Consider the following 56,693-nt stretch of genomic DNA (forward strand, 5'->3'; position numbering starts at 1 on the left):
CACCACTTCAAAGATCTTGTCCACCATGATGGGCGACAGACCCATGGAGGGCTCGTCCAGCAGCAGCACCTTGGGCTGGCTCATCAGCGCACGGCCCATGGCCAGCATCTGCTGCTCACCGCCCGACATGGTTCCGGCCAGTTGGTCCTTGCGCTCGCGCAGGCGCGGGAAGATGGTGAACATCTTTTCGATGTCGGCCAGGATGCCTGCCTTATCGCGGCGCGTGTAGGCGCCCATCTGCAGGTTCTCGGTGATGGTCATGCGGGCGAACACGCCCCGGCCTTCCGGCACCATCACAAGGCCCTTCTTCACCAGATCCCACGCGCCTTTGCCCTTGATGCTTTCACCCAGGTAATGGATGTCGCCATCGTTCATGCCCAGGGTGCCGGTGATGGCCTTCATGGTGGTGGTCTTGCCAGCGCCGTTGGAGCCAATCAGCGAAACCAATTCCCCCTCGCGCACTTCAAAGTCCACGCCCTTCACGGCCTGGATACCGCCGTAGGCCACTTTCAGGCCCTTGACCTGCAGCAGTACCTTGTTGGATTTTTCGGCCATTCTCAATGTCCTCCGGTGCCCAGATAGGCCTCAATCACTTTTTCGTTCTTCTGCACGGTGGCAGGCGTACCTTCGGCGATCTGCTTGCCGTAGTCGAGCACCGTCACGCGGTCGCACAGGCCCATCACCAGCTTCACGTCGTGCTCGATGAGCAAGATGGTGCGGTTGTCGTTGCGGATGCGGTCGATCAGCTCGCGCAGCAGCACCTTTTCGGTGGCGTTCATGCCGGCTGCGGGCTCGTCCAGCGCAATCAGTTGCGGATCGGTGGCCAGGGCCCGGGCGATCTCCAGGCGGCGTTGGTCGCCGTAGGAGAGGGTACGCGCCTTGTAGTCGGCGAACTTGCCGATGCCCACGTAGTCGAGCAGTTCCTGCGCGCGCTTGGCAATGGCCAGCTCTTCTTCCTTGAAGCCTTTGGTGCGCAGCACCGCCCCCAGCAGGCCGGACTTGGTGCGGATGTGGCGGCCCACCATTACATTTTCCAGCGCCGTCATTTCTGCAAACAGGCGGATGTTCTGGAAGGTGCGGGCAATGCCCGCCTTGGCCACTTCATGCACGGCCGTGGGCTCGTAAGGCTTGCCGGCGAGCTCAAAGGTGCCGCTGTCGGGGGTGTACAGGCCGGTGATCACGTTGAAGAACGTGGTCTTGCCCGCGCCGTTGGGACCGATCAGGCCATAGACCTGGCCACGCTCGATGGTGATGCCCACGTCGGAGAGGGCTTGCAGGCCACCAAAACGCTTGGAAATACCTGCAACCCGCAGCACCACGTCGCTGGCTGATTTCTGAATGTTCTCTGCCATGTTCTAACTTTCTGCGGTGTTCAGGTCTTCTGCGTGAGGCTCTTGCCATGGTCGGGCGCTGGCCACAGACCACGGGGACGCATCAGCATGATGATGATCATGGCCAGTGCGATCAGCAGCTGGCGCAGGATGGCGGAGTCCAGACGGCCGTCCGTCATGGCCTGCAGCGGGCCTGCCACGTAGCGCAGCACTTCGGGCAAGGCCGACAGCAGCACGGCACCCAGGATCACGCCGGGAATGTGGCCGATACCGCCCAGCACCACCATGGCGACGATCATGACCGACTCCATCAGGCTGAACGACTCGGGCGACACAAAGCCCTGGAACGCACCGAACATCGCACCCGATACGCCGCCAAACGAAGCGCCCATGCCGAAGGCCAGCAGCTTCATGTTGCGGGTGTTGATGCCCATGGCCTTGGCGGCGATTTCGTCTTCACGGATGGCCATCCAGGCGCGGCCGATGCGTGAGTCCTGCAGGCGATAGCAAATAACGATGGAGACCACCACCAGAACCAGGAACAGGTAGTAGTACAGCGTGACGGAGCTGATATCAAAGCCGAACACCTCCAGGCGCTTGCCCAGGTCCAGACCAAAAATCTTGACCGAGTCGATCTGGCCCAGGCCCTTGGGGCCGTTGGTCAGGTTGACGGGGTGGTCCAGGTTGTTCAGGAAGATACGGATGATTTCGCCGAAGCCCAAGGTCACGATGGCCAGGTAGTCCCCGCGCAACTTGAGCGTGGGCGCCCCCAGAAGCGCTCCGAAGAACGCCGCCAGTAACGCCGCCACCGGTATCACCAGCCACAGCGAGGTGTGCAAGCCGTTGGGGAACATGGCGGCAAATGCCGCAAAGTTGTCCGCAAGGTGCGGCGAGGCCATCAAGGCAAACAGGTAGGCACCCACGGCGTAGAACGCCACGTAGCCCAGGTCCAGCAAGCCGGCGTAGCCCACCACGATGTTCAGGCCCAGGGCCAGCAGCACATACAGCAGCGCCAGGTCGGCAATGCGCACCCAGGCGTTGCCGAAGGATTGCAGGATCAGCGGCAGCACCAGCAGCGCGACGGCGCCGAGGATCCAGTTGGTTTTGGTGTTCTTCATGGTGTGAGGCTCCTCAGGCGCGATCGGCCACACGCTCACCCAGCAGGCCCGAAGGACGCAGCGTCAGGATGATGATGAGCACGATGAACGCAAAGATGTCGGTGTAGTGGCTACCCAGCAGACCGCCCGTGAGCGTGCCGATGTAGCCCGAGCCGATGGCTTCGATGAGACCCAGCAAAATGCCGCCCACCACGGCACCGGCCAGGTTGCCAATGCCGCCGAACACCGCCGCCGTGAAGGCCTTGAGGCCCGGCAGGAAGCCCATGGTGTGCTGCGCCGTGCCGTAGTTGGAGGCATACATGATGCCGGCCACGGCGGCCAGAATGGCGCCGATGATGAAGGTGGCGGAAATCACCATGTCGGGCTTGACGCCCATCAGGGAAGCAACGCGGGGGTTCTCAGCCGTGGCGCGCATCGCGCGGCCCAGGTTGGTGTGGTTCACCAGGTACACCAGCGAGGCCAGGGCAACAGCGGTCACGCCCAGGATCAGGATCTGTGTGGGGGTGATGTAAGCGCCACCCACCTCGAACGGCGCGCTGGGCAACATCGTGGGATAGGGCTTGTAGTTGGGCTTCCAGATGATCATGGCCAGCGTCTGCAGCAGGATCGACATGCCGATGGCGGTGATCAGGGGGGCGAGTCGAGGACTGTTGCGCAGAGGGCGGTAGGCCACCTTCTCGATCACAAAATTGAGCGTTGCGGCAACCACGCAGGCAATGAGCGTGGCCAGCAGCAGGATGAGCCAGCCCGGGGCGCCAGGCATTGCAGCCTGCATCATTCCTATACAGCTCCAACTGGTCAGAGCCCCAATCATGAGCACTTCGCCGTGGGCGAAATTGATCAGCTGAATAATGCCGTACACCATCGTGTAGCCCAAGGCTATCAAGGCGTACATGCTGCCGAGTACCAGACCGTTGATGATCTGTTGCAGCAAAATGTCCATAAGAGAAGTCCTTCGTTTGTAACGTACCCACCGCTTTGGCACCGGAATCGGTACAGCCTTGTGGGCCCGACTGCCATCTAGCAAAAAACCCGCCAGAAGTGCAGCTGTGCGGGTTTGTGGACGGGATTGTAGCGAGTAGTCACAAGCGGCCCCCACCAAGCCGGGCGGGGTTTTCCCTCGGGTTGGCGGCACATCAGCGGGCAACGCAATCCATAAGCTCACATGATGCAAGCAGGAAAATTGATGTGCGAACTTATTACCAGCCTCATGCCAAATCAGCATGACGCGGGGTGCGGCTCCCACGGGCAGAGGTTCAGGACTTTTCGTCCGGCCCATCCTCCAGATCGGCCGAAACATTGCGCGCACGCAGCTCACGCAATTTCTGTGCAATCTTGATTTCGAGCCCACGCTCCACCGGCGCGTAAAAACCGGGCTCCGGCATGCCCTCGGGCAGGTAGTTTTCGCCTGCGGCGAAGCCGCCCTCTTCGTCGTGCGCGTAGCGGTAGCCCTTGCCGTAGTCGAGCTGTTTCATGAGCTGTGTTGGTGCGTTGCGCAGGTGCATGGGCACGGGGCGGGTGCCGTCCTGCTTCACCCAGGCGCGGGCTGCGTTGTAGGCCTTGTAGACCGCGTTGGACTTGGGCGCCACGGCCAGGTACACCACACATTCGGCCAGGGCCAGCTCACCCTCGGGGCTGCCCAGGCGCTCGTACACCTCGGTCGCGTCCAGCGCGAGGCGCAGCGCACGCGGGTCGGCCAGGCCGATGTCCTCGCTGGCCATGCGCACCAGGCGGCGCGCCATGTAGCGCGGGTCGGCACCGCCGTCGAGCATGCGCACCAGCCAGTACAGCGCGGCATCGGGGTCGGAGCCGCGCACCGACTTGTGCAGCGCGCTGATGGTGTCGTAGAACTGCTCGCCGCCCTTGTCATAGCGGCGCATGCGCTCGCCCAGCACCTTGAGCAGCCAGGCGTCGGTGATCTCGGACAGCTTCTCTTGCGTGGCCGCCATGGCCAGGGTTTCGAGTGTGTTGAGCAATCTGCGGGCATCGCCATCGGCATAGGCCACCAGTCGATCAATTGCTACATCTTCGATATCTGGTAGCGCTTTCTCCGCCTGCGCCAGAGCCACTATTTGCTTCAAATCCTGTTCGGACAGCGGCTGCAGCACGTACACGGCGGCGCGGGATAGCAGCGCCGAGTTCACCTCGAACGACGGGTTTTCGGTGGTCGCACCAATGAAGGTAAACAACCCGCTCTCCACATGCGGCAAGAAGGCATCTTGCTGGCTCTTGTTGAAGCGGTGCACTTCATCCACAAAGACGATCGTGCGCTGCTGCATCAGACCATCACGCGCGGCCTCGGCACGTTCGACCGCTTCCCGGATGTCCTTGACCCCGCCCAGCACGGCACTGATGCTGATGAACTGCGCGTCAAAGGCATCGGCCATGAGCCGCGCGATGGTCGTCTTGCCCACACCCGGCGGGCCCCAGAGGATGCAGCTGTGCGGGCGGCCCGATTCGAACGCGAGCCGCAGCGGCATGCCCGGGCCCAGCACATGCTGCTGCCCGATCACCTCGCCCAGCGTGCGGGGCCGCAGGCGCTCGGCCAGGGGCTGGTGGGCCGAGGGGTGGGCCTGGGAAGGTGCTGCGGAGGCACTGCGTGCTGCCATGTTCGTATCCTGTCTACATCACGCTGGTTTTTAAGCCAAATTGGCCTCTAGTGCTTATCTGATAAACGCTGACAGCTATCTTTTTCGCAGCAACTTACTGTTTCACCACATCCGCTCCAGCGGGCGGCTTGAACTGGAAGGTGCTGGCGGGCAGCGCTGCGTTGGCCTGCATGCCAGTGAAACGAATCAGGGAGCGCTGGCCAAAGCTGTCCAGAATATCGAGGGCCGCCAGTTGCTCACCCGCAAAACCCACGCGCACGCTCTTGAGCTGGCCATCCTTGGTCTTGGGGCTGGCCAGCACCCACTGCAGGCCATCCTGCTCAGGCGCTGCTTCGAGCGTGAACTCGGCCTTGAGCGCCGACAGGTCGGGGGCCGATGCGAGCAGCGCGGCGGGCGTGCTGCCCAGCGCCTGTGACTGCGAACGCTGGGTGACCTGGTTCAGGTCCACGTCGTACAGCCACAGGGTCTGGCCATCGGCCACGATGGTCTGCTCGAAGGGTTTCTTGTAGACGAACTTGAAACGCCCGGGGCGCTGGAATTCAAAACTGCCGCTTGATGTCTTGGTGCGCGCGGTCTGGCCGTCCTTGGGGGGCGAAGTCACGGTCTGCGTGAAATCCGCCTTGCCCGTTTGTGCGCCCTTCATGAACGATTCAAGGCTTTTCAAGCCATCAGCGCTGGCCAGCGTTGCGCTGGCAGCTATCAAAATTGCAGTAACGGTCTTTTTCAAAAGGAACTCCTGTGGGGCACGGGCTGGGCTCATCGCCCTGCCCTTGTCATTCGCTGCGCGCGGGAACCAGCACTTCGCGCTGGCCGCTGGTGGTCAGGCCACTCACAAGGCCCGCCTTTTCCATGTCTTCCAGCAGCCGCGCCGAGCGGTTGTAGCCAATGCGCAGCTTGCGCTGCACGTACGAGATGCTGGCCTTGCGGTCCTTGAGCACCACTTCGACGGCCTGGTCGTACATGGGGTCCTTCTCGCCCCCTTCGCCACCACCGCCCTCCCCTGACAGATCACCCTCGCCATCCACAGTTCCACCTTCGAGCACGCCTTCTATGTAGTCCGGCTCCCCTTGTTCCTTGAGATAACTGACGACACGGTGTACTTCTTCGTCCGACACAAAGGCGCCATGCACCCGGATCGGCAGGCCCGTGCCGCTGGCCATGTAGAGCATGTCGCCCATGCCCAGCAGGGCTTCTGCGCCCATCTGGTCGAGGATGGTGCGGCTGTCGATCTTGGAGCCCACGGAGAACGCGATGCGGGTGGGAATGTTGGCCTTGATCAGGCCCGTGATCACATCCACACTGGGGCGCTGCGTGGCCAGGATCAGGTGGATGCCGGCCGCACGCGCCTTCTGCGCCAGGCGGGCGATCAGCTCTTCGATCTTCTTGCCCACCACCATCATCAGGTCGGCCAGCTCATCAATGATGACCACGATGTGCGGCAGGCGCTGCAGCGGCTCGGGCTCTTCGGGCGTCAGGCTGAAGGGGTTGTAGATGAACTCTTCGCGCGCCTTGGCTTCATCGATCTTGACGTTGTAGCCCGCGAGGTTGCGCACGCCCAGCTTGGACATGAGCTTGTAGCGCCGCTCCATCTCGGCCACGCACCAGTTCAGGCCGTGCGCGGCCTGTTTCATGTCGGTGACCACGGGCGCCAGCAGGTGCGGAATACCTTCGTAGACCGACATTTCCAGCATCTTGGGGTCGATCATCAAGAGGCGCACATCGCGTGCCTCGGCCTTGTACAGGAGCGAGAGGATCATCGCGTTGATCCCCACCGACTTGCCTGAGCCCGTGGTACCCGCCACCAGCACGTGCGGCATCTTGGCAAGGTCCGCCACCACCGGGTTGCCCACGATGTCCTTGCCCAGGCCCATGGTGAGCATGCTCTTGGCCTCGTGGTAAACCTGCGAGCCTAGGATTTCGGACAGGCGGATGGACTGCCGCTTGGCGTTGGGCAGCTCCAGCGCCATGAAGTTCTTGCCGGGGATGGTCTCCACCACGCGGATCGACACCAGGCTCAGCGAACGCGCCAAGTCCTTGGCCAGGCCCACGATCTGCGAGCCCTTCACGCCGGTGGCGGGCTCGATTTCGTAGCGCGTGATAACCGGTCCGGGCATGGCCGCGACCACGCGTACTTCCACGCCAAAGTCCTTGAGTTTTTTCTCGATAAGGCGGCTGGTCATCTCCAGCGTCTCGGGCGCCACGGTTTCCTGGCGCTGCAGCGGGCCATCGAGCAGGTCCACCAGTGGCAGCTTGCTGTCGGGCATCTCGGTGAACAGCGGCTTCTGGCGCTCCTTCACCACGCGGGTGCTCTGCGGCACGTCTACCAGCACGGGTTCGATGATCTGGATCGGTTGGGGGTGGTGCACCTCGCTCTCGGTGCGTTCCTCGAGCACCACCACTTCACGCTCGCGCGCGGCCTTGCGGCCCACAGCCACATCCTTGGCCACTTCGCGCTTGGCCAGGCGCGACTGCACCAATGCGTCGATGCGCCCTCCCACAATTTCCGCGACATGGCCCCAGGAGAAACGGAACACCAGCGCCGCCCCCAGCACAGCCAGCACGATCGCCAGCAGGCCCGAGCCCGTAAAACCCAGCCACTTCACACTGGCAGGCCCCGTGATGTAGCCCAGCACGCCACCAGCATGCCCCGGCAGGAACGCTTCAAACCGGTACAGGCGCGACCACTCCAGCGCAGTGCTGGCACACATCAGCACCACCAGCCCCACCCAGAACATGGCCCGCCTGCGCATCGGGCTTACCGCGCCCGGGGCCGATTCGCCGCCGCGCATCCACCGCGCCAGCGACGACAACCAGGCCCGCACACCGGCCGCCACACACCACCACACCGAAAAACCCAGTGCAAAGTAGCTGCCATCGGCCAGCCACGCACCAAACCGGCCTGCCCAGTTGGCGACCAAACGCCCACCCCGGGCGCCCGAGGTGGACCAAGCGGCATCCTGCGCGGAATAGCTCAGCAGGGCCAGCAACCAGAAAACCAGGGCCAGCAGCCCCACCATCAGGCCAATTTCGTGGCCAAAACGGGCAGCGCCCGTACGCGGCGGCGACTTCGCCGCAGCCGATGCATTCAGGGTATTGAGGGAATAGGTCATAAGCGTGCCGGGCGAGCTTACCGCAAGCCCCCGGGCATGACACCCGGGCTGAAGCGTTGCTAACTCAACGCGTTCAATCGGTCCTTGAGCACAGTGGCGCCACTGGGCAATGCCTCGATAAAGCCACGCTCTTCCAAATCTTTCATCACGCGGCTGACCATCTCGCGGGAGGCGCCCACCATCTTGGCCAGGTCCTGCCGGGAGATTTTGTCTTTGATCACCAACTGGCCCTGAGGATCGGGCACCGCAAAGTCCAGCAGGGCATGGGCCACACGCCCATACACATCCAGCAACGCCAGTGACTCAATCTTGCGGTCGGCATGGCGCAGGCGCTTGACCAGCCCCCGCATCACCACCAGCGACATGGAGGCGTTCTCTGTGAGGCAACGCGCGAACTCTGCGCGCCCGAGCATGAGCACATCGGTCTGCACCTCGGCACGCACCGTGGCCGAGTGGGGTTCGTTGTCGATGATGCTCATCTCGCCGAGGTAGTCGCCCTGCGCGAGGGTAGCCAAAATCACCTCACGCCCCCGGCTGTCCGATGTCATCACGCGGGCGCGCCCCGTGAGCAGGATGAACAGGGCGTTGGATTTTTGCCCTTGCTCCACCAGCGCCTCGCCACGCTTGAAGCGGCGCTTGATCACCGCACCACTGATCACCTCGGCCTGGGCCACCGTGAGCAGCGAAAACAAGGGCACCCGGCGCAGCAGGTCCAGGTTGGACAACATCGTCGACATGAAAACTCCTCTCTAGAGCGACCCAACCGGAGCCGCACGGGTTGTGCAAGGGGTATCAATGGGTTCTTACAATCGCCGTGATTGAAAAAGGGACCGCTCGCGTGAGCGGTGCACGGTTGATACTTGCCAGCTCAACCCCCAGCTTCCCCAACAGCGCCGCATGTAGCAGGCGCAAAACACAGGCTTTTACCATGTCCACCACCCAACACGCGAAAGTTCTGATTCTCGGCTCGGGCCCTGCGGGCTACACGGCGGCCGTCTATGCGGCCCGCGCCAACCTGAACCCGGTGCTCATCACCGGCATGGCCCAGGGTGGCCAGCTGATGACCACGACCGAGGTGGACAACTGGCCGGCCGACGTGCATGGCGTGCAGGGGCCGGAGCTGATGCAGCGCTTTCTGGAGCACGCCGAGCGCTTCAAGACCCAGATCATCTTTGACCACATCAACAAGGTCGATTTCAGCCAGCGCCCCTTCACCCTCACCGGCGACAGCGGCACCTACACCTGCGATGCGCTGATCCTGGCCACTGGCGCATCGGCCAAGTACCTGGGCCTGCCTTCGGAAGAGGCCTTCATGGGCAAGGGTGTGTCGGGCTGCGCCACCTGCGACGGCTTCTTCTACCGCGAGCAGGACGTCTGCGTGGTCGGTGGCGGCAATACGGCGGTAGAAGAAGCGCTGTACCTGTCGAACATCGCCCGCAAGGTCACCCTGGTGCACCGACGCGACAAGTTCAAGGCCGAGCCCATCCTGGTGGACAAGCTCAACGAAAAGGTCGCGGCCGGCAAGATTGAGCTCAAGCTGTTTCACACGCTCGACGAAGTGCTGGGCGACAACACGGGCGTGACGGGCATCCGCATCAAGAGCACCAAGGACGGAAGCACGGAAGACATCAAGCTGCAGGGCTGCTTCATCGCCATCGGCCACGCGCCCAACACCGAGATCTTCCAGGGCCAGCTGGAGATGGAGAACGGCTACATCATCACCCAGGGTGGGCTCAAGGGTTTTGCCACCCAGACCAGCGTGCCCGGCGTGTTTGCCGCAGGCGATGTGCAGGACCATGTGTACCGCCAAGCGATCACCAGCGCAGGCACGGGCTGCATGGCTGCACTGGACGCCCAGCGCTTCCTGGAACAAGAGTCTTGATGAAAAACTGGGCAGCAGGCTATAATCTGCGGCTTTGCTGAATTCGGCCCGTTTTTGCGGTCATCCGAAACAGGCAAATCAATCGGGTTACCGCCACCCTTTCTGGCGAGGTGAGGCCGCAAGCCAACCTGAGCAAACAAGCCCAGGGCCCAGCGAACGGCCGTTAAAAAGTATCGGAGTGTCCTCATGGCACGCGTCTGCGACGTAACGGGCAAGAAGCCCATGGTCGGGAACAACGTTTCCCACGCCAACAACAAAACCAAGCGCCGGTTCCTGCCGAACCTGCAATACCGCCGTTTCTGGGTCGAGACCGAAAATCGCTGGGTTCGCCTGCGCGTTTCGAGCGCTGCCCTGCGTTTGATCGACAAGAACGGTATCGACTCGGTGCTCGCAGACCTGCGCGCACGTGGTCAGGCTTAAGGAGAAGCACCATGGCAAGCAAAGGCGGACGCGACAAGATCAAGCTGGAATCCACTGCGGGTACCGGCCACTTCTACACCACGACCAAGAACAAGAAGACCATGCCCGAGAAAATGCTGATCATGAAATTTGATCCAAAAGCTCGCAAGCATGTGGAATACAAGGAAATGAAGCTCAAGTAATTCGGCCCGTTCCCTCAAAAAAACCGCCCGTCCAGGGCGGTTTTTTTATGCCTGCTGCGCAGACCTTTCACCCAGACTCTTTGCTCAAGCAACCTTGCGCGGCACGGGCAACTCGGCCATCTGTGCAGCCAGCAAGGCGCCCAGCCTGCGGTAGCCCGCCTCCACTTCGGCCGTGAACGGCATCCCACAGCTCAGCCGCAAGAAGTGCTCATACCGCCCGGTGTTGGAGAACATGGGGCCCGGGGCCACACGGATACCGTTTTGCAGCGCCTCGTCGTACAGGCGCGTGGAAGAGATGCCGACCGGCAGTTCCAGCCACAGGCTCAGGCCACCCGGCGGCAGGCTCAGGCGTGTGCCCATGGGAAAGTAGCGCGCTACGGCCCTCGCCGCCTGTTCTCGCTGGATGCGCAGCTGCGCCCGCATGCGGCGCATGTGGCGCTCGTAGGCCGGAGAGTCCACACTGCGCGCCGCTAGCAGCTGCGACCAGGTCTGCATGTTGCGCGTGCGAGCGAACTTGATCATCTGCACACGGGCCTGCCAGCGCCCCGCGCTCATCCAGCCCTGGCGCAAGCCGGGAGCAAAGCTCTTGCTGAGCGATGCGCAATAGATCACCTGCCCGGCATCGCCCTGCCGGTCCCAGGCCTTGGCGGGCCGCAGCACGTGCGGCGACTCCACGAACTCCCGGTAGATGTCGTCCTCGATGAGGGCTAAGCCATGCTCCACGCACAGAGCCACCAGTCGCTCCTTGTGCGCATCGGGCATCACGCTGCCCTGCGGCATCTGCAGGTGGGGGACCACCACGACACCCTTGAGCCGTGGCTCGTTGCGCGCAGCCAGTTCCAGGGCTTCAAGCGACATGCCCGTGTGCGGGCTGCAGGGGATCTCCAGCGCGCGCAGCCCGCGCACCTCGATGGCCTGCAGGATGCCAAAGAAGGTGGGCGATTCGACGGCGATAACGTCGCCCGGCTCGGCGATGGCGTCCAGCGCCAGGTTCACCGCTTCGGAGTTGCCGAGCGTTGCGCCAATATCGGCCGGCGCGACACACACGCCGAATGTGAGCGCATGCCGGGCCATGGCCTGCTGGAATTCGGGGTGGGTGGTGGGCGCGGACGGGCCGTACACCAGGACGTCGGGTTGCTCGCGCAACAGGCCGTGGGCCAGGCGGTTGAGCGCTGCCGCATCAAACAGGCTTGGCGCGGGCATGGCGCTGCCCAAGTCCAGCGGCAGCGGGCCTGCGCGGCGGGCTTTTTCGAGAAAACCGGAAATGCGCTCGTTGATGCCCGCAAACACCCGCGGGTCGTGGGCCAGCGGCTCGTGCAACTCGGGCTCGCGCGCCCGGGGCAACGCCACATCGCCCGGCTCCCGCACAAAGTAGCCCACCCGCTCGCGCGCCTCCACGCAGCCCAGGGATTCGAGATGCCGCAACACCTGTAGTGCGGTGGTCAGGCTCACTTGGTGCCGCTGGCACAGCTCCCGCACCGACGGCATGCGCATGCCAGGCGTCAGGCTGCCAGCGGCTATGGCCTGTTCGTACAAAGCTGCCAGTTGGCGGTAGAGCGGGGCATCCCGCGAATCGGAAGAATGTGACATGGCGGGTATGGGGTACTGCTGCCGAGCTGTGGCGCAGGCTCAGAAGCCTAGAGGCGCATCGTGCCCGAGCCCTCTCTGCGGGTACAGATACAGGAACGCACAGATCGGACCATAACAGCACGCCAGTAATCTGCGCTGTTCTACCCGTTCCTGCACCGCCGTGTACCTGCCGGAGCAACGCTGCTTTTTTTACGCTACAGCCTCACAGCAGCCCTTCCTTCAGGAGCCCCGCACCATGCCACAGCGCAATCCAACCACCATCCCGCCCACCACCCCATCGGCCGCAGTCACCTTGGGCCTCACACCCGGCCAGAGCCTGTGGCTGTGCCTGCCGCCCGGCAGCGCACTGCACACCACTCAGGGAGAGGTGTCACTTCGCTTTGCTCCACGAGACTTCGGGCACGCGTTGCACACTCTGCCGCAAATGCGGCTTGGGGCGGGCGAACATCTGCCCGAGGGCTGGAACACCAAGGCCGCCTGGGTGCAGGTGGGCAACGCCCTGCACTGCCGCTCTGAGATCCAGGTGATCGAAGGCACTCCCAGGCCGGGACTTTGGCACCAAGTACGGCACCTGCTGCGCTCAGCCTTTGCAGGCCGGGACAAAACCGCAAAGAACCGCGCTTTTGGCAAGGTGCCCGCAATGCGGTAACCGCTGCACCAAAGAAAAAGGCCTTGCCAGATGGCAAGGCCTTGGACAATGCGCGGCCCGCTTCAGCCCTGCGCCGCACGCAGCCGTAGCGAGAACTCACGCAGGGCGGCTATACCGCTTTCTTCCGCGCGGCGGCACCAGGCTTGCAGGTCCGCGGTAAGCTGCTCGCGCGATTGCGAGGTGTTGAGCCACAGCTGGCGCAGCTCTTCGCGCATGGTGACCATCTTGTCGAGCGCGGGGTGCGCAGCACGGGCCTGGGCCAGTTGCGGCAATGCGATGGCCGGCACCTTCTCGGCATCACGGTGCAGCCAGCGCTTGGCGGCCTGGAGCACCGAGGCATCGGCATTGCGTGCCTTGAGCGCTGCGATTTCGTCCTTGCAGGCCTGGCGCACGCCACGCGCATAGCCAGCCATCACCTCATAGCGGTTGGCAATCAGGGCCTCCAGCGTCTTTTCATCGGCTACAGGCTTGACGTCACCCAACTGCAGCTTGGGCGGCACCTTCTTGACCGTGGCCCAGCCAATCTTCTTCATCAGCGTGATGTAGACCCAGCCGATGTCGAACTCATACGGCTTGACCGAGAACTTGGCCGACGTGGGATAGGTGTGATGGTTGTTATGCAGCTCTTCGCCGCCAATGATGATGCCCCAGGGCGAGAGGTTGGTGCTGGCATCCTGCGCCTCAAAGTTGCGGTAGCCCCAGTAGTGGCCCACACCGTTGACCACCCCCGCCGCCCAGAACGGAATCCAGAGCATCTGCACCGCCCACACTGCGGCGCCCAGAGCGCCGAACAGTGCAAGGTTCAGGATCAGCATGAGGCCCACACCCTGCCAGCCGTAACGGGTGTAGACGTTGCGCTCCATCCAGTCATCGGGCGTGCCGTGGCCGAACTTCTTCATCGTCTCCTGGTTCTTGGACTCGGCGCGGTACAGCTCGGCGCCACGCCACATCACGGTGTCCAGCCCACGGGTCTGGGGGCTGTGGGGGTCGTCCACGGTTTCGCACTTGGCGTGGTGTTTGCGGTGGATGGCGACCCATTCCTTGGTGACCATGCCCGTACCGATCCACAGCCAGAAGCGGAAAAAGTGCGAAGGGATGGCGTGCAAGTCCAGCGCGCGGTGCGCCTGCGCGCGGTGCAGGAAAATCGTGACCGCCGCAATGGTGATGTGGGTCGTCGCCAGGGTGTACAGAATGATCTGCCACCAGGCCAGGTTCCACAACCCATGGCCCAGCCAGTCAATGGCAGCGTTCAGTACAGCCCAATCGGGTAACAGCATATTCAGAAAGCCTTACTTCTACAGAGAAACCGTTCGCCAACGGACCGGTTACCTGATTTTAGAGTGGTACCCGCGAAATAGGTTCGGGGGTATCCATGGTATTTACGCTGATTTAGCGCCTTTAGAAGGCCAAGTCAGGCCTTTTTGGACCAGATTGCGGCAAAGAACCCATCCGTTTGGTGCACATGGGGCCACAGGCGCAAATAACCACTGCCCGACTCACCACCGCTGCACAGCGCCTTGGCCCCCTCCACCTTGAGCTGCTCCAGCAGTTCGCCCGCGTCGAGCAGTTCAAAGTCCGGGTGCGATGCGCTGAATGCCTCTGCGATGGCCTCGTTTTCCTGCGGCAGGATGCTGCAGGTGGCATACACCAGACGGCCGCCGGACTTGAGCAGGCGCGCTGCGCTGTCCAGAATGGCGGTCTGTTTGGCCACCAGCTCTTCGATGGCTTTGGGCGACTGGCGCCATTTGAGGTCCGGGTTCCGCCGCAGAGTCCCCAGGCCCGAGCACGGAGCATCGACCAGCACGCGGTCTATCTTGCCCGCCAGCCGCTTGACGCGGTCATCGCGCTCGTGGGCAATGGCGGCGGGGTGCACGTTCGACAGGCCGCTGCGGGCCAGGCGCGGTTTCAGAGCATCCAGGCGGTGCGCCGAGACATCAAACGCATACAGGCGCCCGGTGCTGCGCATGCCCGCGCCGATGGCCAGGGTCTTTCCACCTGCACCTGCGCAAAAATCCACCACCATCTCGCCGCGCTTGGCGTCAAGCAGCAGGGCCAGCAACTGCGAGCCTTCATCTTGCACCTCGATGGCACCGCGCGTGAACGCATCCAGCTTGGTCAGCGCAGGCTTGTCGTCAATGCGCAGGCCCCAGGGCGAATACGGCGTGGGGCTGGCCTTGATACCGGCCTTGGCGAGCTCCTTTTGTACGTCGGCACGCTTGTCTTTGAGGGCATTGACGCGCAAATCCAGCGGGGCGCTCTGCGCCAGGCTTTCCACCAGCGGCCAGAAGCCGTCGCCCAGCTGGTCCTTGAGGGGCTTCACCAGCCATTCGGGCAGGTTGTGACGGTGGCGCTCCATCAGGTCATCGACCGTGACCGCATCGCACTGGTCCAGCCAGTTCTTTTCCTGGTCGGTCAGTGCGCTCTTGAGGAAGTCGCGCGGGCCGTAAAACCCCAGGATGGCCAGACGGCGCTCCTTGGGTCCCGAGCCCGAGGGCGCCATGTGGTCGAACAGGAGCTTCTTGCGCAGCACGGTGTAGACCGTTTCGGCCAGGGTGGCCCGCTCGCGGGGGCCCAGGCCCCGGTTATCGCGGAAGAATCGTGACACCACCGCATCGGCGGGGTGTTCAAACGTGAGGGTGAGCCTGACCAATTCGGCACAGGCGTCGAGAAGAACTTTGGGATGCATCCCCCGATTGTCCCACTGTGGTCTGATCCACAGCCAACCACAAGGCTCCTTCAAACGATCCGCATCGATCCGTTCGGTTTGTCAACGCGTGTAGACCGGATCAAACGCATAGCGCTGAATCTCCTTCAGGCTGGGCGATTCACCCGCCCACAGCGCCAGCGCGGGGCCGGGAAGGCTCAGATTGCGCTCCAGGGCGCGGCACAGGTGGTAACGGCTTTCATCGTCCATCCCCGGCAGCTCGACAAAGATCAGGTACGCACGGCGCTGCGGGTGCTCGCGCAGGTTCTTGCGCACTAGCCAGCAGCGGGCAAGGGGCGCACAGCGGGCCAGTTCCGATTGCAGCTCGGCCAGTTCGAAGGGGCTCAGGTCGTGACGCGTGATCTGGCTGAAGAAGGAGGTGCCCGACAGCTCTTCCCAGGCGCGCTCTTCGGACTCCTGCGCGCGCTCCAGCCGCTTGCGCCACTGTTTGAAGGCCGCCGCATCATGCTCCATGCCCATGCGGGGAGTTTCCAGCTCGGCCAGCGCGGTGCGCGCGGCCCAGTAGCGGTCGTTGCTGCCCGCTTCCCACACCCGGTGCAGCAGCAGAAGCTTGCCTTCGCGATCGTCCTCGGGCAGGCAAGGCACCAGTCCACACAGGGCGGGCGCGTACTCGGGGCTGCGCTCCAGCGCCAGCTCATACAAGGCGCGCACATCGGCACGGGGGTCCAGATGGCGCTTGAGGCGGGCCAGCTCCACCAGCTCAGCCGCACTGTTCTGAGCGATGGAAGCCTGCAGCGCCTGGGCGCGTGCGCGCACACGTTCCAGCCACGCGTGGTGCTGCTTCCACTCCGTAGCGTTGTCGCGGCACCATTGTTTGTCGAAGTGTTTGACCCACCGTTTGGCCTCATCGCCCAGCAGGGTCAAGGCATTGCCACGCGACCAGTCGGGCAGTGTGGGCGTGGCATCCAGCGCTTCGATGCGGTCCCGCAAGCCGGGGTGGGTGTCGTCCACACTGCTCAGGCGCTTGAGCGCTTGGCGCAGTGCGTCGTTGGCAAAAGCGGCATCTGGGGCCTCGGCCAGGAAACGACGCATGCTGCGATAAGGCCCCACCGGCAGCGGATTGCCAGCGGCACCGCACCAGTGGTTGCCCCAGAACTCTGCCTGCAACGCTGCGCCCCGGATCTCGATCTCGGCCAGGGCGGCGGCGGTCACATCACGGCCCAGCAACTTGCCCGCAATGCGGTCGGCCTCGTATTCGTCCTGGCGGGCCAGCGCAAACGTCTTGGCCGAAAAGCGCGGAAAGTACCAGCGCATGAACGCCTGCGTGGCCGCGGCCACCGGGCCTTCGTCGTCGGCCAGACTGTGGTTCAGGCGCATCCACGACAGGCGTGTGCGATAGATCCAGGCCGCAAACCGGCCATGGTCGCCGCGCAAGTGGCCGTATTCGTGTGCCAGCACGGCGAGAAAACGCGGCCGGTCCAACGCCATCAGCAAAGGCAGCCCGATGCTCAGGTGGTTAACGGCGCCACCCAGCAGGCCGTACTTGGGCAGCTGCTGGATGCTCGCATTGAACTCGTCGTTCAGGGTGACCTTGTGGATGGGCGGGCCCTTGATCTTGCGGCGGATGCGCTCCAGCGCCTCAAAAAGCTCCGGTGCCTCCAGCGCCGTGATCTCCACGCCCTCAGGCGCGTCAAAACGCACCCACAGCGCCCGCAGGCTGACCCACAGCAGGCCCGCAGCCCCCAGCAGCAGCCACACCATGGCAAAGCGAAACTTCCCCTGCAACATCTGCGGCACCACCCACAGCAAAATGCCTGCGGCAAGTCCCAGGCACCCCAGCACCCAGGCATAGCCCAGCGCCGCAAACACGGCCACACTGCGGCGGTATGCGCGGCTGTTGTCAGCACTGGCATGCTCGCTCATGCGCACCAGATGCACAAAATCTGCCTGATCCACGGGCTTCCCTCACTCTTGGGTTGTTTTCAACCGCCATCCTAACCACTCACGACCCCACACCCACCACCATGACCGACGACGACCTGCCAGCACTCATTCGCACACCGCCCGGCCTGTACCGCCACTACAAGGGCATGCTCTACGAGGTGATTGATACCGTGCGCCACAGCGAAACGTTGGAGCCCATGACGCTGTACCGCGCGCTCTATGGCCAGCGTGGGCTGTGGGTGCGACCCGCCGCCATGTTTGAAGAGCAGGTGCTCGTTGACGGTGTGATGCGGCCACGGTTTGAGAAATGCGGGGATGAAACCCCAGCGGGCTGAGCCCGGTGGGCTCACGCCGCAGTGCGCGGAAAAATGGCTGCTGCCACCAAACCACCACCCGCAGCATTGCGCAAGGCCAGCCTCCCTCCGTGCCGCCGCACTATATCGCTGGCAATGGTGAGCCCCAGCCCGGCCCCGCCACTCTGGCGGTTGCGCGAGGACTCGATGCGGTAGAACGGCTCCATGACCCGCTCCAGCTCTTCGGCAGGCAAACCCGGGCCATGGTCACGCACCTCGATGGTCAGCGCATCAACCGCATCGTGCAGCGTGACCTCGGCGCTGCCGCCGTAGCGAATCGCGTTGCCCACCAGGTTGTCCAGACAGCGCCGCAGCGCCACGGCCTGCCCCCGCAGCGGGGCCGCCTGCCCCGCCACCGTGACCCGATGGCCCATGGCGAGCTGGTCGTCGGCCATGCTGTCCACCAGGGCCTGCACATCCAGCAGCACCCAAGCCTCGGCGCCAGCCACGCCGCGCAGGTAGTCCAGCGTGGAGGCGATCATGGCGTCCATCTCTGCAATGTCGCGGCGAAACAGCTGCTGGGCGTGGCTATCGTCCAGGCATTCGGTGCGCAGGCGCAGCCGGGTCAGCGGCGTGCGCAGGTCATGCGACACCGCCGCCACAAACCGGTCGCGCTCGGCCAATTGCTGTCGGATGCGCGCCTGCATCTGGTTGAACACACGGCTGGCGTCGCGGCATTCCAGCGTGCCGTCCTCGGGCAGCGGGGGCCGGTCGATATCGCGGCCCAACTCTTGCGCCGCCGTGGCGAGCCGGTGCATGGGGCGCGACAGCCAGCGTGCCGCCCACCAGGCCACGGCCACCAGCGCCGCCAGCCGCACGCTGATGTCGAGCAGCAGCCCCAGTTGCAGCGACGGCGGGGCATTCCACAAGCCCTGCTCTGGACCCGGCGGCGGCAACGGCAAAGTGTGCCCATCGGCTGCCACCCCGGGGGGCTGCGGGCCAGGCGGGTGCCCGGGGTGCGCGGGGCGCAGTTCAAACATCAAAGTCAGCGCCAGCACATGGCTCACGATGACGGCCACGATAAGCAGCAGAGCGAGCCGGCCAAAAAGGGTGTCAGGCAGCCAGCGCTGCAGCGCCGCAGGCCATCGCGCAACCATCAATGCGGCCATCCCACCTGCCCCTGCAGCGACTGCACGTTGAACACGTAACCAGCACCCCGCACAGTGCGGATCATCGAGGGCGAGCGCGGGTCGTCCGAGAGCTTGCTGCGCAGGCGCGAGACCAGCAGATCGATGCTGCGCTCGAATGCGTCCATGGCCCGGCCTCGCGCCTGCTCCATGAGCTGGTCGCGGCTGAAAACGCGGCGCGGCATGCGCAAGAAGGTGCAGAGCAGGCGAAATTCGGCGTTCGACAGCGGCACCACCACACCCTGTGGGGATACCAGGTGCCGCTCGATGCTGTGCAGGGTCCAGCCATCAAAGCGCACCAGCCCGTCAGGCTCCTGGGGGGCCGGGGCACTCTCGCCGCGCGTGCGGCGCAGCACGGTCTGGATGCGTGCCACCAGCTCGCGCGGCTCGAAGGGTTTGCCCATGTAGTCGTCGGCCCCCATCTCCAGCCCCAGCACGCAGTCGTAGGGGTTTGCGCGGGCGGTGAGCATGATGATCGGCACCCGGGAGCGTTCACGCAGCTCCCGCGCCAGGGTGATGCCGTCGGTGCCGGGCAGCATCACATCCAGCACCACCAGGCCGATGGGGTGCGCGAGCATCTGCGCGCGCATCGACGCCGCATCACACGCCGCGTGGGCGGCGTGGCCAAAGCGGGCGAGGTATTCGGTGAGCAGTGTGGTGATCTCCACATCGTCGTCCACCACCAGGATGTGTTGCATGGGCTCTGTCGTGCAAAAGAACACCCAAGTTTAGGCAGCTACAAACCACCGCTGGCGACGATCTGGCGGGCATTTCCGCCATTGTTCGGTCCTTGTGGACACCCTTTGTATCGACCTTGGTACAAAGCAGACAAACCCCGGAGACACGCACAACCAAGAATGGTTACGGGCCATGGCTGAGGGCTTCCGTTTTGGGGGACCAGGCACCGACCCACCCTTGGAGCGAAAGGAACGACGATGACGACCATCAGTAGCGTCAGCAGTGCCTGGTCCAGTGCAAGTGTGCAGCGGGCATCACGCCCGGCGCCCACGCCGGAGCGGCTGCTGTCCAAAATCGATGCCGACGGCAACGGCGGCGTGAGTGACACAGAACTGCAGGGCCTTCTGGACGATGTGGCCCAAAAAACCGGCGTCAGCAGCCAGACCAGCGCTGCAGACCTGGTCAAGCAGTACGACAGCAATGGGGATGGCAACCTCAACGCCGACGAGCTGGGCAAGACGATGCAAAGCGTGTTGCCCCCGCCACCGTCCACCATGGCTTTTGCCCAGTCGCGGGGCGACAGCGACACCGCCACCGGCCAGGCGGGCGACGACCTCTTTGGCAAGGTGGACAGCGACGGCGATGGCGCCGTGAGCAAGACCGAGCTGCAGGCCCTGCTGGAGGCGATGTCGGGCGGCACGGCGAGCCGAGTGGGCGTCAGCAGTGACGACGTGTTCAGCCACCTGGATGCGGACGGCGACGGCAGCCTGACCGAAGCCGAATTCGACGCGGGCCGCCCTTCCGGCGCGGCGGATGAAGCAGGCGGCGGCATGCAGGCCATGGGCGGCATGCCGCCGCCACCCGGAGGCCCAGGTGGTGCAAGTGCTTCCGCCGACAGCACCACCACCTACGACGCCCTGGACACCAACAAGGATGGTGAGGTCTCGCTGACAGAACGGCTGGCTGGCAGCCCCAGCAGCGTGGAGCAGGACGCGATCACCGCGCTGTTCAACGCCATCGACACCGATGGCGACGCCAGCATCAGCGCCAGCGAATCCAGGACTTTCATCGACCAGTTGACCAGCCAGCTCCAGCAGCCCCCCAGCCAGGCATCGACATCGGACACCAGCCAACGCAACGACCTGGCGCGGCTGGCCGACTTTGCGCGCCAGCAGTACGCAATGGTGGCCAATGACTGGAATTCGCCCGCCAGCACCGGTAGCCTGAGCGCAATGGCCTGATCAAAAGGAAGGGGCTGGCTTGCCACCAGCCGCAGGTTTTCTGGCCACGCAGTGCGATTCGCCCGTCAGTTGACGAACTGCGTGCGCCGGGATCTCGGAACCATCCGGCAGCAGAAAATATGAAAAAAACAGGCTCTATCGCTTCATGGATAAGCGCAGTTAGCTACTAATTTAATAGCAAAATATACCCCCTGAGCTCACCAAGGCCTGTGGGGGCGAAAGCCGGACGCTCCCAAACCGATCAGCCTGTGGGCTACAAGGCCTGAATCAGCGCCCGCACGGCCCGGGGGTAGATCACGTGCTCCTGCGTCAGCACCCGGGCCGCCAGCGTCTCGGCCGTGTCGCCCGGCAGCACCGGCACCACGGCCTGGTCCAGGATGGGGCCCACATCCAGCTCGGCCGTCACCTGGTGCACCGTCACGCCCGCAAACTTGCAGCCTGCATCGATGGCGCGCTGGTGCGTGTGCAGCCCGGTAAAAGCGGGGAGCAGCGAGGGGTGGATATTGATAAGCCGCCCCGCGTAGTGCGCCACAAAACCCGGGGTGAGGATGCGCATGAACCCGGCCAGCACGACCAGGGCGGGCTGGTGGCGGTCAATGGTGGCGGCCAGTTCCGTGTCAAATGCTTCGCGGCTGGCAAAGGCCTTGTGGTCCAGCGCCTCGGCGGCGATGCCCTGCTCCCGCGCAAACACCAGCCCGGCGGCATCGGGCTTGTTGCTGATGACGGCCGCGACGCGGGCGCCGTAGCGCTGCTCCCAGTGCTCCTGCTGCGCAGTCCGGACGATGGTGGCCATGTTGGAGCCGCCGCCAGAGATCAGAATGACGATGTTCTTCATAAATTGCCACGGATTATCTAGGAGGCTGTCGAGCATGGGGTTGGCTCTGCGCCACCGCCTGGGGGTGCCAGGCAAGGCGCGGGTGAGGCCGTGTGGCCCAGCCACACAACGAACCCGCAACGCAGCATGGCGGTCCGAGGCGGCGGCCCGAAGGGTTGTGCGACAGAGCACGCAGGCGGCGTTGCCCATGCTCGCTGCACAGCCAGTGCAGCTTGCGCTGGGCGCCTAGCCTGCATACTCTGTCGCACAACGCAGCGCCAACCCCAAGCCCGACAGCCTCCTCATGCCCTTCGATCCCGCCACCCGCCCCCTCACCCCCTACGAAGCCCGCGTGCTCGCCACGCTGATGGAGAAGGCCCGCACCGTGCCCGACAGCTACCCCATGTCGCTCAACGGCCTGGTCACCGGTTGCAACCAGAAAACCAGCCGCGACCCGGTGATGAACCTGAGTGACGCCGAGGCGCAGGAAGCCCTGGATTCGCTCAAGCTGCTGACGCTGGCGTTTGAGAGCAGCGGCAACCGCACCACACGCTGGGAACACAACTTTCAGCGCGGCGTGGGCGTGCCCGAGCAGTCGGCCGTGCTGCTGGGCCTGCTCATGCTGCGCGGCCCGCAGACGGCGGGTGAACTGCGCATCAACGCCGAGCGCTGGTACCGCTTTGCCGACATTTCGTCGGTCGAAGCTTTTCTGGACGAGTTGCAGGAGCGCAGCGCCGAAAAGGGCGGCCCGCTGGTCGTGCAGTTGCCCCGCGCGCCGGGTGCCCGCGAGCAGCGTTGGGCGCACCTGATGTGTGGCCCTGTAGACACCAGCGCCGGTGTGTCAGCCCCCAGCAGTGGCGGCGGTGGCAGCACCGGCACGTCTGCCGCACTGCAAGCGCGGGTGGACGCACTGGAGACAGAGGTGGCCAACCTGCGCACCACGGTGCAGCGGCTGTGTTCTGAACTGGGCATTTCCCCAGACTCCGCGCCGATGTCGCCACCCGGACAGGACTAAAACGAACGACCGTGCTACAAATGCGGATCACTTGGAGACAAACCGATGGATCTCGCATTCACCCCCGAAGAACAGGCGTTCCGCGAAGAAATTCGCGCCTGGGTTCAAGCTAATCTACCGAAAGAAATTTCGCACAAGGTCCACAACGCCCTGCGCCTGACCCGCGACGATCTGCAGGGCTGGGCCAAGATCCTGGGCAAGAAAGGCTGGCTGGGCTTCGGCTGGCCCAAGGAGTTTGGCGGCCCCGGCTGGACGGCCGTGCAAAAGCACCTGTTTGAAGAAGAATGCGCCCTGGCCGGTGCGCCCCGTATCGTGCCGTTTGGCCCGGTGATGGTGGCCCCGGTGATCATGGCGTTTGGCAACGCCGAGCAGCAAAAGCGCTTTTTGCCTGGCATCGCCAGCGGCGAAGTCTGGTGGAGCCAGGGCTACAGCGAACCAGGATCGGGTTCGGACCTGGCCAGCGTCAAGACCCGCGCCGAGCGCGTGGGTGACAAGTACATCGTCAACGGCCAAAAGACCTGGACCACCCTGGGCCAGCATGGCGACTGGATGTTCAACCTGGTGCGCACCAGCACCGAGGGCAAGCCCCAGACCGGCATCTCCTTCCTGCTGCTCGACATGAAGTCCAAGGGCGTCACCGTGCGCCCCATCAAGCTGCTGGACGGCGAATGCGAGGTGAACGAAGTGTTCTTCGACAACGTCGAAGTGCCTGCTGAAAACCTGATCGGCGAAGAGAACAAGGGCTGGACCTACGCCAAGCACCTGCTGAGCCACGAGCGCACCAACATCGCCGACGTGAACCGCAGCAAGCGCGAGCTGGAGCGCTTGAAGCGCATCGCCAAGACCGAAGGCGTGTGGGATGACCTGCGCTTCCGCGACCAGATCGCACTGCTCGAAGTGGACATCGTCGCGCTGGAAATGCTGGTGCTGCGCGTGCTGTCGGCCGAGAAGTCGGGCAAGAACTCGCTCGACATCGCGGGTCTGCTCAAGATCAAGGGCAGCGAGATCCAGCAGCGCTACGCCGAGCTGATGATGCTGGCCGCAGGCCCCTTTGCCATGCCCTTCATCGAAGAGGCCATGGAAGCGGGCTGGCAGGGCAACTTCCCCGGCGGCGTCACTGCCAACGCGCCGCTGGCGTCCACCTACTTCAACCTGCGCAAAACCACCATCTACGGTGGCAGCAATGAAGTTCAACGCAACATCGTCGCGCAGACGGTTCTGGGCTAAGGAGACAAGAACATGGATTTCGATTTTTCTGACGACCAGGAACAACTGCGCGACGCCGTGCGCAAGTGGGTGGACAAGGGCTACACGTTCGAGCGCCGCCGCGCCGCCGTGGCCGCCGGTGGTTTTGACCGCGCCGCCTGGAACGAACTGGCCGAGCTGGGCCTGACGGCCCTCACCGTGCCCGAAGCCCACGACGGCATGGGCCAGGGCGCGATCGACGCCATGGTGGTGGCCGAGGAACTGGGCCGTGGCATCGTTCTGGAGCCCATCGCTCAGGCTTTCATGGCCAGCAGCGTGCTGTCGCACTACGCACCGGCCAACGTTCAATCGGCCTGGCTGCCCCGCGTGGCCAGTGGTGAAGCCCTGGTGGTACTGGCCCAGCAGGAGCGCAAGGCGCGATACCGCCTGGATGTTTGCGAGGCAAAAGCGGCCCCAGCGCAAGATGGATATGCACTGACAGCTATCAAAAGCGTAGTAGCTGCCGGCGACAAGGCCGATGCGTTCATCGTGCCCGCACAGCTGGACGGCAAGATCGCCCTCTTCCTGGTCGAGCGCACCGCCACTGGCGTGACCACCCAAGGCTACGTCACACAAGACGGCAGCCGCGCCGCCGAGGTGAAGTTCACCAACGCCCCCGCCACGCTCATCACCACCGACGGCCTCGCCGCGCTGGAACTGGCCGTGGATACCGGCATCGCCGCCAACTGCGCCGAAGCCGTGGGCGTGATGGACAAGACCGTGGCCATCACCGTCGAATACATGAACCAGCGCAAGCAGTTTGGCGTGTTCATTGCCAGCTTCCAGGCGCTGCGCCACCGCGTGGCCGACATGAAGATGCAGCTGGAACTGGCCCGCTCGATGAGCTACTACGCCAGCCTCAAGCTGGGCGCCCCTGCCGCCGAGCGCCGCGCCGCCATGGCGCGCGCCAAGGTGCAACTGGGTCAATCGATGCGTTTTGTGGGCCAGCAGGCCGTGCAACTGCATGGTGGCATCGGTGTGACGGACGAGTACATCGTGAGCCACTATTTCAAGAAGCTCACCCAGCTGGAAGTGGCCTTTGGCGACACGCTGCACCATCTGGGCGAAGTGTCCGCCCGCATGCAAGACACCGCAGGCGTGTTTGCCTGATGTGAACTGACGCAGCCATGTAACGCTCACATGCCATGCTCGTGGATTCACCGATCCACGGGCATTTTTTCTTGTCGGAGACACCTTCATGAACAACAAATTCTGGCTGCAACGCCGATCTCTTCTGCTGGCAACCGCTGCAGCAGCCACCCTGGCCCTGGCCGGTTGCGCCACCAAGGGTCCCAGCCTGTCCGAAGCGCCGCCCATCGTCTTTGTGCACGGCAACGGCGACACCGCCGCACTGTGGCAAACCACCGTGTGGCGGTTTGAATCGAACGGCTGGCCGCGCGAACGCCTGCACGCCATTGACGTGCCCTACCCCCTGTCGCGTGATGAGGACGCCAAACCCCAGGCGGGCCGCACCTCGGCCGCAGAGCACATGGCCTACCTCAAGGCCGAAGTGGACAAGGTGCTCAAGGCCACGGGTGCAAGCCAAGTGGTATTGGTGGGCAACTCGCGCGGCGGCAACGCCATCCGCAACTACATCTACAACGGCGGCGGCGACAAGACGGTGAGCCACGCGATCCTCGGCGGCACGCCCAACCACGGCGTGTGGGCGATCCCGGGGTTCCGAGAAGGCAACGAGTTCTCGGGCACGGGCCCTTTCCTCAAAGCGCTGAATGCTCCCAAGAACGCGGCGGGCGACGAGGTGAGCGGCCCCGTGAAATGGATGACGATCCGCTCGGACAACAACGACAAGTTCGCCCAGCCCGACGGTCTGTGGATAGGCCAGAAAGGCAAGCCCACCTACGTGACCGCCGCAGGCCCCGAACTCAAGGGCGCCACCAACTTGGTGATTCCGCGCATCGACCACCGCGAGACGTCGTACTCCCCCGCTGCGTTTGAAGCCACCTACCGCTTCATCACCGGCAAGGCACCGCAGGTCACCACCATTGCGGCTGAAAAGCAGGTGGTGCTCAACGGCAAGGTCACCGGCCTGGGCGTGGACCCGGCCGACCCCAAAACCGGCAACTTCAGCAACAACCTGCCCCTGGCGGGCGCGCAGCTGGAGGTGTATGCCACCGACCCCGCCACGGGCGCCCGCGCGGGCAATGCCTTGCTGCGCAAAACCTTGGGTGCGGATGGCCAATGGGGACCACTGACGGTGCCCAACGGCGCGCCCGTCGAGTTCGTGATCAGCGCACCCGGCTATGCCACCACCCACATTTACCGCAGCGGCTTTCCACGCAGCAGCAACCTCATCCACCTGCGCGCAGAACGCATGGCCGATGCCGACAAAAGCGCCGAGAGCGTGGTGACACTGACCCGCCCGCGCGGCTACCTGGACCCGGCACGCGACAAGATGCTGCTGGATGGCGCAGTGCCTGCGGGCGTGCCCGCTGGGGCAGGTGTTGCATCTGCCAAGGTCAAGCCTGCGGGCGGCGTGCGCAGCATTGCGGGTGAATTCAATGGCGAACGCGTGGTGGGACAGACCTGGCCCGCTGCCAGCGGCCATCTGGTGTTCCTGGAACTGACTTACTAAAGGAATAGGCGCTGCACCGTGTCTTTGCACCGTGTAGCACGCCCCCAAGAGCGGTCAAGACGGCCCCGATGGCTAGGCGCTCCGTCGCAGACAGTACGAAGGGCCTGTCAACCCTTTTTTCGGGGTCGCGAAGGCCCTTGCGGGCGTGCCAATCTAGGCGCGCGACGCAGCGTGCGCTCTTGCACACGTAAGGAGCGGAACGACGAGTGGCGCGCCCGCAGGGGCCTTCCCTTCGGGTTGCCCGGCCTGGGGGCCGTCTGCGGCGTTGACCGCGCTTGCAAGGTGCCTACCTTGCTGCGCACAGGCGCCTTGCATCCCACCCCCAGGTCGGGCAACGCGATCCCCGAAAAGAGGGTTGGCAGGCCCTCACGGCAAGACGGAGCAACAACGCCAGTGGGGTCGTATTGGCCGCTCTACGCCAAAAGACGCGAGGACTTGGGGACGTGGGCCATCAGGAACTCCATCTGATCGGCCAGGATGCGCCGGTTACGCAGGATGAAGTCCTCCCACAGACTCGGCACATAGGGCGCATACAGCAGCGGCATGTGTGCCTGCTCTGGAGTGCGGGGGCCCTTGCGGTGGTTGCAGGGGCGGCACGCCGTGACCACGTTCATCCAGTGGTCCTGGCCGTTGCGGGCAAACGGCACGATGTGCTCGCGCGTCAGGTCTTCCTCATGAAAATGCCCGCCGCAGTAGGCGCACACATTGCGGTCGCGGGCAAAGAGCTTGCTGTTGGTCAGGCTGGGCTTGAGCTCGAACGGATTGATGCTGGGCACGCCCTTGGTGCCGATGATGCTGTTGATGGCGATCACCGATTGCTCACCCGAGATGGCGTTGTGCCCGCCCCGGAACCGGGCAATCTGTGCACCAGACTCCCAGCGCACTTCCCCGGCGGCGTAATGAATCACCGCCTGCTCCAGCGAAATCCACGATTGGGGCAGCCCTTGGGCTGACAGCTTCAAGACCTTCAAAACACGCCTCCTGGAACACAAAGTACACAAGGATCGGAACGCAGATGTCTCGCGGGCAGCCCTGCGCAGGGCCGGCCGTGGGTCACAATATACTCCGTTTTCATGACAAATTGGCGTCCTGCGCTTGATGGACTTGCGCATGCTGCTATCAAAAAGATAACAAACCGATGAAGATCTTTCGCGGATTCCACCACCCTGGCATTGCCAATGCCTGTGCGCTGACCATCGGCAATTTCGATGGTGTGCACCGGGGCCACCAGGCCATGCTGGCCTTGCTGAACAGCGAGGCTGCACACAGGGGCGTGGAAAGCTGCGTGCTGACGTTCGAGCCCCACCCCCGCGACTACTTCGCGGGCGCCCACCACAAGCCCGAGCTGGCACCCGCACGCATCGGCACCCTGCGCGACAAGCTCACCGAACTGGCCCGCTGCGGTGTGCAGCAGACCGTGGTGCTGCCGTTTGACGCGCGGCTGGCCGCCCAGTCGCCCGACGCTTTCATCGACGAGGTGCTGGTGCGTGGCCTGGGGGCCCGGTATGTGCTGGTGGGCGACGATTTCCGCTTTGGCCGCCAGCGCGCCGGCGACTACGCGATGCTGGACGCGGCCGGGCAAGCCAAGGGCTTCGACGTAGCGCGCATGAACAGCTACGAGGTGCATGGGCTGCGCGTGTCCAGTTCCGCCGTGCGCCAGGCGCTGGCCGCAGGCGACATGGAAGCCGCGGCACGCCTGCTGGGACGGCCCTACACCATCAGCGGCCATGTGGTGCATGGCCGCAAGCTCGGGCGCGAACTGGGTGCTACCGCCGCCGGTGCAGGCGACGGCTTTCGCACCCTGAACCTGCGCTTTGCCCACTGGAAGCCTGCCGCCAGCGGCATCTTTGCCGTGCTGGTGCATGGCCTTGCCACCGAGCCATTGCCAGGGGTGGCCAACCTGGGCGTGCGCCCCTCGCTGGACCCGAACGACGTCAACGGCGGGCGCGTGCTGCTGGAAACCCATTGCCTGCATTGGCCCGCCGATCTGGGGCCCGAGGGGGCGTACGGTAAAATCGTGCGCGTGGAACTGCTACACAAACTGCACGACGAGCTGAAATACGACGGTCTGGATGCCTTGACGAAGGGCATCGCCAAAGACTGCGCCGACGCGCGTGCCTACTTTGCCTCGGCCCAGGCACCCAACCACACCGAAACCCGGCGCCAGACCACCCGCGACCGAATTTGAGGGAGCTGCTTCTCGCAGCGCCCGCCTGACGGGCCCGCCATCCTTCGCGCTCCAACCCCGTTCTTGCTCCGGGCCTTGCCCCGGAATGCCCCGTTTTTAAGGCTCCCTCATGTCCGACGACAACGCCAGCACTCCTTCCACGGATTACCGCAGCACCCTCAACCTGCCCGACACCTCCTTCCCCATGCGTGGCGACCTGCCCAAGCGCGAGCCGGGCTGGGTCAAGGACTGGGAAGACCAAGGCATCTACAAGCGCCTGCGGGATGCCCGCCGGGGCGCGCCCAAGTTCATCCTGCACGACGGCCCGCCCTACGCCAACGGCCAGATCCACATGGGCCACGCGGTCAACAAGATCCTGAAGGACATGATCACCAAGGCGCGCCAGCTCGAAGGCTTTGACGCGCTGTACGTGCCTGGCTGGGACTGCCACGGTCTGCCGATCGAGAACGCCATCGAGAAGAAACACGGCCGCAACCTGAGCCGCGATGACATGCAGGCCAAGAGCCGCGCGTTTGCCACCGAGCAGATCGCGCAGCAGATGGTGGACTTCAAGCGCCTGGGCGTGCTGGGCGAATGGGACAACCCCTACAAGACCATGAACCCCGCCAACGAGGCGGGCGAGATCCGCGCCTTCAAGCGCGTGATGGAGCGCGGCTTTGTGTACCGGGGCCTCAAGCCCGTGTACTGGTGTTTTGACTGCGGCTCTTCGCTGGCCGAGTTCGAGATCGAATACCAGGACAAGAAGAGCACCACGCTGGACGTGGCCTTCAAGTCGCACGACCCCGCCAAGCTGGCAGCCGCCTTTGACCTGCCCGCATTGGCCAAGGATGCGTTTGTGGTCATCTGGACCACCACCGCCTGGACCATCCCTGCCAACCAGGCGCTGAACCTGAACCCCGAGATCAGCTACGCGCTGGTGGACACGGGCGAGCGCATCCTGCTCGTGGCCGAGCCGCTGGTGGCCTCGTGCCTGGAGCGGTACGGCCTCACGGGCAGCGTGCTGGCCACCACCCTGGGCAAGAACCTGGGCGGCCTGGAATTTGAACACCCGCTGTACGACGTGAAGAGCGAGGACGGAACCCAGGGTTACAAGCGCCTGTCGCCCGTGTACCTGGCCGACTACGCCACGGCCGACGACGGCACGGGTATCGTGCACTCCTCCCCTGCCTACGGTCTGGAAGACTTCAACTCCTGCCGCGCGCATGGCATGGCACTGGACGACATCCTGAACCCCGTGCAAGGCAACGGCACCTACGCGGCCGATTTCCCGCTGTTCGGCGGCCAGCACATCTGGAAGGCCGTGCCCGTGATCATCGAAGCCTTGCGCAACGCAGGCCGCCTGATGACCACCAAGGACATCACACACAGCTACCCGCACTGCTGGCGCCACAAGACGCCGGTGATCTACCGCGCCGCCGCACAGTGGTTCGTGCGCATGGACGAGGGCGAAGGCGTGTTCACCCAGCCCGGCATGAAGCCCGCCAAGACGCTGCGCCAGATCGCGCTGGATGCGATCGAACACACGAGCTTCTACCCCGAGAACGGGAAGGCCCGCCTGCACGACATGATCGCCGGGCGGCCCGACTGGTGCATCTCGCGCCAGCGCAGCTGGGGCGTGCCCATCCCGTTCTTCCTGCACAAGGATTCGGGCGAGCTGCACCCGCGCACCATGGAAATCATGGACCAGGCGGCTGACATAGTTGAAAAGGGCGGCATCGAGGCCTGGAGCCGCGTGACGACCGAGGAAATCCTGGGCGCCGAAGACGCGCCGCACTACACCAAGAGCACCGACATCCTGGAAGTGTGGTTTGACTCCGGCTCCACCTTCAGCCATGTGCTGCGCGGCACGCACCCCGAGGTGCACCACGACACCGGCCCCGAGGCCGACCTGTACCTGGAAGGCCACGACCAGCACCGCGGCTGGTTCCACAGCTCGCTGCTGCTGGCCTCGGCCCTCGAAGGCCGCGCGCCGTATCGCGGCCTGCTGACCCACGGCTTCACCGTGGACAGCCAGGGCCGCAAGATGAGCAAGTCGCTGGGCAACGGCATCGACCCGCAGGAAATCAACAAGAAGCTCGGCGCCGAAATCATCCGCCTGTGGGTGGCCGCCAGCGACTACTCCGGCGACATCGCGGGCGACGAGAAGATCCTGGCCCGCGTGGTGGACGCCTACCGCCGCATCCGCAACACACTGCGCTTCCTGCTGGCCAACGTGAGCGATTTCGATCCGGCCAAGGACGCCGTGCCGTTCGACCAGATGCTGGAGATCGACCGTTACGCCCTCACCCGCGCATCCGAGTTCCAGGCCGAGGTGCTGGCGCACTACAAGGTCTACGAATTCCACCCCGTGGTGGCCAAGCTGCAGCTGTACTGCTCGGAAGACCTGGGCGGCTTTTACCTCGACGTGCTCAAGGACCGCTTGTACACCACGGCGCCCAAGAGCCTGGCCCGCCGCAGCGCGCAGACCGCGCTCTACAACATCACGCACGCCATGCTGCGCTGGATGGCGCCGTTCCTGTCGTTCACGGCCGAAGAGGCGTGGAAGGTGTTCGGCAGCTCCGACTCCATCTTCCTGGAGACCTACGGCAACGTGGCGGGCGTGGGTGCCGGTGCCGACGAAGGCCTGCTGGCCAAGTGGTCGCGCATCCGCGAGATCCGCGATGCGGTGAACAAGGAGATCGAAGCACTGCGCGCCGATGGCAAGGTGGGCTCGTCCCTGCAGGCCACCGTTACCCTCACGGCGGCGCCCGAAGACCATGCGCTGCTGGCCAGCCTGGGCGATGACCTCAAGTTCGTGTTCATCACATCTGCTATTGAATTGGTAGCTGGTAGCACATTACAGATAAGCGTCAAGCCCAGTTCTGATGCCAAATGCGAGCGCTGCTGGCACTACCGCAGCGATGTAGGGCAGGACGCCGCCCACCCGACGATCTGCGGCCGCTGCACCAGCAACCTCTACGGCGACGGCGAGAGCCGGGAGCACGCCTGATGGACCGCACATTGCAGGCCGGGCGTTCCGGCGCGAGCATGTGGCCCTGGCTGGCCTGGGCTGTGGTGCTTGTGGTGGTCGACCAGATCACAAAGACCCTGATCCTCAACCACTACCAGTTGGGCGATTCCACGTTCATCACCAGCTTCTTCAACATCGTGCGGGCGCACAACACGGGTGCTGCGTTTTCGTTCCTGTCAGACGCGGGGGGCTGGCAACGGTGGCTGTTCACCGGCATCGGCGTGGCAGCCACGATCTTCATCGTGTGGCAGCTGCGTGCCCACCCGGGGCAAAAGCTCTTTGGCTTTGCGCTGTCGAGCATTCTGGGCGGCGCGGTGGGCAATGTGGTGGACCGGCTGATGCACGGCTATGTCGTGGACTTTCTGGACTTCCATGTGAGCGGCTGGCACTTTCCGGCGTTCAACGTGGCGGACTCGGCCATCACGCTGGGGGCAGCGTGTCTCATTCTGGATGAGCTGCTTCGCGTGCGGCGCGAGCGCTGACGCCACCGGCATCCCCCGTGCAAGCCTTGCAACAGCCCGCCTCGTGCGGGCTGTTTGCTTTGTAGCGCCAGTTGCTCTTGCCGCATGCAGTGTCATGCGCATGTCACGGTCAGCGGTTGCAATGTAAACGTTTACATCAAATGTATTGCACCAAACTGCCATGAGCATTCTGGAAGTCGCCCGCGAGGCCGGTGTGTCGGTTGCCACCGTGTCGCGTGTTTTCAACCTGCCTGACAAAGTGGCCCCGGCCACGCGCGAGCATGTGGAGAACATCGCCCGCACCCTGGGCTATCTGCCCAACGCCAGCGCGCGCACCTTGCGCACCCAGCGCAGCCGCGTGCTGGGCGTGGTGTTGCCCACGCTCACCAACCCCGTGTTTGCCGAATGCCTGGAAGGCATTGCCCAGGCCGCCGTAGCGGGTGGCTACGCCATCTCGCCGTTCACCACCGACTACCGCCTGGACCAGGAAGACCGCGCGGTGAACCTGCTGCTGGCGGGCAACGTGGACGGGATGATCCTGGTGGTTTCGAACCCCGCCACCTCCACCGCACTGCAGCGGCTGGCCGAGGTGGGTCTGCCCTATGTGCTCGCCTACAACCACCACCCCGATCACCCCTGCGTGTCGGTGAACAGCGAGCTGGCTGTGGCCGACGTGGTGACCCATCTGGCCACGCTGGGGCACCGCCGCATCGCCATGGTCAGCGGGCTGCTCAGCGCCTCTGACCGCGCGCAACAACGCTGCCGGGGCTACGCGCGCGGCATGGAGCAGGCAGGCCTGCGGGCCCAGCCTGTGTTGCAGGTGCCCTTCGTGGCCGCTGCGCCAGAGGTGTTGGGCGAAGCCCTGAACAGCCAAGACCGCCCCACGGCCCTGGTGTGTTCCAACGACCTGCTGGCCATCCGCAGCATCCGCGCCGCGCACCTGGCGGGCCTGGCGGTGCCGTGCGACCTGAGCGTGGTGGGCTTCGACGGCATTGCGCTGGGGCAAGACCTCACTCCGCAACTGAGCACCTTGGTGCAACCCAATGCCGACATCGGCCGCCACAGCGTGGAGCTGCTGGCCCAGGCAGTGGCCAGTGGCAACCCGCTGGGGCCCGACATGGGTCTGACGCTGGCGCACCAGTTCCGCGCTGGCGAGTCCTGCGCACCGCCCGCCTCTTCCCTTGTTCCTCCCCTCACCTGAACCCAAGGAGCTGATCCATGAAAACAACCCTCAAAAACTTCACCCGCGCCACGTTGCTGGCCTGGGGCCTGGCAGCCGGTGCCACGGCCATGGCGCAAAACGCCATCTGCTACAACTGCCCGCCCGAATGGGCCGACTGGGGCAGCCAGATCAAGGCCATCAAGGCCAAGACCGGCATCACCGTGCCACCAGACAACAAGAACTCCGGCCAGTCGCTGGCCCAGCTGGTGGCAGAAAAAGCGAGCCCCGTTGCGGATGTGACCTACCTGGGCGTGACCTTTGCCATCCAGGCGCAAAAGGACAGCGTGGTGGCCGCCTACAAGCCCGCTGCATGGGCCGAGATTCCCGATGGCCTGAAGGACCCTGCAGGCCACTGGTTCACCATCCACTCGGGCACTCTGGGCTTCATGGTCAATGTGGATGCACTCAAGGGCAAGCCCGTGCCGCAGTCCTGGGCCGACCTGCTCAAGCCCGACTACAAGGGCCTCATCGGCTACCTGGACCCGGCATCGGCCTTCGTGGGCTATGTGGGCGCTGTGGCAGTGAACCAGGCGCGCGGCGGCACGCTGGACAACTTCGGCCCTGGCATCGACTACTTCAAGGCGCTGCAGAAGAACGAGCCCATCGTTCCAAAGCAAACGTCTTACGCCCGCGTACTGTCGGGCGAGATCGCGATCCTGCTGGACTACGACTTCAACGCCTACCGCGCCAAGTACAAGGACAAGGCCAATGTGCAGTTTGTGATCCCCACTGAAGGCACGGTGGTGGTGCCCTACGTGATGAGCCTGGTGGCCAACGCGCCGCACGCCGACAACGGCAAGAAGGTGCTGGACTTTGTGTTGTCGGACGAAGGGCAGGCGCTGTGGGCCAATGCCTACCTGCGCCCCGTGCGCGCCAGCGCCATGTCCAAGGAGGTGCAGGCCCGCTTCCTGCCTGCCAGCGAATACGCACGCGCCAAAACGGTGGACTACAGCAAGATGGCCGCAGTGCAAAAGGCCTTCTCGGACCGCTACCTGAAAGAAGCCCAGTAAGCCGGGGCGAGCTGGAGAGATGCACATGCGCCACAACAGCTTTGCTCCATCCCGCGCGCTGCTGCTGGCGTGTACCGCACCTGCCGTGGCATTCTTTGCAGCGTTCTGGCTGCTGCCCATCGTGCAGCTGATTGCGCTGCCCGCCAGCAAGGGCTGGGAGACCTACTTTGTGGTGCTCACCCACCCGCGCTACCTGCAAAGCCTGCTGCAGACACTGGGGCTGTCCCTGGCGGTGACGCTGGCCACCCTGGTGCTGGGCGCGGCCGTGGGCATCACGCTGGCGCGGCACCGTTTTACAGGGCGGCTGCTGCTGCTGTCGCTGCTGACGTTGCCGCTGTCGTTTCCAGGCGTGATCATTGGTTTTTTCATGATCTTGCTCGGTGGCCGCCAAGGCTTGGTGGCCGACCTGACGGACGCGCTGGGCCTGGGCCGCGTCACGTTTGCCTACGGCCTGGCCGGGCTGTTCCTGGCCTATCTGTACTTCTCGCTGCCACGGGCCGTTGCGACCTACACAGCGGCGGCCGGAGCCATGGATGCGGCACTGGAAGAAGCCGCCCGCTCGCTGGGCGCGCCGCGCTGGCGGGTGGTGCGCGACGTGTGGGTGCCCGAACTCGCGCCCACCACGCTGTCGTGCGGGGCCATTGTGTTCGCCACGGCCATGGGCGCGTTTGGCACCGCGTTCACGCTGTCCAGCAAGTTCGAGGTGCTGCCCATCACCATCTACAACGAGTTCACCAACTACGCCAACTTTGCACTGGCCGCCAGCCTGTCGATCACCCTGGGGCTCATCACCTGGGTGGTGCTGTGGCTGTCCCGCCGTGTTGCGGGCCCGGCACCGGCTGCCGGGGCGTAACCACCACCATGCGCACGACCCAACAAGCCTCCTTCCCCCTGCTGGCGCTCACGGCGCTGGTGGCGGCGTTCATGCTCGCCCCCATCGCGCTGTCGGTGATGGCGGGGCTCGTCAACAACTACAGCACTGGCATTTCCAGCGGGCTCACCACACGATGGCTACACGAGGTGTGGGACCTGTACGGTGGCACCGTGGGCTGGTCGCTGGGCCTTGCGCTGCTGTGTGTGCTGGGCAACCTGCTGCTGGGCGTTCCCTGCGCATATGCGCTGGCACGCAGCCGCTCGCGCGCCGCACGCCTGTTTGAAGAACTGCTGACCTTGCCGGTGGCCGTGCCCGGCCTGGCCAGCGCGCTGGCCTTGATCCTGGCCTACGGCACGCTGCAAGGCTTTCGCACCAGCTTTGCGTTCATCCTGGTGGGGCACATGGTGTTCACCCTGCCGTTCATGGTGCGCACCGTGGGCGCTGCATTCCAGCGCAAGGAACTGCTCTCGCTTGAAGAAGCGGCACGCTCGCTGGGTGCCAGCTTCGGGCAGCGCTTTTTGGGTGTGCTGGTGCCCGCCGTGCTGCCCGCCATCGTGGCGGGCAGCCTGATGGTGTTCACGCTGTCGGTGGGCGAATTCAACCTCACATGGATGCTGCACACCCCGCTGACCCGCACCCTGCCCGTGGGCCTGGCCGACAGCTATGCGTCCATGCGCATCGAGATCGGCTCCGCTTACACGCTGGTCTTTCTTATCGTCATCCTGCCCGTGCTGTGGGGCCTGCAGGCCGTCGGCACCCTGATCGAAAAACACCATGGAACTTGAACGCACGCGCGTGGAGATAAACCAATGCGCCAAAACCTACCCTGATGGCACGCGGGGCCTGCGGCCGACCGACCTCACTGTGGAGCCCGGCGAGGTCGTCGCCTTGCTGGGGCCATCGGGCTGCGGCAAGACCACACTGCTGCGCCTGATCGCCGGGCTGGAGGCGCCCGATGAAGGCAGCCGCATTGCCTTTGGCGGCACCGACGTGACGCGCCTGCCCATCGAGCAGCGTGGCATCGGAATGGTGTTCCAGCACTACGCCTTGTTCCCGCAAATGACGGTGGCAGCCAACATCGGCTACGGCCTCAAGATCCGCAACGTGCCCGAGGCCGAGCGCCGCCGCACCGTGGGCGAGCTGGTGGACCTGGTGCGCCTGCAAGGGTTGGAGCACAAGCGCCCCGCTGAACTCTCCGGCGGGCAACGCCAGCGTGTGGCCTTGGCCCGCGCCGTGGCGGTGCGCCCCCGCGTGCTGCTGCTGGACGAGCCCTTGACCGCGCTGGATGCCAAGCTCAAGGAGTCTCTGCGCGACGAGCTGGCCGACCTGCTGCGGCGCCTGCACATCACAGCCATCCACGTCACCCACGACCAGCAGGAAGCCCTGGCCATTGCCGACCGCCTGGCGGTGATGCACGCGGGCCAGATCGTGCAGGTGGGCGATGGCGAGACGCTGTACCGCGCGCCCACCCACCCCTTTGTGGCGCAGTTTCTGGGCCGCGTGACCCGGCTCCAGCGGGACGCCGCCGCAAGCGCCCAAGCCGTGTTGATGCTGGGTGGGCTGCCTCTGCCCTGCCCTGCCGCCGTGCAGGCCCACACGGCCTTGCTCGTGCGGCCTGAAGACATCGAGGTGTCGGCCCTTCAAACTGGCTGGGGTCAGGCCGAAGTCACGCGCCGCAGCTTTCTGGGCGACCGCGTGCAACTGGTTCTGACCCTGGCCGACCAGCCCCCGCTGATGGCCGATGTGCCGCGCGACCACCCCGCCCGCACGGGCGACACCGTGGGCGTGCGCATCGCCCCCGAGCGCCTCATGCCCTGCCACGAAACCAGCGACTGACCCAGCCAGCCCTACCCCGCCTGCACGCCTTTTAGCCATGACCACCACGCTGCTGCTCCAACTGTCTGACCCCCACATCCGCGAGCCCGGCCGCCTGGCCTATGGCCGCATCAATACCGCGCCCTATCTGGCCGAGGCCGTGGCCAGCGTGAACCGGCTGCCGCAGGCGCCCCATGCCGCCGTCATCACCGGCGACCTGACAGACTTTGGCCGCGCCGCCGAATACGAGCACCTGCGCGCCCTGCTCACGCCGCTGAACATGCCGGTGTACCTGCTGCCCGGCAACCACGACAGCCGCGAGCAGATGCGCGCGAGCTTTCCGCAGCACCACTACCTGGGGTCCGAGGGCTTCATCCAGTACAGCGTGCCGGTGGGCGGCATGCAGCTCATCGCGCTCGATACCGTGGTGCCCGGCGCCAGCGAGGGCAGCCTGTGCACAGAGCGCCTGCAATGGCTGGATGAAGAGCTGGCACGCCACACCAGCCGCCCGGTGGTAATCGCCATGCACCACCCACCGTTTCGCACGCTGATTGGCCACATGGACGACATCGGCCTGCGCGAAGGCGCCGATGCGCTCGAAGCCATCGTGGCCCGCCACGCGCAGGTGGAGCGTGTGATCTGCGGGCACCTGCACCGGGCCATCCAGGTGCGGTTTGGCGGCACCATCGCGGCCACCGTGCCATCGCCCGCGCACCAGGTGCGGCTGGACCTGGCGCCCAACGCCGCCTCGGCCTGGATGCTGGAGCCGCCCGGCTTTGCGCTGCACGCCCTGCCTGCGGGGGGGCGGCTGGTCAGCCACACCGTGGCCAGCGGCCAATACGCGGGGCCCTACCCGTTTCATGACGGCGGGCAGCTGATCGACTGAAAAAACGGGCCCTGGCGACAAGACCTCCACCGCCGAGCACCCAGCCGCGACAGGGTCATCGCTGCACAACTCCTCAATCAGGAGTATGCTTATATGTCAGTTTTGTGACAAATGGTCCGGGTGCCGCAGTATTTTCTGCGCGCTCTTCATCCCGGAAGCCGAGCAGCCAGGCTCATGCCTCCCCGCCTGCCGCCGCCTACGGGCACAGAAATGAATGAAACCGCTTCCCTGCACGGGCGCCAGCTTTAACGCTTGCGTCGGCGCAGTGCATGGCGCATGCTCGTTTGGGTGGACACAAGAAGAAGAAACAACGGTTTTTCATGAAGCATCTCTTGAATCTGTTGGCAGCGGTGTCGCTGCTGATCTGGGGCACCCACTTGGTGCGCACCGGCATCCTGCGTGTCTTTGGCGCCAATTTGCGCCAGTTGATCGCGCACAGCGTCAGCAACCGGTTCACGGCCGTGCTGTCGGGCATCGGGGTGACCGCCGTGGTGCAGTCGAGCACGGCCACGGCGCTCATCGTGTCCTCCTTCGTGGGCCAGGGCCTGGTGGGCCTGCCCGCCGCGCTGGCTGTGATGCTGGGCGCCGACGTGGGCACGAGCGTGATGGCGGTGGTGTTCTCGATGGATTTGTCCTGGCTGTCGCCCCTGTTCATCTTCGCGGGTGTGGTGCTGTTCATCTCGCGCAAGGACACGGCCGTGGGTCGGGTGGGCAGGGTGCTGATCGGCCTGGGGCTGATGCTGCTGGCGCTGCGCCTCATCACCGAATCGACCACGGTGCTCACCCAGTCACCCACGGTGCGTACGCTGCTCGGGGCGCTGACCAGCGACCTGCTGCTGGAGATCTTCACCGGCGCCATCCTGGCCATCGTGGCGTATTCGAGCCTCGCCACCGTGCTGCTCACCGCCGCGCTGGCAGGCTCCGGCGGCATCCCGCCCGACGTGGCGCTGGGCCTGGTGCTGGGTGCCAACCTCGGCAGCGGCGTACTGGCGGTGCTGACCACGATGAAGGCCAACGTGCAAACGCGCCAGGTGCCACTGGGCAACTTGTTCTTCAAGATCATTGGCGTCATCATCATGACCCCGCTCACCGGGCTGTGGCTGCAGCATGTGCGCCCCTACGTGCCCGAAATCGCAGCACTGGTGGTGCTGTTCCACCTGGCATTCAACGTGGTGGTGGGCATCATCTGCATCGGCCTGACGGGCACAGTGGCGCGCGTGGTGCAACGTCTGCTGCCGAAGGAAAAGGCGCAGGCTGCGGGCACCCGCCCCCAGCATCTGGACCCCTCCGCCCTGGCCACGCCCTCGCTGGCCATCTCGTGCGCCGCGCGCGAGGCCCTGCACCAGGCCGACGTGGTCGAATCCATGCTGCTGGGCCTGCACAAGGTGATCCGCACCGACGACCTGCAGCTGGCGCAGGACCTGCGCAAACTGGACGACGAGGTGGACGGCCTGTACTCGGCCATCAAGTACTACATGACCAAGATTTCGCGCGAGGCCCTGGATGAACGCGAGGGCCGCCGCTGGGCCGACATCATCAGCTTCACGATCAACATGGAGCAGATCGGCGACATCATCGAGCGCGTGCTGATCGACATCGAGGACAAGAAGATCAAGAAGGGTCGCCAGTTCTCCGAGGCCGGCATGGAAGAAATCAACGAACTGCACGCCCGCCTGATCGACAACCTGCGCCTGGCGATGAGCGTGTTCCTCAACGGCAGCGTGCGCGATGCGCAAAAGCTGCTCGAAGAAAAAGCCCGCTTTCGCGACCTGGAACACGCGTATTCCGCCACCCACCTGGCGCGCCTGTCGGACAACACGGTGCAAAGCATCGAGACCAGTTCGCTGCACATCGACCTGATCAGCGAACTCAAGCGCATCAACTCGCTGCTGTGCTCGGTGGCCTACCCGATTCTGGAATCGGCCGGAGCGTTGGCGCCCAGCCGGCTAAGGGCGATGGCGGACCAGGCTTGAGAAGCGCCTTCAGCAGAAATTCAAGCCTTTTCTGGCTCTCTTCCATTTCGGGTGGAACGCCACATTCCCCACCAGAGCCATGGTCAGGCCCTTGCTTTTCGCAAAGGACTGCCTGGCAGGTGAGTGAGCTTGCCAGCAATCAAGAACGCCATGGCGATGAAGTGATCGGTGGTGCCATAGCCACGCGCCTTGGCCTTAGCTGCTTGCAACAGTGAGTTCACCGCCTCCACATAGCCGGTGTGCAGATGAGAAGCATCAAACGCCTGGAGTATTCCCGCCCAGTGTTGCTGGATGGTCTTGGCCAAGTCCTTGAAGGGCTGCAAGCGGCTGCGTTGCGCCCAGTGCAGCCATTTCTTGAGTGCCTGTGCACTGCTGGCGGCATCCGCGTCTGAGTTCCTGTAAACATCGCGCAGCGCCTCCTTCATCCGCCACGCCCTGGCGGTCTTCAATCGGGTGCGAGGCAGCCAATCCATCTTTGCCTGCTCTTTGTCCGTCCACTTGGCTTTGTCCTTGAGCCAGCACCAACGGGTCTTCTTGAGCCAGCGCTCGCCCCGGGCCTCTTCCCGCCGCACTGCGTCCACTGCCCGGTTGGCCATCTGCACCACATGAAAGCCATCAAAGGCAATGGCCGCCTGGGGCAAGTGCTGGCCTGCTCCTGCGATAAAGGCCTTGGACATGTCCATGCACACCACCTGGATGGCTTCGGGCCTGCCTTGGTGGCTCTTGAGGTCCGCCGCAAAGCGCTGCACGGTGCTGGCATCCTTGCCGGGTGTGGCGTAGATCAGTCGCGCCCGCTCAAGATCGTGCACCAGGGTGATGTAGCTGTGGCCTTTGGCGCAGCTGGTCTCATCGATACCGATGACCGCCACACCCGCGTAGCTCTCCTTGGCGCGCGCCAAGCTGACATGGGCATCGATCTGGCGCCACAAGGCGTTGTCCGCACAGCGCAGGATGCGTGCACACGCGGCCACCGGCATCTCACGGGCCAGCGTCAGAGCCAGAGCCTCGAACATGAGCGTGAAGCGGCTGCCCTCTCGCGCCCAGGGAACACTCAGCTGGGTCGTAGAGCTGCAGGCGCTGCATGACACGCGAGGCAGCGCGCAGTGCACGTAGGCTTCGAACTGAAAGAAATCAAGATGCCGCCAGCTGCGCTGGCGGTGGTCATGCAGTTTCTGCTCAGCTGCGGCGCAAACGGGGCAGGCGGCACTGCCCGATTGCCAGACCACGTACAGGTCGATGCGGCTGCGCTCGACATCCAGTGCAACACGCTCCACAGCCCAGGGCGCGGCCAGCCCCAACGCTTGGCAGAACAACGCTTCTTGCATCGGGAGGGCTCCTGTTCAGGGGGTGTCAATGGATTTATTTGAACTGTAGTGTTCCACCCGAAACGGAAGAGAGCCCCTTTTCTGGTCTCTAGCGCTTTATCCATAAGCGCTAAAAGCTATTATTTTTATAGCAACACCTCACCCCCGCCGCTGTGCGGCGTTGTCTCGCCGTCACTCCACGTCCGCCACGTAGCGCTGCAGCCCCGTCCACAACGCATCCAGCGTAACCTTGCAGCGCGGGCTGGCGCGCAGGTCCTCGTGCATCACCACCCAGGTTTCCAGCCCGTACACAAACTGCTGTGACAACACATGCACCAGCGCCGGGGTGCTACGGCGCGCCAGTGCCACCTGGCAAACGCCAATGCCGCCCCCGGCGCGCATGAAAGCCAGTTGCGCCACATCGCTGTCGCTGCGCACTGCAAACTGGTCGCGCCGCCACGCGGGCACCGCCTTTTGCGCGGCGCGCAAAAAGGGCGTTTCTGCGTCAAAACCAATCAGGCGGTGGCGGGCGAGGTCGGCCAGCGTCTCGGGCACGCCGTGCGCCTGCAAGTAGCTGGGGTGGGCGTGCAGTCCCAAGGGAATGCTGCCGACGCGGCGGGCGATCAGCGCGTCCTGGCGGGGCTCGGTCATGCGGATGGCGATGTCGGCCTCGTGCTGCAGCAGATCCTGCACGCGGTTGCTGAGCACCAGTTCCACCGTCAGCGCCGGGTGCTCGGCCTGCAGTTGCGCCAGGATGGGCGGCAGCACCTCCACGCCGATCACCTCGCTTGCCGTCACCCGCACCGTGCCCCGCACGCCGCCGCCATGGCTGTCGGCTGCGCGCACCAGGGCAGCGGCGGTGTGGCCCATGGCTTGCGCGTAGGGGCACAGCGCCAGCGCCGCCTCGGTCGGCAGCAGGCCCTGCTGCGAGCGGGTGAACAGCACCAGTCCCAGCGCCTGCTCCAGCGCCGCAATGTGGCGCCCCACCGTGGGTTGTGTCACCCCCAGCGCGCGGGCTGCGCCCGAGAGCGATCCCTCTTGCACCACGCCCAAGTACGAGCGGTACAGCTCCCAGCCAATGTCTTTGTGTGCAGGTTGTGCCATACATAAATGTATAGCCATGCGCCGATTTTCGGTAATTCCATTTCACAACACCCACGACCACACTGCATCCATCACCACTTTTTTTTGGAGCAAAACATGGCAAACGCAGGCAATACGGTTCTGGTTCTCGGCGCGACCGGGGGCATCGGTGGCGAAGTGGCGCGGCAGCTGCGCGACCGGGGATGGCAGGTGCGCGCACTGCACCGGGGCGTGGCGCAGGCCGGGGAGCAACGCGACGGCGTGGCCTGGATTCGCGGCGACGCGATGCGGCGCGAGGACGTGGTAGCCGCTGCCGCAGGCTGCGACGTGATCGTGCACGCGGTCAACCCGCCCGGCTACCGGCGCTGGAGCGAGCTGGTGCTGCCGATGATCGACAACACCATTGCGGCGGCCACCGCAGTGGGTGCCACCGTGGTGCTGCCCGGCACGATCTACAACTACGGGCCCGACGCCTTCCCGGTGCTGCGCGAGGACTCACCGCAGCGCCCCCACACCCGCAAGGGCACTGTGCGCGTGGAGCTGGAGCGGCGCCTGCAGCAGGCGACCGAGCCCCACCCGCTGCGCGCGGGCACCTGCCGCGTGCTCATCGTGCGGGCGGGGGACTACTTTGGCCCCCAGGTGGGCAACAGCTGGTTCTCGCAAGGCCTCGTCAAGCCCGGCCAACCCGTGAAGGCGGTGAACCTGCCCGGCGCACCCGGCGTGGGCCACCAATGGTCATACCTGCCCGACGTGGCGCGCACCATGGTGCAGTTGCTGGAGCGCCGCGCCACACTGCCCGCGTTTGCACGCTTTCACATGGCCGGGCACTGGGACGCCGACGGCACGCAGATGGCCGCCGCGATTGGCCGCACCGTGGTGGCACATGGTGGTGCGGCCCCGCACGTGCGGGCCTTTCCGTGGTGGCTGGTCACACTCGCCGCGCCGTTTGTGGCCACGCTGCGCGAACTGCGGGAGATGCGCTACCTGTGGAGGCAACCGGTGCGCATGGCCAACGACCCGCTGCGCGCCGTGCTGGGCGAAGAGCCCCACACGCCGCTGGACGCGGCGGTGCAGGCCACGCTGTTGGGTCTGGGCTGCCTGCCAGGGGCCAAAGCGCCGCTCACAGCCCCAGGAAACCCGCAATCACCAGCCCGGCTTCCAGCGTGAACCGGCCCTGGGCAACCTGCGCGCGCACCTCTTCCAAGGGCAGCAGTGCAAACTCGTCCACCTCGCCGTCCTGGTTGTCGGGCGCCATGCCCTCGGGCACCACGGCGCGGAACCAGTCGATGCGCTCGACCATGTACCCAGCGCCGCCCCCCTCGCTGCTGGGGCGGCTGAACAGCACATGGCCACCGTGCGCCACGCCGGCAAGGGTGTGCACATGCAGCCCGGCTTCTTCCCAGGTCTCGCGCACCAGGGCTTGGGGCAACGAGTCGGCGGCCGAGATCATGCCGCCCATCAGCGTGTCCCACAGGCCTGGGTCGTTGGGTTTGTTCAGCGAACGCTTTTGCACCCACATGCGCCCATCGGACGCCAGCCCCACCAGGTGCACGGCGCAGGTGGTGATGCCCAGCACACGCACGGCACCCCGCTCCACGGTGCCCACGACTTCGCCGCTGGGGTTGGTCACCGCCAGTTGTTCGTTGCGCCACGGGCCACACAGGTTGGCGTCGCGCAGCGCTTCGGCCAAGGTGTTCAGGGCGTCGGTGGTGGCGTTGACGTTGGCATCAGAGGCAGCTTCGGGCGGCAGATGCAGACTCCATGCAGGGGCGCCGCCATGCTCACCCATTGATAGCTGGTAGCGCTTATCCAATAAGCGCTGGAGGCTTATTTTGCTTAGAAATCCTTCCGCAACCGACCCTACCACCTGCCCCGCCACCCGCAGGGGTTGGCGTGGCTGGCGGGCGGGCTGGTGCGCCAGTTGCCGCGCACCCACCAGCCACTGGTCGAACGATGCGCCGGGGTAGGAGGCTGTCACAGCGTGAGGATGGTGCAGCCCGTGGTCTTGCGTGCTTCCAGGTCGCGGTGCGCCTGCTGCACGTCGGCCAGCGGGTAGCGCTGGTCGATGTGGATCTTCACCTGCCCACTGGCCACCACGGCAAACAGGTCGTCGGCCATGGCCTGCGTGCTTTCGCGCGTGGCGATGTGGGTGAACAGCGTCTGGCGCGTGACGTAGAGCGAGCCCTTGGCGCCCAGCGAACCCGGTGCAAACGGTGCCACGGGGCCCGAGGCGTTGCCGAAGCTGGCCATCAGGCCAAAGGGACGCAGACATTCGAGTGACTTGTCCCAGGTGTCCTTGCCCACCGAGTCGTACACCACCTTCACGCCCTTGCCGCCGGTGATCTCTTTGACCCGGGCTGCGAAATCTTCTTTTTGATAGTTGATGGCATGCGCCGCGCCGTTGGCCAGGGCCAGCTGGCACTTGGCATCGGTGCCTGCCGTGCCGATGAGCTGCAGGCCCAGCGCCTTGGCCCACTGGCTGGCGATCAGGCCTACCCCACCCGCAGCGGCGTGGAACAGCACATGGTCGCCGGGCTGCAGGCCTTCCACGGGCAGCGTCTTCTTGAGCAGGTACTGCGCCGTCAGGCCCTTGAGCATCATGGCCGCGCCCGTCTCAAAGCTGATGGCATCGGGCAGCTTGCACACACACTTGGCGGGCATCACCCGCACTTCGCAATAAGCGCCGGGGGGCTGGCTGGCGTAGGCAGCGCGGTCGCCCACCTTCAGGTGCGCAACGCCCTCGCCCACGGCTTCGACCACGCCCGCGCCTTCCATGCCGATGGTGGCGGGCATGTTCAGGGGGTACAACCCCGTGCGGTGGTACACGTCGATGAAGTTCAGGCCGATGGCGTGGTGGCGGATGCGGATCTCGCCGGGGCCGGGCTCGCCCACGGCGACGTCAACGATGTGAAGTTCTTCGGGACCACCGTGCTGGCGGATCTGGACGGCAAGGCTCATGGCAAAACGCTCCTGGATAACGGGTGTTGAACGGGTCCCCAACGGGCATGGATGGGGCCTGTAACGGGCGAGACAAACGGCGGCCATCCTGCCATGAATCTGAAAGCCTTGTCCTGCCCTGCACCGTTACAGTGCAGCCCATGACTCAAAGACTCACGCCCGGTACGGCGGCGCTGCTGGTGATACCGCCGCTGCTGTGGGCTGGCAACGCCGTCACAGGCCGGCTGGTGCACGACCTGATCCCGCCCATCACGCTCAATTTCATCCGCTGGGTGCTGGCTTTCTTCATCCTGCTGCCGCTCGCGTACAACGTGCTGCGCAAGGACAGCCCGCTGTGGCCCCACTGGCGCCGCTATGCACTGCTGGGGCTGCTCGGCATTGGCCTGTACAACGCGCTGCAGTACATGGCGCTGCAGACTTCCACGCCCATCAACGTGACGCTGGTGGGCTCCAGCATGCCGGTGTGGATGCTGGCCGTGGGGGCGCTGTTCTTCGGCGCGGCGGTCACGCGGCGGCAACTGCTGGGCGCGCTGCTGTCGATGTGTGGCGTGCTGCTGGTGCTCAGCCGGGGCGAGTGGTCGCAGCTGCTGGCTTTTCGCCTCGTGCCAGGCGATGTGTTCATGCTGCTGGCCACCATCTCGTGGGCGTTCTACAGCTGGCTGCTGTCGCGCACCAGCGAGCCCGCCCGCATCCGGGGCGACTGGGCCGCTTTTTTGATGGCGCAGATGGTGTTTGGCCTGGCATGGTCGGGCAGCTTCGCGGGCGTGGAATGGGCGATGGGCCACACCCACATCGCATGGGGCTGGCCGCTGATCGCAGCGCTGGCTTTCATCGCCGTGGGCCCCGCCGTGCTGGCCTATCGCTGCTGGGGCGTGGGGGTGGAGCGCGCCGGGCCTGCAGTGGCGGGCTTCTTCGTGAACCTCACCCCGCTGTTTGCGGGCATCCTGTCGGCCGCCTTTTTAGGGGAAACGCCACAGCTTTTCCACGGTGTGGCATTCGCACTGATCGTGGGCGGGATCGTGGTGTCGTCGCGGCGATAGCGACAGGCGGGGTCAGCCTGCTGCGCCTTCGGCCGAGGCTTGTGTTGCGGCCTGCTGCAACAAGACTTCGAGCTCCGATACCGGCCCGGGCATGCCCAGCAAATAGCCCTGAAAGAGCTGGCAGCCATAGTCTGCCAGCAGGGCTTTCTGCTGTACGGTTTCCACACCTTCGGCAATCACATCCAGCTCCAGGTTGCGCGCCATGCCGATGATGGTCTGCACGATCACGTCGTCGGTGTGCCGCACACCCAGGTTGCGCACAAACGACTGGTCGATCTTGAGCTGGTCCAGCGGCAGCCGCGTGAGGTAGGCCAGCGACGAGTAGCCCGTGCCGAAGTCGTCCACCGAAAAGCGCACACCCTTGGTCTTGAGCAGGCCCATCTTGGCAATGGTGTCGTCCACGTTGTCCAGCACCAGCGACTCGGTCAGCTCCAGCTTGAGCAGGTGGGGCCGCGCGCCGGTCTCGCGCAGCACCTCGACCACGCGGGCCACGAAGTCGCGCTGGCGGAACTGCCGGGCGCTCACGTTGACCGACAGCGGCACATGCCGGTAGCGGGCATCGTTCTCCCACGCCGCCAGCTGCTCGCACGCGGTGCGCAGCACCCAGTGGCCCATGGGCACGATGAGTTCGCTTTCTTCTGCCACGCCAATGAAGGCGCTCGGCGCAATAAGGCCGCGCTCGGGATGGATCCAGCGGATCAGCGCCTCGGCGCCCACGATGCGCCCGTCCAGATGGAACTGGGGCTGGTAGTGCAGCGCGAACTGCCGCGCGGCCAGCGCGGCCTGCAGATCCCCCTCCAGCTGCGCACGCACGCTGATGGCAATCTGCATCTGCGGATCGAAAAAACACAGCGCATTGCGGCCCTGCGACTTGACCTGGTACATGGCGATGTCGGCCTGTTTGAGCAGATCGACCGAGGGCTGCAGCGCCCCGCCCATGAGCGTGGCCCCGATGCTGGGCGTGCTGTGGTGGCTGAGCCCGGCCAGCGAGTACGGCATGTTGAGCGTGCGCAGGATCTTTTCGCCCACGCGGCGCGCATAGGCAGCCGCCTCTTCGCTGTGCAGCGACAGCTCGTGCAGCATGACCACGAACTCGTCTCCCCCCAGGCGCGCCACGGTGTCCTCGCGGCGCACGCAGGTCTTCAGGCGCTCTGCCACCTGGCGCAGCAGCATGTCGCCCACCTCATGGCCCATGGTGTCGTTCAGCGTCTTGAAGTGGTCCAGATCCAGGAACAGCAAGGCCCCGTACTGCCCGCTGCGCACGCTGGCCGCAATCACCTGCTGCATGCGGTCCATCAGCAGCCGGCGGTTGGGCAGATTGGTCAGAGGGTCGTAGAAGGCCAGGCTCTCAATCTCGGCGCTGGCGCGGCGCAGGGCCGTCACGTCGTGGTAGGTGATGACCAGACCGCCCTCGGGTGTGGGCCGTTCGGTGATCTGGATCGTGCGGCCATTGGGCAGCACCTGCTCATGGGGCTCATGGTGCTGGTTCTGCTTGAGCAGCCGCAGCTCCACCCAGCGCATGCGTTCTTCCTCGCTGGCGCGCGGCAGATGGTGCCGGGCGGTCTCTTCCATCACGCGCCGAAACGGCACCATGGGCGCCATCACGGCGCGCAGCCACGGGAAAATTTCCTCAAACCGGCTGTTCCATTGCACCACGCGCTGCTCGCCGTCGAGCAGAACAAAACCACTCACCATCGACTCCAGTGCCTGGTCGAGGGTGGCCTTGGACTGCGCAATGGCAAGCCGCGCCTGGGACATACGGTCCAGGTAGCGCAGCGCCAGGTTGCCCGCTGCCACGATCATGGCCACAAACAACAGCCCCGTCAGTGCAATGGCGTTGCGCTGGTCGCGCCAGCCTGCCAGCGCATCGCGCAGCGGAATGCTCGCCGAGATGCGCAGGTCCTGGTACAGGATGGGTCGGTAGACCACCAGCGCCGGCTCGCCACTCAAGCGGGCGGGTGCCTTCCACGCCTGCCCCAGGGCGGCCACCTCCTGCAGTGGCGGGGACAGCACGGGCGTGATCGCCTCCTCGCGGTTGGGCGCACTCAGCAGCAGCAGCCCTCCGGCACGCTCCAGCGTCACTTGCAGGCCTGTGATGTCCACACCCTGGACCAGCACCGAGCTGAGCGCCCCCACCGGCAATTCGGCAATGGCCACCACAAGGGAACTGTCGGCCATGCGCAGGTGGCGCGCAAAATACAGCACGCGCTCGGCAGTCGCAAAGCTCACCACCGGCGGGCTGATCATCAGGGTGGAAACGGGCTGCTCCAGCACAGACGCCAGAAAACCGGGAGGCAGCTGCAGCGGCAGCGCACTGCCAGCCGCATCGGAAGAGGCGATGGTCTTGCCGTTCGCGTCCAGCAGCGCCACATAGCGCACCATCAGGTTCTGCCGTGCGGAGCTGCGCAGGCGCTGGCTTGCAAGGTCAGGGTCCACCCATTCGCTCATCGAACCCGACAGGCCCAGCAGTTCGTCCATGCTGGCCAGCAGCACGTCCACCGCCAGCAGGGAACGATTGAGCGCCGCTTCGGCACCCGCCACAAAACGGGTGGCCTGGGCTTCGTAATCATCCAGCGCCACCTTGCGAGCGTTCCATACCAGCGCGGCAGACACCATCACCACCGCCGCAATGAACACCGCCGCCCCGGCCCATACAAAGGCCCTGATGCGCAGTGGGGTCGTGGTATCCCTCATTTCGCCGGGGCCGCAGCCAGGCCACGGACGGGACCGATCGTCTGGTTCCACACCTGGGCGCAACGCGGCCCGCAGCGCTGCACCCAGCGCGGCAGCACGGTGGAGGCAAGGATCTCCTGGCGGCTGCGTTCATCCTGCGCAGACACCGGCACCACCACCATGCTGCCCTTGCGTCCCCCCACACAGGCGGGGATGCCACGGTTGCAGGCCATGCCGTCGGAGGTTTCGCGCTCGGACTCCTCCCAGATGGCGGCCTCCAGCCGGGGCAGCTCGCGCCGCAGCAGGGCCCGCAGATCGGGCGGCAGCGCCTCCCAGGCGGCCTTGTTGGCGCTGAACACCGCCAGTCCCCAGGTCACGGGCAGCGCATGCACATGGGAGGTCATGGTATGCAGCCCCAGCGTGTTGCCCGACATGGTGCCGGTGATGGCGCACTCGGTATTGCCCGCCGTGAGGCTGGGCACGATCTGCGCGAAGCCAGTCAGCACGGGGATGCCGCCGAGCGCCCCGACAAAATCCGCCTGGGTGGATGACGACACGCGCGTGCGGCGCCCGGCCAGATCGGCCAGCCCGCGCAGGGGCTTCTTGCAAAACACCACCTGGGCCGGATACACATACATCGCCAGCGCCTCCACGCCGTGCTGGTCACGCAGACTCTTCTCCAGGTAAGGGCGAAACGCCGCCAGCGTGGTCTTGAGCGTGGCAATGTCGGGGTTCAGCCCCGCCAGATCGGGTGCGGTGTACTCGGGGTACTGGGCCGTGAACGAGCTCATGAGCGTGGTGCCAAAAGGCACCACACCCAGCTGCAGCAGGCGCAGCATTTCGGCGCCAGGCACGCCCGCTCGGTCAAAGGGCACGATTTCAGCGTCAAACCGGCCACCGCTCAAGCGGAGCAGTTCCTTGCTCCAGAAGGGCTCTTCCTGCCGGGTGTACTGGTTGATACCTGCCAGCCCCCCCACGATGCGCAGCTTGTAGGGCGCAGTGGCCGCTGCCGGGGTGGCCGCAGGCTGGCCCACAGCCTGTGGCGAACAACCCAGCGCGGCCCATGCCAAGCACAGTGCAGCGATGCGGTGCAGAAGGCGGGAAGTCACAGCGGGTTTGGGCTGCATGGCAACTTCTGGCTCGTCAACCGGGGTGCAGTGGACGGCCACCGCCGCGCACCCTTCATGCCCAGGGCCATGCCAGCGCCCCAGCGGCATCCATGGATCGCATAGAGGTCTGGAAGGCCGCCCTGGGGAGGGATGCGCGGTGTCATGTTCCGGTACTTTCGGGTTGGAATGCTGGGGCACCATTCTTCACCAAGTTTTCCCCCTCGGCGGGCAAAGCTGTCTGCAAAACGCCACGCCCTGCCGCCAGGGAATCTCCTTCGCCCGCCAGTGACCACAGACGACGGGTTGACCTTCTGTCTCAACCCGGGTCAGAAGGTCCCAGGATAAGCGCCGCCGTCCGCCAGCACGTTCTGCCCGGTCATATAACCCGCCTGCTGGCTGCACAGGAAAGCGCAGATGGCACCGAACTCCTGCGCCGTGCCATACCGCCCTGCCGGAATCTGGGCCTGCTGTTGCGCGCGAACATCGTCCACGCTCTTGCCTGCCTTGCCGGCAGCAGCGGTCACGGTGGCGGCCAGTCGGTCGGTGTCGAACTTGCCGGGCAAGAGGTTGTTGATGGTGACGCCCCGTGCAGCGATCTTGCTGCGCGAGACCCCCGCCACAAAGCCCGTGAGCCCGCTGCGCGCGCCGTTGGACAGACCCAGGATGTCGATGGGCGCCTTCACCGCGCTGGAGGTGATGTTGACGATGCGGCCAAAGCCTCGCGCAGCCATGCCGTCCACTGTGGCCTTGATCAGTTCGATGGGGGTGAGCATGTTGGCGTCCACGGCCTTGATCCATGCATCGCGGTCCCAGTCGCGGAAGTCGCCCGTTGGCGGGCCGCCGGCATTTGTCACCACGATGTCAAAGTCACGGCCCGGGCCATCTGTCACGGAGAACACGGCAGCACGGCCCTCGGCGGTGGTGATGTCAGCAGCTACCGCCAGCACCGTCGGTTTGGAGCTTTTTTGGCCGCCAGCGCTTTCCTGCATTGCTCCTTCAGCTACCAATTGTGTAGCAGCCTGCTCCAGCGCCTGGGCATTGCGGGCGTTGATGACCACGTTGACGCCCTCACGCACCAGGGCCAGCGCACAGCCATAGCCTAAACCCTTGCTCGCGCCACACACCAGCGCCCATTTGCCTGCGATACCCAAATCCATAACAATCTCCGGTTCTGCTGCAAGCCGCAGCATTCACAGATCATCATAAGTGGAGAGCTGCAACATGAATTGGCTGCACCGCGGAGCCCTGGCCACCTGGCTGGCATGGGCCGCATTGGCACCCCTGGCAGGTAGCGCGCATGCGCAGGAGGCGGCCGTGGTCAAGCGTGCCACCCAGTTGCGCGACACCCCCGCCGACAGCGGTGCGAGCGTGGCCCCGCTGGAGGCCAACACTGTGGTCACGCGCAGCAACGAGCGCAAGGGCCCCTGGACCAAGGTGAGCACACAGCAAGGCGTCACCGGCTGGGTGCACATGTTCGACCTGGGACCGCAGTCGGGGTCGGCCACGCCCACCAACAACGCCGCCACCAGCGGCCTGCGAGGCCTGGGCGGGCTGTTTGGCGGCAACAGCGGCTCCACCACCACGGCCACCTCCACGGTGGGCATTCGTGGCCTGGATGCTGAAGACATCGCCAATGCGCAGCCCAATCCTGCTGCCGTCGGCCGGGCAGAAAGCCTGCGGGTGAATGCCGACCAGGCGCGCCAGTTCGCCAGCTCGGCGTCCCTGCAATCCCGGGATGTGCCCGCCCTGGCGCAGCCCGCACTGCCCACATCCAGTCGGGGCTCCGGCAGCGGGTCCAGCAACCCCTCCGACCCCAACTACAGCCCTAACTGAGGAAATGGCCATGAACCGGAATTCCACCTGGAAACGCCGCGCGCAGACGGCAGCCTTGTGCGCGCTGCTCGTTGCAGCGCCCCTGGCCGCCCACAGCCAGAACGTGATGAACATCCTCAACTCCCTGGGGGGCGGGCTGGGCTCGGCCATCACGGGGGGCAAAGCCGCTCCGGCGGCGCAGGGTGACGATCTGATCAGCCTGCTCACGCAGTCGATGGAGAACATCGACGAGGCCAAGGAAATCGAGATCGGCCGCCAGCTGGCCGCCCTGCTGCTGGGCGCCAAGCCCGCCCACCCGGACATGGCGCTGCAGCGCTATGTGAACCGCCTGGGCCGGTGGGTGAGCCTGCAGTCGTCGCGCCCCGGACTGCCCTGGACCTTTGTGGTGCTGGACGACGCAGGCTACAACGCCTTTGCCGCGCCGGGCGGCTATGTGTTCGTGACGAAGGGGCTCATTGACCGCTGCGCCGACGAGTCCGAGCTGGCGGGCATCCTGGCGCATGAGATCACGCACGTGACCTCCAAACACCACCTCCAGGCCATCCGGCAAAGCGCCATGGCGGGGGTCGGCACGCAACTGCTGGCTTCGCAGATCCGCACCAGCAACATCGCCGGGCAGCTCGTCAAGGACCAGCTGCTGTCGCTGTTCCGCACCGTATACACCAAGGGGCTGAGCCAGTCCGACGAATTCGAGGCGGACCGCACCGGGGTGTCGCTGGCGGCCAAGGCGGGTTTTGACCCCTACGGTCTGGTCTCAGTGCTGCAGCAGCTGCGCACCGTCACGCCGGACAACCCCATGTTCACGCTGACAATGTCCACCCACCCCGCGGCACAGGCCCGCCTGGACTACCTGGAGCAATCCATGGGCCGCCAGCTCGATGGGCTGGGCGGGTCGCGCGCATCGATTGCACAGCGCCTGGGCGGCAGTGCGCCTGCCAATGCGCCAGCACCCTCTGCCCGGCCTGCAGCGGCAAAGAAGGCGGGATAAATCACCCCCAAGGAGAGCGCGCACCCGCTCTCCGCTGCCAGGTCAGGGCGCTTGGCGGCGCGCCAATTGGGTAAACACAAAAATACCCGTGATCACCAGTGCCGTGCCCGCAGCCACCCACACCGTGAACGGCTCACCCAGAATCCAGACCCCCATGAGGATGGTGGACAGCGGCCCCACCATGCCGGTCTGCGCGGTCATTCCAGCGCCCACGCGCTCAATGGCCATCATCACCATGAGCACGGGCGCAGCCGTGCAGAGCGTGGCGTTGAGCACGGACAGCCAGATCACCTCGGGTGCCACCACGGCAGCACTGAAGGGCCGCAGCACCACAAACTGCAGCAGGCATAGCAGGCACGCCACGGTGGTGGCCAGTCCCACCAGCCGCAGCGAACCCAGGCGCCGCACCATCTCGCCGCTGTAGACCAGATAGATGGCATAGCTCACCGCACTCAGGAACACCAGCAGGGTGCCCCAGGCTGCGTTGGTGCCCTGCAGGTTGGCTTCGTGGCCGAACACCAGCACCACGCCGCAGTAGCTGATCAGCATGCCCACCGCCTGCCCCCAGGTGATGCTGCGCCGGTACAGCACCCAGCCCAGCATTACCACCAGCGTGGGGTTGAGATACAGGATCAGGCGCTCCAGGCTGGCACTGATGTAGGCCAGCCCTGCAAAGTCCAGAAAGCTCGCCAAGTAGTAGCCCGTGAGCCCCAGGCCCAGCACGCCCAGCCAGTCCTTGCGGGTCAGGGGGGGCTTGCCCCGGCTGGCCCACCAGGCCATCACGGCGAAGATGGGCAGCGCAAACAGCATGCGGTACATGATGAGCGTGACCGCATCAACACCATGGCGGTACGCCAGCTTGACGATGATGGCCTTGCCGCTGAAGGCGATGGAGCCCAGCAGGGCCAGGGCGAGACCGGTTGCTACGTTTTTTGTAGCTGCTTGCGCTTGTTCAGATTGCGGTGGAGCCACTTTTTTCTATATTCAGTTGTTCATTGCGCTGCGCGACAGCACAGCCCATGAAACTGGCACGTCCTGACGCGAGGTGGCCGCGGAACTGGCTTTGCCAGGCCGCTGGTCGCGTCCCCCTCCCGTAGCGCGCAGCGCGTAGAGAGAGGGGGAAGGCGCGAAGCGACTCAGGGGGTGTTCCATCAATACCCCGCCACCTGGCCGTCGCGACGCGGATCGCTGGCGGCCACATAGCCCTGCACTTTGGGATCGCCCATGCGCCAGATGAACTGGCCGGCGCCAAAGTCCTGGTAGGAATCCTGGATCACCTCCATGCGGTGCCCCAGGCCCAGCAGGCCCTGCACCGTCGCGGCGGGCATGGCGGCCTCGACGTTGATCGACAGCCCTTCATTGAAGCGCCAGCGTGGTGCGTCGCAAGCCACCTGTGGGTTCTGGCCGTAGTCCAGCATGCGCACCAGCGTTTGCATGTGGCCCTGCGGTTGCATGTTGGCGCCCATCACGCCGTAGCTCATCACGGGCTGGCCGTTTTGCGTGAGGAAGGCGGGGATGATGGTGTGAAACGGTCGCTTGCCGGGAGCCACCAGGTTGGCTGGGTTGGGGCCCGCCGGGTCGGTGCTGAAGGCCTGGCCCCGGTTCTGCAGGCTGATGCCAAAAGTGGGCTCCACGCAGCCCGAGCCAAAGCCCATGTAGTTGCTCTGGATGAAGCTCACCATCATGCCGTTTTCGTCGGCCGCAGTGAGGTAGATCGTGCCACCCTTGACCGGATTGCCAGCCCCAAAATCCTGCGCCTTGTTCATGTCGATGAGTTTGGCACGGGAGGCCAGGTACGCGTCATCGAGCATTTGAGCGGGGGTCACCTCCATGGACGATGGCTCGGCCACATAGCGGTACACATCGGCAAATGCGAGCTTCATGGCCTCGATCTGCAGATGCTGGGACGCTGCGCCATCCACGGGATGGCTCGCCAGATCGAATCGGTCCAGTATGCCCAGCGCAATCAGCGCTGCGATGCCCTGCCCGTTGGGAGGGATCTCGTGCAGGGTATAGCCTCGGTAGTTGCGGGCAATGGGCGTAACCCATTCAGGGCGGTGTGCTGCCAGATCCGCCAGCGTCAGGCTGCCGCCCTGGGCCTGCGAGAAGGCGACCAGCGCCTGGGCAATTTCGCCCGTGTAGAACGCCTGGCCTTGTGTGGCTCCGATGGCGCGCAGCGCTCGAGCTGCGGCGGCAAACTGGATCAGCTCACCCACCTGCGGCGCGCGGCCCCAGGGCATAAAGCTTTCTGCAAACCCCGGCTGCGACTGCAGCTCAGGCACTGCAGCGGCCCATTTTTGCTGTACCACCACCGGCACCAGGTAGCCACGCTCGGCAATCTCGGCGGCGGGCTCCATCAGCGCGGCAAAGGGCAGCTTGCCGAAACGCTCAGACAGGGTGACCCACGCGCTGACGGCACCCGGCACAGTGACGGAATCGATCCCGCGTTTGGGAGGGCTCGCCGGGCTCTTGCCGTAGCGGCTGTGAAAGTACCCGGGTGTCCAGGCCGCAGGGGCGCGGCCCGAGGCATTGAGCCCGTGCAGGGCCTGTCCGTCCCACAGGATGCAGAATGCGTCGCTGCCCAGCCCATTGCTCACGGGCTCGCAGATCGTCATGGCCGCTGCCGCCGCCACAGCAGCATCAACGGCATTGCCGCCCTGCTGCAGCATGCGCAGGCCCGCCTGGGCGGCCAACGGATGCGAGGTGGAAACCACATTGCGCGCAAACACCGGCAGGCGGGTGCTGGCATAGGGGTGGGTGTAGCTGAAGTGCATCGGTTCAATATGGGCCGCGTGCCCTGCCGTTGCAGGGGCATACCGCCGGTCCAACCCTGTGGCCGGGACTCCACTGGACGCGCTGACCGGGGCGTTCACGCTTTGAAGTGCGGGGCGCCCTTTTTCCTTTTTTTCCTTCTCTTTAACCGTGCTTGCGGAACACCCGGTGGTGCAATCGCCTTAGCGACCACCATACAGCCCCCGCAACCACAGGAATGGCGATGGCCGCCGTGGTTTCGGGCGACAGGGGCCAACCAAGCTTCTGCGCCCCCTTGGCCAGGTAGCTCACCAGGCCCACGATGTAGTACGTGATGGCCGCCACCGACAGCCCTTCCACCGTGGACTGCATCTGCAGCTGCAAATCCTGCCGGTGGTTCATGGTGGTCAGCAGCGCCTGGCTGCTTTGCTGCTGCTCGATCTCCACGCGGGTGCGCAGCAGGTTGCTCATGCGCGAGACACGTTGCGACAGCGCATCCTGGCGCCGCGCCGCCCATTCACAGGTGCTGCGTGCAGGCGTGAGGCGCCGATCCATGAATTCCCGAATCGTCTGCATCCCGGCCAGGCGCGATTCAGCAATGTCCTGAATGCGCTTGTCCAGCAGTTCGAAGTACGCGCTGCTGGCCGAAAAACGCGAGTGGGTGGCCGCATACTGGCTCTCCACCTGCCCGGCCAGACGGGTCAGGCGGTCCAGCAGCGCAGGCTCTGCGTCGCGGTTGGCGGTGCGGATGGCGTCGGCCAGTTCGGCCAGTTCGCGTTCGGCAAAAGCCAGCACACTGGCGGCCTCGCGCGCAGCGGGCAGGCCCAGCAAGGCAGCCATGCGGTAGGTCTCGATTTCGAGCAGGCGCTGCACGAGGCGGCCCAGGCGGCGCTGCGTCATGCCGCCCGCGAGCAGCACCATGCGCGAGAACCCATCGGCGTGGATCGCA

The 56,693-nt window shown here is 65.1% G+C and carries 50 protein-coding genes (2 of these 50 cut by a window edge); 24 read left to right on the forward strand and 26 right to left on the reverse strand.

Annotation, left to right across the window (positions count from 1 at the left end; translation table 11 throughout):
- From C8C94_RS11910 to C8C94_RS11945, 8 genes are all read right to left on the reverse strand, one after another.
- Positions 1–555 carry the 5' portion of an ABC transporter ATP-binding protein gene (locus C8C94_RS11910; protein ID WP_055403062.1) on the reverse strand. It extends 174 nt beyond the left edge of the window, so the window shows 555 of its 729 coding nt (coding positions 1–555); it begins with the start codon at positions 553–555; its stop codon lies beyond the left edge, outside the window.
- 2 nt (positions 556–557) lie between these two features.
- A complete protein-coding gene (locus tag C8C94_RS11915; protein ID WP_055403064.1) occupies positions 558–1,352 on the reverse strand; it encodes an ABC transporter ATP-binding protein in 795 nt (264 codons plus the stop codon).
- A 20-nt stretch (positions 1,353–1,372) separates the two neighbouring features.
- Positions 1,373–2,449, reverse strand: coding sequence for an ABC transporter ATP-binding protein (locus C8C94_RS11920; RefSeq protein WP_121422823.1), 1,077 nt, complete (start codon positions 2,447–2,449; stop codon positions 1,373–1,375).
- A gap of 13 nt (positions 2,450–2,462) precedes the next feature.
- Complete coding sequence (locus C8C94_RS11925; RefSeq protein WP_055403068.1) at positions 2,463–3,392, reverse strand: branched-chain amino acid ABC transporter permease; 930 nt, start codon at positions 3,390–3,392, stop codon at positions 2,463–2,465.
- A gap of 313 nt (positions 3,393–3,705) precedes the next feature.
- On the reverse strand, positions 3,706–5,058 hold the full coding sequence (locus C8C94_RS11930) for a replication-associated recombination protein A (protein WP_121420852.1): 1,353 nt from the start codon (positions 5,056–5,058) through the stop codon (positions 3,706–3,708).
- 94 nt (positions 5,059–5,152) lie between these two features.
- Entirely contained in the window at positions 5,153–5,785 is a 633-nt protein-coding gene (gene lolA / locus C8C94_RS11935; protein WP_121422824.1) for an outer membrane lipoprotein chaperone LolA, read from the reverse strand.
- A gap of 46 nt (positions 5,786–5,831) precedes the next feature.
- On the reverse strand, positions 5,832–8,168 hold the full coding sequence (locus C8C94_RS11940; protein WP_121420853.1) for a DNA translocase FtsK: 2,337 nt from the start codon (positions 8,166–8,168) through the stop codon (positions 5,832–5,834).
- Between the two features lie 59 nt (positions 8,169–8,227).
- Positions 8,228–8,905, reverse strand: coding sequence for a Crp/Fnr family transcriptional regulator (locus C8C94_RS11945; protein ID WP_121420854.1), 678 nt, complete (start codon positions 8,903–8,905; stop codon positions 8,228–8,230).
- A 191-nt stretch (positions 8,906–9,096) separates the two neighbouring features.
- On the opposite strand from C8C94_RS11945, the gene trxB reads away from it, so the two are divergent.
- The 3 genes from trxB (at position 9,097) to rpmG (ending at position 10,652) form a co-directional block, all read left to right on the forward strand.
- Entirely contained in the window at positions 9,097–10,050 is a 954-nt protein-coding gene (trxB, locus tag C8C94_RS11950) for a thioredoxin-disulfide reductase (protein WP_055403077.1), read from the forward strand.
- Positions 10,051–10,236: 186 nt separating this feature from the next.
- Complete coding sequence (rpmB, locus tag C8C94_RS11955; RefSeq protein ID WP_007859763.1) at positions 10,237–10,470, forward strand: 50S ribosomal protein L28; 234 nt, start codon at positions 10,237–10,239, stop codon at positions 10,468–10,470.
- Positions 10,471–10,481: 11 nt separating this feature from the next.
- A complete protein-coding gene (gene rpmG, locus C8C94_RS11960) occupies positions 10,482–10,652 on the forward strand; it encodes a 50S ribosomal protein L33 (protein ID WP_008904999.1) in 171 nt (56 codons plus the stop codon).
- A gap of 84 nt (positions 10,653–10,736) precedes the next feature.
- Here the strand turns inward: rpmG and C8C94_RS11965 are convergent, their stop codons facing one another.
- Positions 10,737–12,242, reverse strand: a complete 1,506-nt coding sequence (locus C8C94_RS11965) for a PLP-dependent aminotransferase family protein (protein WP_121420855.1) — start codon at positions 12,240–12,242, stop codon at positions 10,737–10,739.
- 235 nt (positions 12,243–12,477) lie between these two features.
- Between C8C94_RS11965 and C8C94_RS11970 the strand changes: the two genes are divergently transcribed.
- Positions 12,478–12,891 (forward strand): hypothetical protein, encoded by a 414-nt coding sequence (locus tag C8C94_RS11970; protein ID WP_121420856.1) that lies wholly within the window; start codon positions 12,478–12,480, stop codon positions 12,889–12,891.
- Positions 12,892–12,953: 62 nt separating this feature from the next.
- On the opposite strand, the gene C8C94_RS11975 is transcribed toward C8C94_RS11970, so the two are convergent.
- The 3 genes from C8C94_RS11975 to C8C94_RS11985 all read right to left on the reverse strand — a co-directional run bounded on the left by C8C94_RS11975 (position 12,954) and on the right by C8C94_RS11985 (position 17,512).
- On the reverse strand, positions 12,954–14,168 hold the full coding sequence (locus C8C94_RS11975) for a fatty acid desaturase (protein WP_121420857.1): 1,215 nt from the start codon (positions 14,166–14,168) through the stop codon (positions 12,954–12,956).
- A 134-nt stretch (positions 14,169–14,302) separates the two neighbouring features.
- A complete protein-coding gene (locus C8C94_RS11980) occupies positions 14,303–15,577 on the reverse strand; it encodes an RsmB/NOP family class I SAM-dependent RNA methyltransferase (RefSeq protein WP_121420858.1) in 1,275 nt (424 codons plus the stop codon).
- Between the two features lie 81 nt (positions 15,578–15,658).
- Positions 15,659–17,512 carry a M48 family metallopeptidase gene (locus C8C94_RS11985; protein ID WP_121420859.1) on the reverse strand — a complete coding sequence of 618 codons (1,854 nt, stop codon included), beginning with the start codon at positions 17,510–17,512 and terminating at the stop codon, positions 15,659–15,661.
- A 68-nt stretch (positions 17,513–17,580) separates the two neighbouring features.
- Between C8C94_RS11985 and C8C94_RS11990 the strand changes: the two genes are divergently transcribed.
- On the forward strand, positions 17,581–17,835 hold the full coding sequence (locus C8C94_RS11990) for a DUF1653 domain-containing protein (protein WP_121420860.1): 255 nt from the start codon (positions 17,581–17,583) through the stop codon (positions 17,833–17,835).
- Positions 17,836–17,846: 11 nt separating this feature from the next.
- Here C8C94_RS11990 and C8C94_RS11995 read toward each other — a convergent pair whose 3' ends face one another.
- Positions 17,847–18,962: an ATP-binding protein gene (locus C8C94_RS11995; RefSeq protein ID WP_121420861.1), complete on the reverse strand. Its 1,116-nt coding sequence runs from the start codon at positions 18,960–18,962 to the stop codon at positions 17,847–17,849.
- Complete coding sequence (locus C8C94_RS12000) at positions 18,950–19,678, reverse strand: response regulator (protein WP_121420862.1); 729 nt, start codon at positions 19,676–19,678, stop codon at positions 18,950–18,952. Before C8C94_RS12000 ends, C8C94_RS11995 begins: the two co-directional genes overlap by 13 nt.
- Positions 19,679–19,915: 237 nt before the next feature.
- Here C8C94_RS12000 and xopAW point away from each other — a divergent pair, with 237 nt between their 5' ends.
- The gene (gene xopAW / locus C8C94_RS12005) at positions 19,916–20,899 is read left to right on the forward strand and encodes a XopAW family type III secretion system calcium-binding effector (protein ID WP_121420863.1); all 984 of its coding nucleotides are present in this window, start codon (positions 19,916–19,918) and stop codon (positions 20,897–20,899) included.
- 253 nt (positions 20,900–21,152) lie between these two features.
- Here xopAW and purN read toward each other — a convergent pair whose 3' ends face one another.
- Positions 21,153–21,734: a phosphoribosylglycinamide formyltransferase gene (gene purN, locus C8C94_RS12010; protein WP_121420864.1), complete on the reverse strand. Its 582-nt coding sequence runs from the start codon at positions 21,732–21,734 to the stop codon at positions 21,153–21,155.
- A 283-nt stretch (positions 21,735–22,017) separates the two neighbouring features.
- On the opposite strand from purN, the gene C8C94_RS12015 reads away from it, so the two are divergent.
- The 4 genes from C8C94_RS12015 (at position 22,018) to C8C94_RS12030 (ending at position 26,566) form a co-directional block, all read left to right on the forward strand.
- Positions 22,018–22,728 (forward strand): YceH family protein, encoded by a 711-nt coding sequence (locus C8C94_RS12015; RefSeq protein WP_121420865.1) that lies wholly within the window; start codon positions 22,018–22,020, stop codon positions 22,726–22,728.
- Between the two features lie 45 nt (positions 22,729–22,773).
- Positions 22,774–23,955: an acyl-CoA dehydrogenase family protein gene (locus tag C8C94_RS12020; protein WP_008905006.1), complete on the forward strand. Its 1,182-nt coding sequence runs from the start codon at positions 22,774–22,776 to the stop codon at positions 23,953–23,955.
- Positions 23,956–23,967: 12 nt separating this feature from the next.
- On the forward strand, positions 23,968–25,083 hold the full coding sequence (locus C8C94_RS12025; protein ID WP_121420866.1) for an acyl-CoA dehydrogenase family protein: 1,116 nt from the start codon (positions 23,968–23,970) through the stop codon (positions 25,081–25,083).
- 88 nt (positions 25,084–25,171) lie between these two features.
- Complete coding sequence (locus C8C94_RS12030) at positions 25,172–26,566, forward strand: alpha/beta fold hydrolase (protein WP_121420867.1); 1,395 nt, start codon at positions 25,172–25,174, stop codon at positions 26,564–26,566.
- A gap of 413 nt (positions 26,567–26,979) precedes the next feature.
- Here C8C94_RS12030 and C8C94_RS12035 read toward each other — a convergent pair whose 3' ends face one another.
- Positions 26,980–27,537, reverse strand: coding sequence for an HNH endonuclease (locus C8C94_RS12035; protein ID WP_055401504.1), 558 nt, complete (start codon positions 27,535–27,537; stop codon positions 26,980–26,982).
- Between the two features lie 167 nt (positions 27,538–27,704).
- Here C8C94_RS12035 and C8C94_RS12040 point away from each other — a divergent pair, with 167 nt between their 5' ends.
- The 10 genes from C8C94_RS12040 (at position 27,705) to C8C94_RS12085 (ending at position 40,005) form a co-directional block, all read left to right on the forward strand.
- On the forward strand, positions 27,705–28,754 hold the full coding sequence (locus tag C8C94_RS12040; RefSeq protein WP_121420868.1) for a bifunctional riboflavin kinase/FAD synthetase: 1,050 nt from the start codon (positions 27,705–27,707) through the stop codon (positions 28,752–28,754).
- A gap of 109 nt (positions 28,755–28,863) precedes the next feature.
- Positions 28,864–31,743, forward strand: a complete 2,880-nt coding sequence (gene ileS, locus C8C94_RS12045; RefSeq protein WP_121420869.1) for an isoleucine--tRNA ligase — start codon at positions 28,864–28,866, stop codon at positions 31,741–31,743.
- Positions 31,743–32,246 (forward strand): signal peptidase II, encoded by a 504-nt coding sequence (gene lspA, locus C8C94_RS12050; RefSeq protein WP_121420870.1) that lies wholly within the window; start codon positions 31,743–31,745, stop codon positions 32,244–32,246. Before ileS ends, lspA begins: the two co-directional genes overlap by 1 nt.
- A gap of 160 nt (positions 32,247–32,406) precedes the next feature.
- Complete coding sequence (locus tag C8C94_RS12055; protein WP_121420871.1) at positions 32,407–33,426, forward strand: LacI family DNA-binding transcriptional regulator; 1,020 nt, start codon at positions 32,407–32,409, stop codon at positions 33,424–33,426.
- Positions 33,427–33,443: 17 nt separating this feature from the next.
- Complete coding sequence (locus tag C8C94_RS12060; RefSeq protein WP_121420872.1) at positions 33,444–34,457, forward strand: ABC transporter substrate-binding protein; 1,014 nt, start codon at positions 33,444–33,446, stop codon at positions 34,455–34,457.
- Positions 34,458–34,476: 19 nt separating this feature from the next.
- Positions 34,477–35,310 carry an ABC transporter permease gene (locus tag C8C94_RS12065; protein WP_121420873.1) on the forward strand — a complete coding sequence of 278 codons (834 nt, stop codon included), beginning with the start codon at positions 34,477–34,479 and terminating at the stop codon, positions 35,308–35,310.
- Positions 35,311–35,318: 8 nt separating this feature from the next.
- Entirely contained in the window at positions 35,319–36,116 is a 798-nt protein-coding gene (locus tag C8C94_RS12070) for an ABC transporter permease (protein ID WP_121420874.1), read from the forward strand.
- Positions 36,106–37,167 (forward strand): ABC transporter ATP-binding protein, encoded by a 1,062-nt coding sequence (locus C8C94_RS12075; protein ID WP_121420875.1) that lies wholly within the window; start codon positions 36,106–36,108, stop codon positions 37,165–37,167. Before C8C94_RS12070 ends, C8C94_RS12075 begins: the two co-directional genes overlap by 11 nt.
- Before the next feature lie 37 nt (positions 37,168–37,204).
- Complete coding sequence (locus tag C8C94_RS12080; RefSeq protein WP_121420876.1) at positions 37,205–38,032, forward strand: phosphodiesterase; 828 nt, start codon at positions 37,205–37,207, stop codon at positions 38,030–38,032.
- Positions 38,033–38,352: 320 nt separating this feature from the next.
- A complete protein-coding gene (locus C8C94_RS12085; RefSeq protein WP_121422825.1) occupies positions 38,353–40,005 on the forward strand; it encodes a Na/Pi cotransporter family protein in 1,653 nt (550 codons plus the stop codon).
- A gap of 83 nt (positions 40,006–40,088) precedes the next feature.
- Here the strand turns inward: C8C94_RS12085 and C8C94_RS12090 are convergent, their stop codons facing one another.
- The gene (locus tag C8C94_RS12090) at positions 40,089–41,330 is read right to left on the reverse strand and encodes an ISL3 family transposase (protein WP_121419550.1); all 1,242 of its coding nucleotides are present in this window, start codon (positions 41,328–41,330) and stop codon (positions 40,089–40,091) included.
- Between the two features lie 171 nt (positions 41,331–41,501).
- The gene (locus C8C94_RS12095) at positions 41,502–42,413 is read right to left on the reverse strand and encodes a LysR family transcriptional regulator (protein WP_121420877.1); all 912 of its coding nucleotides are present in this window, start codon (positions 42,411–42,413) and stop codon (positions 41,502–41,504) included.
- Positions 42,414–42,509: 96 nt separating this feature from the next.
- Between C8C94_RS12095 and C8C94_RS12100 the strand changes: the two genes are divergently transcribed.
- Positions 42,510–43,559, forward strand: a complete 1,050-nt coding sequence (locus C8C94_RS12100) for an NAD(P)H-binding protein (RefSeq protein ID WP_121420878.1) — start codon at positions 42,510–42,512, stop codon at positions 43,557–43,559.
- On the opposite strand, the gene C8C94_RS12105 is transcribed toward C8C94_RS12100, so the two are convergent.
- Together C8C94_RS12105 and C8C94_RS12110 are read right to left on the reverse strand one after the other, a co-directional pair.
- Positions 43,513–44,370 (reverse strand): NUDIX domain-containing protein, encoded by an 858-nt coding sequence (locus C8C94_RS12105; protein ID WP_121420879.1) that lies wholly within the window; start codon positions 44,368–44,370, stop codon positions 43,513–43,515. The two genes, C8C94_RS12100 and C8C94_RS12105, sit on opposite strands and share 47 nt — an antisense overlap.
- On the reverse strand, positions 44,367–45,350 hold the full coding sequence (locus C8C94_RS12110; RefSeq protein WP_055401481.1) for a quinone oxidoreductase: 984 nt from the start codon (positions 45,348–45,350) through the stop codon (positions 44,367–44,369). The genes C8C94_RS12105 and C8C94_RS12110 overlap by 4 nt, the downstream gene beginning before the upstream one ends.
- A 140-nt stretch (positions 45,351–45,490) precedes the next feature.
- On the opposite strand from C8C94_RS12110, the gene C8C94_RS12115 reads away from it, so the two are divergent.
- Positions 45,491–46,390 carry a DMT family transporter gene (locus C8C94_RS12115; RefSeq protein WP_121420880.1) on the forward strand — a complete coding sequence of 300 codons (900 nt, stop codon included), beginning with the start codon at positions 45,491–45,493 and terminating at the stop codon, positions 46,388–46,390.
- A gap of 12 nt (positions 46,391–46,402) precedes the next feature.
- On the opposite strand, the gene C8C94_RS12120 is transcribed toward C8C94_RS12115, so the two are convergent.
- The 3 genes from C8C94_RS12120 to C8C94_RS12130 form a co-directional block, all read right to left on the reverse strand.
- Positions 46,403–49,084 (reverse strand): EAL domain-containing protein, encoded by a 2,682-nt coding sequence (locus C8C94_RS12120; RefSeq protein ID WP_121420881.1) that lies wholly within the window; start codon positions 49,082–49,084, stop codon positions 46,403–46,405.
- Positions 49,081–50,190: a TRAP transporter substrate-binding protein gene (locus C8C94_RS12125; RefSeq protein ID WP_233573454.1), complete on the reverse strand. Its 1,110-nt coding sequence runs from the start codon at positions 50,188–50,190 to the stop codon at positions 49,081–49,083. The genes C8C94_RS12120 and C8C94_RS12125 overlap by 4 nt, the downstream gene beginning before the upstream one ends.
- A gap of 308 nt (positions 50,191–50,498) precedes the next feature.
- Positions 50,499–51,329 carry an SDR family oxidoreductase gene (locus tag C8C94_RS12130; protein WP_121422827.1) on the reverse strand — a complete coding sequence of 277 codons (831 nt, stop codon included), beginning with the start codon at positions 51,327–51,329 and terminating at the stop codon, positions 50,499–50,501.
- A 64-nt stretch (positions 51,330–51,393) separates the two neighbouring features.
- Here C8C94_RS12130 and C8C94_RS12135 point away from each other — a divergent pair, with 64 nt between their 5' ends.
- Together C8C94_RS12135 and C8C94_RS12140 are read left to right on the forward strand one after the other, a co-directional pair.
- A complete protein-coding gene (locus tag C8C94_RS12135) occupies positions 51,394–52,005 on the forward strand; it encodes an SH3 domain-containing protein (protein WP_121420882.1) in 612 nt (203 codons plus the stop codon).
- Between the two features lie 10 nt (positions 52,006–52,015).
- On the forward strand, positions 52,016–52,993 hold the full coding sequence (locus C8C94_RS12140; protein ID WP_233573455.1) for a M48 family metalloprotease: 978 nt from the start codon (positions 52,016–52,018) through the stop codon (positions 52,991–52,993).
- Positions 52,994–53,035: 42 nt separating this feature from the next.
- Here the strand turns inward: C8C94_RS12140 and C8C94_RS12145 are convergent, their stop codons facing one another.
- The 3 genes from C8C94_RS12145 to C8C94_RS12155 form a co-directional block, all read right to left on the reverse strand.
- A complete protein-coding gene (locus C8C94_RS12145; RefSeq protein ID WP_121420883.1) occupies positions 53,036–53,965 on the reverse strand; it encodes a DMT family transporter in 930 nt (309 codons plus the stop codon).
- 179 nt (positions 53,966–54,144) lie between these two features.
- Positions 54,145–55,767, reverse strand: a complete 1,623-nt coding sequence (locus C8C94_RS12150) for a gamma-glutamyltransferase family protein (RefSeq protein WP_121420884.1) — start codon at positions 55,765–55,767, stop codon at positions 54,145–54,147.
- A gap of 142 nt (positions 55,768–55,909) precedes the next feature.
- Positions 55,910–56,693: the 3' portion of a DUF3422 domain-containing protein gene (locus tag C8C94_RS12155; RefSeq protein WP_233573595.1), read on the reverse strand. 473 nt of this gene lie beyond the right edge of the window; only the last 784 of its 1,257 coding nucleotides appear in the window; its start codon lies beyond the right edge, outside the window — the gene reads right to left on this strand; the stop codon is at positions 55,910–55,912.

Source organism: Acidovorax sp. 94 (assembly GCF_003634645.1).
GTDB lineage: Bacteria > Pseudomonadota > Gammaproteobacteria > Burkholderiales > Burkholderiaceae_C > Acidovorax > Acidovorax facilis.

What these genes read in the sequence shown, in the direction of transcription:
- C8C94_RS11915 (WP_055403064.1), bottom strand. Translation starts at nt 1,352, where the DNA reads ATGGCAGAGAACATTCAGAAATCAGCCAGCGACGTGGTGCTGCGGGTT.
- C8C94_RS11920 (WP_121422823.1), bottom strand. Translation starts at nt 2,449, where the DNA reads ATGAAGAACACCAAAACCAACTGGATCCTCGGCGCCGTCGCGCTGCTG.
- C8C94_RS11925 (WP_055403068.1), bottom strand. Translation starts at nt 3,392, where the DNA reads ATGGACATTTTGCTGCAACAGATCATCAACGGTCTGGTACTCGGCAGC.
- C8C94_RS11930 (WP_121420852.1), bottom strand. Translation starts at nt 5,058, where the DNA reads ATGGCAGCACGCAGTGCCTCCGCAGCACCTTCCCAGGCCCACCCCTCG.
- C8C94_RS11940 (WP_121420853.1), bottom strand. Translation starts at nt 8,168, where the DNA reads ATGACCTATTCCCTCAATACCCTGAATGCATCGGCTGCGGCGAAGTCG.
- C8C94_RS11945 (WP_121420854.1), bottom strand. Translation starts at nt 8,905, where the DNA reads ATGTCGACGATGTTGTCCAACCTGGACCTGCTGCGCCGGGTGCCCTTG.
- trxB (WP_055403077.1), top strand. Translation starts at nt 9,097, where the DNA reads ATGTCCACCACCCAACACGCGAAAGTTCTGATTCTCGGCTCGGGCCCT.
- rpmB (WP_007859763.1), top strand. Translation starts at nt 10,237, where the DNA reads ATGGCACGCGTCTGCGACGTAACGGGCAAGAAGCCCATGGTCGGGAAC.
- rpmG (WP_008904999.1), top strand. Translation starts at nt 10,482, where the DNA reads ATGGCAAGCAAAGGCGGACGCGACAAGATCAAGCTGGAATCCACTGCG.
- C8C94_RS11965 (WP_121420855.1), bottom strand. Translation starts at nt 12,242, where the DNA reads ATGTCACATTCTTCCGATTCGCGGGATGCCCCGCTCTACCGCCAACTG.
- C8C94_RS11970 (WP_121420856.1), top strand. Translation starts at nt 12,478, where the DNA reads ATGCCACAGCGCAATCCAACCACCATCCCGCCCACCACCCCATCGGCC.
- C8C94_RS11975 (WP_121420857.1), bottom strand. Translation starts at nt 14,168, where the DNA reads ATGCTGTTACCCGATTGGGCTGTACTGAACGCTGCCATTGACTGGCTG.
- C8C94_RS11980 (WP_121420858.1), bottom strand. Translation starts at nt 15,577, where the DNA reads ATGCATCCCAAAGTTCTTCTCGACGCCTGTGCCGAATTGGTCAGGCTC.
- C8C94_RS11990 (WP_121420860.1), top strand. Translation starts at nt 17,581, where the DNA reads ATGACCGACGACGACCTGCCAGCACTCATTCGCACACCGCCCGGCCTG.
- C8C94_RS11995 (WP_121420861.1), bottom strand. Translation starts at nt 18,962, where the DNA reads ATGGCCGCATTGATGGTTGCGCGATGGCCTGCGGCGCTGCAGCGCTGG.
- C8C94_RS12000 (WP_121420862.1), bottom strand. Translation starts at nt 19,678, where the DNA reads ATGCAACACATCCTGGTGGTGGACGACGATGTGGAGATCACCACACTG.
- xopAW (WP_121420863.1), top strand. Translation starts at nt 19,916, where the DNA reads ATGACGACCATCAGTAGCGTCAGCAGTGCCTGGTCCAGTGCAAGTGTG.
- purN (WP_121420864.1), bottom strand. Translation starts at nt 21,734, where the DNA reads ATGAAGAACATCGTCATTCTGATCTCTGGCGGCGGCTCCAACATGGCC.
- C8C94_RS12015 (WP_121420865.1), top strand. Translation starts at nt 22,018, where the DNA reads ATGCCCTTCGATCCCGCCACCCGCCCCCTCACCCCCTACGAAGCCCGC.
- C8C94_RS12020 (WP_008905006.1), top strand. Translation starts at nt 22,774, where the DNA reads ATGGATCTCGCATTCACCCCCGAAGAACAGGCGTTCCGCGAAGAAATT.
- C8C94_RS12025 (WP_121420866.1), top strand. Translation starts at nt 23,968, where the DNA reads ATGGATTTCGATTTTTCTGACGACCAGGAACAACTGCGCGACGCCGTG.
- C8C94_RS12030 (WP_121420867.1), top strand. Translation starts at nt 25,172, where the DNA reads ATGAACAACAAATTCTGGCTGCAACGCCGATCTCTTCTGCTGGCAACC.
- C8C94_RS12040 (WP_121420868.1), top strand. Translation starts at nt 27,705, where the DNA reads ATGAAGATCTTTCGCGGATTCCACCACCCTGGCATTGCCAATGCCTGT.
- ileS (WP_121420869.1), top strand. Translation starts at nt 28,864, where the DNA reads ATGTCCGACGACAACGCCAGCACTCCTTCCACGGATTACCGCAGCACC.
- lspA (WP_121420870.1), top strand. Translation starts at nt 31,743, where the DNA reads ATGGACCGCACATTGCAGGCCGGGCGTTCCGGCGCGAGCATGTGGCCC.
- C8C94_RS12055 (WP_121420871.1), top strand. Translation starts at nt 32,407, where the DNA reads ATGAGCATTCTGGAAGTCGCCCGCGAGGCCGGTGTGTCGGTTGCCACC.
- C8C94_RS12060 (WP_121420872.1), top strand. Translation starts at nt 33,444, where the DNA reads ATGAAAACAACCCTCAAAAACTTCACCCGCGCCACGTTGCTGGCCTGG.
- C8C94_RS12065 (WP_121420873.1), top strand. Translation starts at nt 34,477, where the DNA reads ATGCACATGCGCCACAACAGCTTTGCTCCATCCCGCGCGCTGCTGCTG.
- C8C94_RS12070 (WP_121420874.1), top strand. Translation starts at nt 35,319, where the DNA reads ATGCGCACGACCCAACAAGCCTCCTTCCCCCTGCTGGCGCTCACGGCG.
- C8C94_RS12075 (WP_121420875.1), top strand. Translation starts at nt 36,106, where the DNA reads ATGGAACTTGAACGCACGCGCGTGGAGATAAACCAATGCGCCAAAACC.
- C8C94_RS12080 (WP_121420876.1), top strand. Translation starts at nt 37,205, where the DNA reads ATGACCACCACGCTGCTGCTCCAACTGTCTGACCCCCACATCCGCGAG.
- C8C94_RS12085 (WP_121422825.1), top strand. Translation starts at nt 38,353, where the DNA reads ATGAAGCATCTCTTGAATCTGTTGGCAGCGGTGTCGCTGCTGATCTGG.
- C8C94_RS12090 (WP_121419550.1), bottom strand. Translation starts at nt 41,330, where the DNA reads ATGCAAGAAGCGTTGTTCTGCCAAGCGTTGGGGCTGGCCGCGCCCTGG.
- C8C94_RS12095 (WP_121420877.1), bottom strand. Translation starts at nt 42,413, where the DNA reads ATGGCACAACCTGCACACAAAGACATTGGCTGGGAGCTGTACCGCTCG.
- C8C94_RS12100 (WP_121420878.1), top strand. Translation starts at nt 42,510, where the DNA reads ATGGCAAACGCAGGCAATACGGTTCTGGTTCTCGGCGCGACCGGGGGC.
- C8C94_RS12110 (WP_055401481.1), bottom strand. Translation starts at nt 45,350, where the DNA reads ATGAGCCTTGCCGTCCAGATCCGCCAGCACGGTGGTCCCGAAGAACTT.
- C8C94_RS12115 (WP_121420880.1), top strand. Translation starts at nt 45,491, where the DNA reads ATGACTCAAAGACTCACGCCCGGTACGGCGGCGCTGCTGGTGATACCG.
- C8C94_RS12120 (WP_121420881.1), bottom strand. Translation starts at nt 49,084, where the DNA reads ATGAGGGATACCACGACCCCACTGCGCATCAGGGCCTTTGTATGGGCC.
- C8C94_RS12125 (WP_233573454.1), bottom strand. Translation starts at nt 50,190, where the DNA reads ATGCAGCCCAAACCCGCTGTGACTTCCCGCCTTCTGCACCGCATCGCT.
- C8C94_RS12130 (WP_121422827.1), bottom strand. Translation starts at nt 51,329, where the DNA reads ATGGATTTGGGTATCGCAGGCAAATGGGCGCTGGTGTGTGGCGCGAGC.
- C8C94_RS12135 (WP_121420882.1), top strand. Translation starts at nt 51,394, where the DNA reads ATGAATTGGCTGCACCGCGGAGCCCTGGCCACCTGGCTGGCATGGGCC.
- C8C94_RS12140 (WP_233573455.1), top strand. Translation starts at nt 52,016, where the DNA reads ATGAACCGGAATTCCACCTGGAAACGCCGCGCGCAGACGGCAGCCTTG.
- C8C94_RS12150 (WP_121420884.1), bottom strand. Translation starts at nt 55,767, where the DNA reads ATGCACTTCAGCTACACCCACCCCTATGCCAGCACCCGCCTGCCGGTG.